Below are 57,671 nucleotides of genomic sequence, written 5' to 3'. Positions count from 1 at the left end.
CCAGGTTAGCGCGGCTCGTCTGAAGGATGTCGCCCGCTACATGGGGGTGGACGTGAGCGCCATGAGCGACGAGCAGGGCGCCGCCGCTGCCATTGCCGCCATCAAGCAGCTGGCGCTGGATGTGAAGATCCCGGCCGGGCTGGAGCAGCTCGGCGTCAAGGCCGATGACTTCGATACCCTGGCCAGCAACGCCCTGAAAGATGCCTGTGGCTTCACCAACCCGAAACAGGCGAGCCACGAAGAGATCGTCGCCATCTTCCGCGCTGCAATGTGATTGTTGCCTGATTGCCAGAAAGGGTCGCAGTGCGACCCTTTTTATTGGCTGATGGATCAATGGCTTTTTACTTCCGTGGAGGGAGTCGGTATGATTTGCCGAGCCAAAAAAGACTGTATGGATGATCTGAACTCGATATGCGGATGAAACACCTGATTGCCGCGGCCTTGACCGCCCTCACCCTCTCCGGTTGCAGCCTGGTCTATCGTATCGATATTCCCCAGGGCAACTATGTGGAACAAAAACAGGTCGACAAACTGCGCCAGGGGATGACCCGCGAGCAGGTCAGCTATGTACTGGGAACCCCCATGCTGCGTGACGGCTTTGATCCCAACACCTGGTACTACCTCTATGAGTTCCAGCCGGGGCGCGGTGAGAAAGAGCGCAAGGAGCTCACCGTCACCTTCGCCAATGACAGGCTGACCACAGTGACGGGTGACTTCCCGCTGCCAGCAGCTTTCAATACCCCGCTCTGATATACCGCAAAACCGGCCTCGTGCCGGTTTTGTTTTATCCAGCCTCCGCACTATGTATCCCGCCCGTTATCCTGTCAGGGAATGTCGTGTCATATCCTCCCATTGCAGCTGCCTGCAAATTGGCTGATGCTGATCAGAACCATCATCGAATGAAACCGGGAGAACACCATGAGCCGGATCCTGATTGCCGGAGCCAGCGGCCTGATCGGTCGCGAACTGGTGCAGCAACTGCCTGCCGAACATGAACTGACCCTGCTCTGTCGCAAGCCGGGCAAGGAGGCGCACCACTGGCTGCCGGTCAATTTTGATGATCTGGCCAGCGTCACCCTCTCCCGCCCAGTCGATATCGCCTTCTGTGCCCTCGGCACCACCCGCAAGGAGGCGGGCTCTGCCGAGGCGTTTCGCCGGGTCGATCTCGACTATGTGGTCGCCTTTGCCGAACTGGCCCGCCGCCACGGCTGTCAACGGCTCATCGTGGTCTCGAGCATGGGAGCCAGCGCATCGTCCCCGGCGCTCTATCCGCGTACCAAGGGGGAGATGGAGCAGGCCCTGCTGGCCCAATCCTGGCCACGGCTCGCCATCGTGCGGCCCGCTATGCTGCTCGGGGAGCGCCAGCCACCGCGCCTCTCCGAGCAGATCTTTCAGACCATCTACCCGCTGTTTCGGCCGCTGCTGGTGGGCAAGCTCGCCCGCTGGCGTGCCATCGAGGCCAGTCAGGTGGCCCATGCCATGATTACCCTCTCCCGGCAACCCGCTGGGTGCGAGATTGTCGAGAACGAGCAGTTGCTGACCCTCTGAACCCGGCCTTCCCCACTACTTACGCACAGTGCTGCAAAAACAGAGCCGCAAAAACAGCAGGGCAAGCCAATTGGCTTGCCCTTTGTCTATCTGTTGGCGAGGTACCCTGACCGCCTCTTGCCATCACAGGCCGCGCTCGGCAGTCAGGGCAACCGCCCTCAACCGCGAATATGGTCGATAAAGGCGTCGATCTGCTCGCGGGTGCAGGCGGGGTTCATAAAGACAGCCTTCTCTCCGGCGATATAGGAGTACTTGCCGCGGGCGTCATAGTCGGAATGGGCCACCGCCTCCACCCAGTTGGTGTAGAGCCCCACCTTGCCGCGCCCCTTGAACAGGCTGCGGTGGTAGTCGGTGTTGCGCTGCAGCCGCGCCTTGTAGGCAGGATCGCCGGAGCGGGCCAGCTCGAAGGCGAACTCGGCCTCCGGATCGCTCACCCACTCGGGGTTGTAGATCTTGAAGCCGACGCTCGGCCCCTGATTCTCCTGCGCCACCAGCTTGACGTTGCCAAGCTGACTCAGGCGATAGCGGAAGTAGTTGGCATTTTGCAGGCAGTGGGCCAGCACGATGCGATACCCCTCCACTCCCATGTAGTTGAGCGCCGCATAGGCACCAAACAGGCCGCTCGCGCCGCGGGAGCACTCGATGGTGGATTGCAGGTGGGTCTGCCCCTGAATGTCCCGCTCGAAGTAGGAGAAGTTCTCCGGGTCGTTCTCCATCGCCTTGAGGTCATCCTGCTCCTTGATCATCACCAGACTGGAGGTGTAGGGCACATAGCCCCACTTCTGGAAGTCGACAGTGAAGGAGTCGGCATATTTGAGCTCGGCAAAGCGCGCCACGTTGCGTTCGATCCCGGCCAGGGTCGCGGCATTGATGCCAAGCGGGTTGGCGGCAAAGTCGTAACCCAGGAAGAAGATCATCGACCAGCCGATGGCAGCATCGACGTGGATATGGGGCTTGACAGCCACCTCGAACTGCTCGCAGAGGCGATTGCGCAGCTCGAACACGGGTTTCACCTGATCCACCCCGAAGGTGTCGGTGGTGCCCATGGTGAGCATGATGGTAGGCACCACGTGTTTAAGGGCAAAACAGGCGGTCAGGGTGCGTTCGAGGTGGTCGAGATCGATGTCATTGTTCTCCCCCACCTGAATGCGGATGGTCTTGTTCTCGATGTCGACCCCGAGCAGGGAGAGGTTGGTGATGTTGGAGTAGTGACCGCCCTGGGAGTTGATGATGCGGTAATCCTGATAGTGGCCGAGCCCCTTGTGCTTGGCTTCGGGCAAGGTTTTGCGAATGCCGAGCAGGTAGCCGTAGAGGTTACAGAAGGTCCCCCCCTGGGTGAAGATGCCGGTGGCACGCTCGGGGTCATAACCCGCCAGCAGGGCAATCTGGCGCACCACCTTCTTCTCCAGCTCCTCGGCGACCCCGGCATATTCGGAGTAGACCAGATTGGGGTTGGCCAGAATGCCCAACTGGGCACCGTAAATGGCGGGATCCGCCGACATGGTGATGACGTTCTCGACGCTGGAGGGGTTCTCCCAATCCTTCGATAGAGCAGCGGCAAACAGCAACTCGGCCATCGGCTCGCCCGGGGTGCGCATGGTGGCGGGCACCGGCATGGTCTCGCAGAGATCGGCCAGGCGGGCACGGCCATCAGGCCAGGCGTTCAGGCGGGCATCCGGCGCCAGGCCACGGGCCCGAAATTCGTTGAGGGTGGCAAATCCGGGTTCGCGAAAAACGGGCCAGAGATCGGGATTACGCGAGAAAAAGTTGGCTTTGACGGTGGCGAAACGGGCGGAGAAATCGGGGTGGACGGCATTGACGCTGTCGTCTTTAAGATAAACTAAGTCACTCATTTTTATACCATTAGTACAGCAAATGTGCGGCCGTTATACCCCTGTGTCAGCGGGGCCAACAGTGACAATATCTAATGGCCTACCCTACTTTTTGTCATGTATCAGCCATCACAAGGGCTGGCAAAAAGGCGCCTTTGAGGCGCCTCTTTATATTTCGTGATCTTGCTCCCATCCTGGCTGACAGCGCCCTCACTACCGGACCGCCATCAGCGCAGCCCTCAACGCAGGGAGGCCAACAGCCACTCGGCAAACTCCGTCAGCTCACTCTGCTGCTGCGGAAAGGCCGCCAGCCAGGGCTGCAGGCGCGCGGAAACAGCCTCCGCTCGATAGCCGCAACCCGCCAGTTCGGCCGCCAGCCGATCAAACGGGGCCGGCTCCAGAGTATCGCTAAAGAGCTGCGCCCGGGTGATGACCCCTTTCTCCACATCAAAGTGCAGCTCCACCCCGCCCCAGCTGAACCGCTCCTCCAGCAGATGGGTGAAGGCGGGCGCGTGGCCATAGTTCCACTCCCAACTGCGCTGGCGAGCGAAGGTCTCGGCAAAGCCCGGCAGATCCGGCATCTGCTCCGGGGAGATATGCTCGGGCTCAACTCGCGCGCCGTAATGATGGAAAAAGGCCTCCTGCAGCGCCTCGCTCACCTGTTGATGGTCGATCCCCGGCTGCAGTTCGCACAGATTGGCCACCCGGCTGCGCACCGAGGTGATCCCCTTGGCCGCCAGCTTCTTGGGGTCGGGGTTGAGGTAGTTGGCAAGGCGGCCGAGATCGGCATCCAGCAGCAGGGTGCCGTGGTGGAACCCGCGATCCAGAGTCTCCCGATAGGCCGACCCCGATACCTTGCGCTCCCCGTCCGGGGTGACCACCAGCAGATCGTTGCGACCGGAGGCAAACGCCTCGATCCCCAATCGCTTGAGCCCGTCCAGCACGATGGCGGTGGAGACGCTCTTGTCATACTCCGGCTTGCCCGCCATGAAGGTAAAACAGCTGTTGCCAAGGTCGTGAAACACGGCGCCCCCCCCACTGCTGCGGCGAGCCAGGGTCACCCCGTCCTCCGCCATTCGGCGGGTGTTGCACTCCTTCCACGGATTCTGGGCCCGGCCGATCACCACGGTATTGGCGTTGCGCCAGAGGAACAGCACCCGCTGGCCGGGGTCCATCTGGCGGAAAATGCACTCCTCTACGGCCAGATTGAACAGGGGATCGTGAGAGTCGGAGACAAGCAGACGCAAGCGGGACATAAAAAGACCTTATCCGGAACAGGGAGCAGCATGATAACACTGACGGGGTCCCATCACTGGCCCGTTACGCATTAACCGATGCGCAGCAGGTGTGACACATTTGCGTTACACCTGACCGCCCCATAAAAGTATCTATTGATATAACGACACAGCCTGACGTGCAACCACCGAGGAATCGCGGTTAAGCCGCAATCGAAACAATAAAAACGGGAGAAAATGGCTAGAATGCGACCACAGAGATAAGCCATATGGATCTCTTATTAATCACCTGGCTTGCGAGAAACAGCATGTATATATCCAGTGTGATGAATGACAACAAAATGACTACCCAACCCACCGATGCCTCGTTGCAGAGACTTGTTCTCCCCTTGCAGGTTACAAAGAAGTGCTTGAGTCCAGCTTAGAATCTGCTGCTGTTTCACCACGACCGCGACCATGGTCCGTTCTAACGCGCAGCGAGGAACGAGAGGTAAGGTTGATCGCTCCCCAAAAGTGGAGTTCACCCGATAATCGCGCCAATCACGGCAATGCGCGACACCACAGCCCCGGCCCTGCGGGCTGTGTGGCTAGTGCAGAGACATCAACAGACCCTGGACACAGCTCCCGAGAGAAACATTGTATGACGGAGAACGAAGCCCCTCGCCAGCACCTCAGCTGGTTTCTGCCAATGCTGGTCGGTATGGTTATCGCCACTCTGACTTCAATCCCCGTGCGAGCCCGGGAGCAAGTCATCGTCCAGTTGCCATGGCAACACCAGTTCCAGTTTGCTGGTTACTATGCGGCCATCGCCAAGGGGTTTTATCGGGAGGCCGGTCTGCAAGTGACCCTGCGCGAAGCGGATTCCCGCACCGATGTGGTCAGCGAGGTGATCTCGGGAAAGGCCCATTTTGGCATCAGCGGCAGTGATCTGCTGCTGGATCGGGCTGCCGGTCGTCCGGTAGTGGTGCTCGCCGCACTGCTGCAGCACTCGCCTCTGGTTCTGCTCACGCGGGATCGGCCAGATATTCGCAACCCGGCCGATCTGGCCAACAAGCGACTGATGCTGGAGCCAGGCTCCAACGAGCTGCTGACCTACCTTTCCCACCAGACCCGCAGCCGCGACTGGGTCACCCTCCCCTACAAAGAGGGGATACAAGCACTGCTGGCGGGCAAGGTGGATGCCATCAGTGCCTACAGCACTACCGAGCCCTTCTATCTGCAACAAAAAGGGATCCCCTATCGGGTCTTCAGTCCGCGCACCATCGACTTTGACTTCTACGGCGACAACCTGTTTACCTCCGAGCGGGAGCTGATCACCCGACAGGATCGGGTATACGCCTTCCAGCAGGCCAGCCTCAAGGGGTGGCGCTATGCAATGGAACACCCCGAAGAGATGATCAACCTGATCATGGCGCTGTATCCCAACGCTGCAAGTCGTGAACAGCTTGAGTTCGAGGCCCGCGAAACCAGAGAATTGATGCAACCGGACCTTATCGAACCCGGGTATATGCAACAGGAGCGCTGGCAGCAGATCGCCAAAACCTATCTGGAGGCAGGCATGCTCACGGTATTGCCAAACCTCGACCGCTTTATCTACGACCCCACGCAGGAGCGGCTGCGCCAGCAACGGCAACTGCTCGACAAGAGCGTGGCGGTGGCCATGCTTATCACCTTTACCCTGATGACCCTGCTCGGCATCTTCTTGCACCTCTACCTGCGCCTGCGTCAGGAGGCGCTGGATCGCCAACGGCTAACCCGCGAGCTAGCCCAGAGTGAGCAACACTACCGCTTCGTAGCGGAGAACAGCGCCGATGTGATCTGGACCATGGATGCCGCCAGCTTGCGCTTTCGCTATATCAGTCCGGCCATCGCCTCCCTGAGCGGCTACGAGGCCCCCGAACTGTTTGCCCTGCCCCTCAAACAGCTGCTGCCGGATGCTTCAAGACAACTGCTGCGCGAAGAGATCTCTGCCACCCTGGAGGCATGGTTACGGGGAGAGCATGACCAGACCCGCCGGGTCATTCGCACCCAGTTGCGCCACAAGGACGGCCATCTGGTAGCGACCGAGACCATTACTACCCTTCATGGTAACCACAAGACCCAACCGGAGGCGATCCTCGGGGTCACCCGGGATATCACCGAGCGGGCGGCGCGGGAGGAGATGATGCGCCGCCTCGCCTTCTATGACTCCCTCACTGGCCTACCCAATCGCCGCTTGCTGCAACAACGACTCAAGGAGCTACTGGAGCAGGAGACGCCTCGTCCATTGGCTGTGATGTTTATCGATCTCGATCACTTCAAGCCGATAAACGATACCTTCGGCCATGAAACCGGGGATATCTTGCTCAATCTGGTGGCCGAGCGGATGAGCCACTGCGTGCGCAAACAGGACCTGGTGGCACGGCTGGGGGGCGACGAGTTCGTTATCTTGCTGCCGGAGACTGGCGACGAAGTGCTGGCGGTGGCCGACAAGCTACACCAGCAGTTGCGCCATCCATTCCAACTGGAGGAGCAGAAGCTGCTTATCTCCAGCAGTATCGGGCTGGCGCTCTATCCCGAGCACGGGGAGGATGCCAAAACCCTGATGCACCACGCCGATCAGGCTATGTATCAGGCGAAGCATCGCGGCCGCGGCCGGGTCTGCCTCTTTACCCCGGGCCTTGATCCGGAACAGGGTGCCCTGCTGTGGCAACCCGGCCACGAATGCGGTCACCCGCGTATCGATGCCGAGCATCGTCAGCTGTTCGTGCTGACCAATCGGCTGCTGGAGCGGATGAAAGCTCAGCACGACAACCCTGCTCCGTTTTTGGATAGTCTTGAGAGACTGTTAGAGATGGCCCGCCATCACTTCGCTTTTGAAGAGCAGATGCTGGTGGAGATCGACTATCGGGAACTCGCCAGTCACCGTCAGGATCACCTGCGCCTGCTCAACAAGGCAAGCCAGTTGCTCCTCGCCGCCAAAGCGGGGACGCTGGGCAACGACGAGCTGCTCAACTTCATCATTCAGGAGCTGGTGGTCGGACACATGAGTCAGGCGGATCGCCGCTACTTCCCTCTGTTCAGATCTGAGCGCAGCGTGCCGGTTGCGGAGGTGGTCGCCTAGTCCCCCTGTTCAGACCCGAGCGTAACGCACCTCTTGCGAAAGGGGCGACCTAGTCACCGCGCAGGGCAACTACTGGGTCGAGACGCACTGCCCGCAGCGCAGGAGCGACCCCGGCCAGCAGGCCAACCAGGGCGCTGCAACCGAGCGCCAGCAGCAGATAGAGAGGATGGAGGGTGAGCGGCAAGCCGGCCGCCAGCAGGGTGAGCAGCAGCTTGAGCCCCCCGAGCAGTGCCAACCCCATGGCCCCGCCCAGCAGCGCCAACACCACGGCTTCGAGCAGGAACAACAATAGAATGCGCCGCCGTGGGCAACCCAGCGCCATCAGCAAACCCACCTCGGGGATCCGCTCCTGCTGGGCGATGCTCATGATGCTGAAGATGCCGACCGCCCCGATCAGCAGCGAGATAATGCCGAGCCCGCCAACCGCCAGCTTGATGATAGAGAGGATCTTGTCGAGGCTGGTCAGCATATCCTGCTGGGAGGTGAGGGTGAAATCCTCGGCGCCGTGGCGGGCGATCAGCACCCGCCTAATCTGGGCAGTGATCTCGGCCTCCGTCTGTCCGGCGCGATAGATGACGTCGATCTCCTGCAGCCCCTCCTTGTTGAACAGCGCCTGAGCGTGGGCGGCGGGCAGATAGATCATGTCGTCCAGATCAAAGCCGAGAAATTGCCCTTTGGGGGCCAGCACCCCAGCCACCCGAAAACGGCGATCACCGGCGCGCAGCAGACTGCCCGGCGCATCGCCCCCGGGAAACAGCTCCGCCGCCACCTTGGCACCCAGCACCGCATAGGCGCGGGGCATGGCACTGTCGTCCGCGGGCAGAAAACGCCCCTGCACCAGGGTGAGTCGCCAGCCGGAGAGCGCCGCCGGGCCGGTGCCCAGAATGGCGGTGCTGCGGGTGAGCCCGCGGCTGCGCACCTCCCCTTGCCCCTGCACCACAGGGAGCGCCGCCTCTACCCCTGCCAATCTGGCGAGGGCATCGGCATCCTCCAGCAGCAGGGGGCGACTGCTGGAGAGGATGCCAGGCGGGCCGCCGGCGGTTTCGGTCTTGCCCGGGGTCACGGCGATCAGCCGGGTGCCAAATTGGGAGAAGCTGTCGAGCAGATAGAGCCTGAGCCCCTCGCCGATGCCGGTGAGCAGGGTCACCGAGGCGATCCCGATGGCGATGCCGAGCGCCGACAGCAGACTGCGGCTGCGCCCCGCCAGCAAGGCGTGCCAGAGCCAGAACAGCAGATCAGCGGCGCGCATCAGCCACCGCTCCACTGCCCGCTGCGCAGGCTGCTGACCGGATCTTGCCGTGCTGCACGGGAGGCGGGCAGCCAGCTAAAAAACAGCCCGGTCAGCAGGGCCGCCGGTATGGTGCAGAGGGTCGCGAGCAGAGGGACAGCCGCCGGAAATCCGGGCCAAATCACTCCGGCGAGGGCAACCAGGGCATAGCCCAACACAGTGCCAAACAGCGCGCCACTGCCGCTCAGCAGCAGCGCCTCCCACAAAAACAGCTGGCGGATCTGGCGACTGTCAGCCCCCAGCGCCTTGAGCAGGCCGATCTCGCCGGTGCGCTGGCGAGTGCTGATCAGCGCAAGATTCATCATCATGATGCCGGAGACCAGCAGGCTGATGGCGCCGATGCCGGCAACTGCCAGGGTGAGGGTCGAGAGAATGGTGGAGAAGGTAGCCAGCATGGCGTCGCGGCGCACCACGGTCACATCGAGCACCCCGTGGCGCGATTGCATCAGCTGCTCCAGTCGCTTGACCAGCGGCGGCACCGCTTGCCCCGCCAGCGGCTGGATCAGCAGCCGAAACAGCCCCTCGGTGTTGAACAGCCGCATGGCGCTACCGACCGGGATCAGCGCGGCCTCGGCCATGTCCATCCCCAGATTGCTGCTCTGGCTGGTGAATACCCCCACCACCCGAAAGCGGCGATTGTCAAAACGCAGCCACTGACCGACCGGATCGACCTGACCGAACAGCTCACGGGCCACCTTGGCCCCGAGCAGGACGGCCGGTCGATCCTCTGCGGCATCCCCCGGCAACCAGCGGCCGGAGAGCAGCTCCAGCCCGTGGGTATCGCGCAGCCCGTTGCTGCTGCCAAGCAGCATGGTCTGGCGCAGCCGTGCCCCTTGTTTGGCCTCGGCAAAGCCCATCACCAGCGGCACCAGCCGCACGTTTGGCTGGTGCTGGCCAAGGTAGTGCATATCATCGAGAGTGATCTGCCGCAGACTGTTGCCGGTGACCGGCGGCAGCCCGCCGGTGGTCTCCTTGCGGCCGGGGAACATCACCAGCAGATCCTTGCCAAGGGAGCTGAACTGGTCGGCCACATAGCGCCTCGCCCCCTCCCCCAGCGCGGTGAGCAGCAGCACCGAGGTGACGCTCAGACTCACCGCCAGGATCAAGACCAGCGCCCGTGAACGCTGACGCAATAACGCCACGGCGGCAAAGCGGATCACATCGGGCCGCCGCATTCAGCCACCGCCGCTATCAATGTTGATGCGGCCATCGTTCATCAGGATCCGCCTGCCCGCCCGCTCACCAAGGCGCGGATCGTGGGTCACTACCACCAGCGTGATCCCCTGCTCCCGGTTGAGCCCCTCCAGCAGGGTAATCACCTCCTCCCCGGAGCGGGAGTCGAGATTGCCGGTGGGCTCGTCGGCCAGGATCAGCCGCGGCGCCATTGCCATGGCCCGGGCGATGGCTACCCGCTGACGCTGACCGCCGGAAAGCTCGGCAGGGCGGTGTCCGGCCCGGTTCTCCAGCCCCAGCTCTCCCAGCAACTGCTGGCTTCGGCGATGGCGCTCGGCGGGGGCGATCCCGCACAGCATCAGCGGCAGCTCGACGTTTTCACGGGCGGTGAGGCGGGAGATGAGGTGAAACGACTGGAACACGAAACCGATGCGATGGCCGCGCAGCTGGGCCAATGCGGGTTCTGACAGGGTGGCGGTATCCTCCCCTCCCAGCCAGTAACGCCCCTCATCGGGCCGATCCAGCAGCCCCAGCACATTGAGCAGGGTCGATTTGCCGGATCCCGAGGGGCCCATCACCGCCAGATACTCCCCCTCGGCAACCCGCAGGGAAACGCGGTCGAGGGCAGCCACCTCGCTCCCCCCCAGAGTGAAACGACGGCTGACGGCATCAAGGCGAATGAGATCACTCATCCGTCTGCTCCGTGGCGGCGCTGAAAGGGCCCTCCCCGACAATCTGTCCGGGCTGGGCTGCCAGCCGATCACCGGCAGCGAGCCCCTCGGCCACCTCAATCCAGTTCCAGTTCTCCACGCCCCAGCGGGGCACCACCCGCACCAGCGTATCCCCTTCCAGCCGCAGCACGCTGCCATCGTCGGCCCGGCTGCTGGCCGCAACCCGCAGCACATCGGTGGCGCGGGTCACCTCGACCTCAAGATCGGCGCTGTAGCCGATAAGCAGGGGCACATCGGTGGGCAGGGCAGTGAGCGATGCCTCCACCTCGACGGTGCGGGCCTGCTTCTCCAGCTCCTTCACATAGGGGGCGATACGGGTGACGGTAGCGGCAAAATCGCGCCCGGGCATGGCATCGAGCAGTACCCGGGCAGACTGGCCCACCTTGAGGCGGGCGGCATCCACCTCATCGATGGGGGCTGAGACATACAGACACTTATCATCGATAAGATCGATCACCGGAGGCATGGCCACTCCGGGCGGTGAGGGGGTCATGTATTCGCCCAGCTTGCTGTTGACCTCCGCCACCACGCCGGCAAACGGCGCCAGCAGGCGACGCTCGCTCAAGCGAGCCTCCACCTGGGCGACCTGCGCCTCGTCGACCCGCTCCTGCTGACGGGATGCCTGACAGACATAGCGGCGGGTATCGGCCAGATTCTGGGCCTGCTCAGCGAGGGTGCGGGAGGTGAGATTTTTGGCCAGCAAGGTGGCCAGCCGGTTGGCCTCCCGCTCGTAGTAGGCCGCCTCGCTGCAACGCTCCTCGCGCTGGGTCTTGCCAAGGGCCTGCTGGGCACGGGCACGGGCAAGATCGGCGTGAATGTCGTCACTCCAGAGGGTCAGCAGCAGATCTCCCTGCGCCACCCGCTCCCCGGCCTTGACGGCGATCTGCTCCACCACGCCGCCACCGGGCAGACTGAGCCCGGCCCGCTGACACGACTTGATGGTGCCAGCCCGAGTGTTGACCACAGTGACCAGCACATCCCCCCGCCCGACCTCTGCCAGCCTGATCGGCGTCGGCTGCGGTCGCCACCACCATGCCACAGCAGCCACCGCTACCACGGCGCCACTTCCCCACCACAACCAACCTCTCTTCATCGCGCATCCTTTCGCTAGTGACTCCCGTCATGAGCGTCGGGAGAGCAGGGCATAATAGAGCAAGGGTATCACCACCAGGGTGAGCAAAGTGGAGACCAGGATCCCGAAAATCAGGCTGATGGCCAGTCCGTTGAAGATGGGATCATCAAGGATAAACAGAGCCCCGGTCATCGCCGCCAGCGCCGTCAGCATGATGGGTTTGGCCCGCACCTGCGCCGCTTCGATCACCGCCTGCTCGAACGCCACTCCGGCGCTGCGCTGCTGCTCGATAAAGTCCACCAGCAGGATGCTGTTGCGTACGATGATCCCGGCCAGGGCGATCATCCCGATCATCGAGGTAGCGGTAAACTGGGCTCCCAGCAGGGCGTGGCCCGGCATCACCCCTATGATGGTGAGCGGAATGGGAGCCATGATGATGAGTGGCACCAGATAGGAGCGAAACTGGGCCACCACCAGCAGATAGATGAGGATCATCCCCACCCCGTAGGCGATGCCCATATCGCGGAAGGTCTCGTAGGTGATCTTCCACTCCCCGTCCCACAACAGCGCCACCTCTCCCAGTTTATCCGGCTGCTGCACGTAATATTGGGGCAGGTCGATATCGGCACCGGCTGCAAACATGCCGTAGAGCGGGCTGTCGGTATGGCCACCCATGTCGGCCACCACCATCACCATGGGCTGCATGTTCTTGTGCATGATATAGCTGGGGGCCACCTCATCACGGCGACTCACCAGCTCGGAGACCCGCACCAGCTGGCCGCTCTGGCTGCGCACCTTGAGGGCCAGTACGCCCGCCAGATCCCGTTTGTCACCGGGTGCCAGTTCGATGCGGATCGGCACCGGATACTTGGCACCGTGCCCCTGCAGCCAGCTGGCATCCTGATAACCCACCCCGCCATTGAGGGTGTTCACCAGATCCCCGAGATCGACCCCGAGTAGGGCCGCCTTGCTGCGATCCACCACCAGCCGCCACTTGGGCTGCGGGTCGGTCAGATAGATATCCACGTCCACCAGATCCGCCGTGGCCACAAAACGGGCCTGTACAGCGCGAGCGGCCGCTTCGCGGGCGGCCTGAGTCGGGCCATAGATCTCGGCAACGATGGGGGACCAGACCGGCGGGCCAGGCGGTACCTCAACGACTTTCAGGTTGCCCCCTGCCGCACTGGCGATGGCCTGCAGCGGCTCCCGAACCGACTGGGCAATCTGGTGGCTGCTGCGATCCCGTTCATGCTTGTCCACCAGATTGACCTGAATATCCCCCACGTTGGCGCCGCTGCGGATAAAGTAGTGACGCACCAGCCCGTTGAAATTGATGGGGGCGGCTGTGCCGGCGTAGATCTGGTAATCCTTCACCTCCTCCACCTTGGCAAGCTCACGCCCGACCGCCAGCAGGGTGCGCTCGGTCTGCTCCAGGGTCGCCCCCTCCGGCATATCGAGCACCAGCTGAAACTCCGACTTGTTGTCAAAAGGGAGCATCTTGAGCACCACCCACTGCACCACCGGCATGGCGGTAGCCGCCCCGACCAGCAGCAACACCACCAGCCAGAGTTTGCGTCTGGCGCGCTTGGCGCCATCACCAATCAGGAAAGGGGTCATCAGCCGGTGAAAAAGACCCGCCTTGGCCTCGCCGTGGGTACCGAGCACCGAATCCTTGAGCAAATGGCTCGCCAGCCAGGGTGAGAAGATGAAGGCCACCAGCAGGGAGATGAGCATCCCCATGCTGGCATTGATGGGGATGGGGCTCATGTAAGGGCCCATCAGGCCGCTGACAAAGGCCATCGGCAACAGGGCCGCAATGACGGTCAGGGTCGCCAGTATGGTCGGCCCCCCCACCTCGTCCACCGCCCCCGGAATAAGCGCCTTGAGCGACCCCTTGCCCAAACCGCGATGGCGGTGGATGTTCTCCACCACCACAATGGCGTCATCCACCAGAATGCCGATGGAGAAGATCAGCGCAAACAGCGACACCCGGTTGAGGGTAAAGCCCCACGCCCAGCTGGCAAATAGGGTCAGCGCCAGGGTGATGACGATGGCAACGCCCACCACCAGCGCCTCGCGCCAACCCATGCTCGCCAGCACCAGCACCACCACCGCCGTGGTGGCAAAAATGAGCTTGCCGATCAGGGTGTTGGATTTGGTCTCGGCGGTGACGCCGTAGTCCCGGGTCACCGTCACCTCAACCCCGGCAGGGATCAGTCGGTTCTGCAAACTTTCGACCCGCGCCTCCACCCGCTTGGCCACCTCGACCGCGTTCTGGCCCGGCTGCTTGCCAATGGCCAGGGTCACCGCCGGATAACTGGCTTGCCCCAGCCCCATCCAGCTGCGCTTGGTCGGAGTCTCCTGACCCAGAGAGACCCTGGCCACCTCCCCCAGATAGACCGGCTTGCCGTCGTGCAGCCCCACTACCAGCTCGCGGGCCTCCTGCTCGCTTTGCAGAAACTGCCCCACCTGCACCTTAATCTCACTGTTGTTCTGCTCGATAGCCTGTGTCGTGCCCACCTGATTGGCGGCCGCAAGTCGCTGGCTCAGCTCGCCCCAGCTGATGCCGTGGGCACTGAGGGCCGCCGGATCCGGCATCACCCGCAGCACGGCGCTCTGGCTGCCCAGCGTGTAGATATCGCGGGTACCGGGAATGCGCTTGAGTTCGGTCTCCAACTCATGGGCGACCCGGGTCAGCTCGGGTGCCCCCAGTTGCTTGCTCCCCTCTTTACTCCATAAGGTCAAACTGACGATGGGGACATCATCGATCCCCCGGGGTTTCACCAGCGGCTGACCGACTCCGATCCCCTGTGGCAACCAGTCGCGGTTGGAGTCGAGCTGGTTGTTGAGATCGACGATGGCCTGCTCGCGGCTCACCCCCACCTTGAACACCACCACCAGCAGGGCGCCATCGGGTTGGGAAAAAGAGTAGAGGGTATCAATGCCCTTTATCTGGGAGACCACCTGCTCGGCAGGGGTGGTAACGAGAGAGGCCACTTCAGCCGGGCTGGCTCCCGGGAAGGGAATATAGACATCGGCGAAGGTGACATCGATCTGCGGCTCCTCCTCCTTGGGGGTCACCAACACCGCAAACAGGCCGAGCAACAGCCCCACCAGCGCCAGCAGCGGAGTGATGGCCGAGCCCTGAAACAGCGCAGCCAGCCGACCGGCAGGTCCCAGCCTCTCCTTGTTGCCATTCAGCTCGCTACTCATGGGCCACCTCCTGCTGCTGCGCCCAGGCATCGGGAGCCAGCTTGTCACCGGCTTGCAGCCCGGCCAGGATCTCGCACTGTCCCTCGACGCAATGGCCGACCCGCACCGGCGTCAGGGCCCAGCCAGCGGGCTGCTGCAGATAGACGCCATTGAATTCCCCTTGCCGCAGCAGGGCGCGATCCGGCACCTGCAACACCTGACGTTCACCCTGCTTGAGCTGCACCTTGAGCCACATGCCGGGCAATACCCCGGCGGTTTGCGGCGGCAAGTCGAGGCGCAACTTGAAGGCGTGGCTCTGGCTGTCGGCATAATTGAAGCGGGTCAGTTTGACCGGGGTAACAAGCTTGCCATCCGGCAGCAGCACCTGCACATCCGCAGGCTCACGAGCCAGCGTCAGGGCGGATTGGGGCAACTCCACCTCCACCCGCAAGGTGTCGAGAGAGAAGCCGGAGAGCAGCGGGGTACCGGGGGCGACAGTCTCCCCCAGCTCTACCAGCCGTTTGGTCACTACCCCTGCATAGGGAGCCAGAATGCGGGTATAACCGTAAGCCTCGCGGGCCTGAGTGAGGGCCGCATCGGCAGCGTTCACCTCGGCGCGGGCGGCGCGATCAGTCGCCTGGGCATTATCGAGCTGGGCGCGGGTGATCACCCCCTTGGCAATCAGCGCCTGAAAGCGGGCAAGCTGGCGCTCGGCTTCCACTTGCTGAGCCTGCGCCCGCGCCAGCCGCGCCTCGGCACCCGTGACGGCGGCAAACTGCTCCTTGCCGCTGATCTCCAGCAGCGGCTGCCCCGCCTGCACCTGATCGTTCACATCCACCAGCATACGGGAGACCCGGCCGCTGGTCTGGGCCGCCACCGTCCCCTGATTGATGGCACTGACGGTGCCATCCAGCGTCAGCCAGTCGGTCACCGCCTGTGGCGCCACTGTCAACAGGGGCACTGTCAGTGGGGCAATAGGCTCCCCGTCTGCGGCAAGGGCCCGGGGGGATGTCATGGCCTGCGATGTCATCACCATCAAGGTGATCCCCAGCAACCGGATCTTTTCCATCATTATTCTCCTTCCCTGGCATCATCAGTCACTTCACGGGATCAGGCGGTATGGGACTGGCGCACCTTATCCTTTCCCCGAGCTGGCGCCTTGGTCAGCACCCTGGCCAGCCCTCTGTCAAACAGCAAGATCCCGGCCACCATGGCCGCTATAAACAACATTATCATGGGCTGCCCGCTGGAAATGAGACTCAGAGCAGGCCCCGGGCAGATACCCACCAATCCCCAGCCGATGCCAAACAGCGCGGCCCCGCCGATCAGACGGCGATCCAGCCGAGGGGCTGGTACGGCGACGATGGGCTCACCCAGCACACTCTGGCGACGGGGTTTCACCAGCAGAAAATAACCCGGCATAAAGACCAGCAGGGCCCCTCCCATCACGAAGGCGAGGCTGGGATCCCAGGCCCCGGCCAGATCGAGAAAACCGGTGACCCGGGCGGGATCCATCATGCCGGAGATGGCCATCCCCAGTCCGAACAACACACCCGCAAACAAACTTGTCAGCAACTTCATGGCGATCAGCCCCTTACAGCAGATGATGAGTGACGAAGACGGTGATAAAGCCAGCCGCCATAAAGGTCAGGGTGGCGACGATGGAGCGCAGGGAGAGCCGCCCCATGCCACAGATGCCGTGGCCGCTGGTGCAGCCATTGCCAAGACGGGTACCGATGCCGACCAGCAGACCGGCCAGCAGCACTACAGGCCAGCCGGGCAAGGTGGTGAATGCGGGCATGGTGGCCCAACCCAGAGTCAGCGCCAACCAGGCGCCCGCCCCCAGCCCCAGCAGAAACAGCACCCGCCACGGTGCACTGTGTTGCAGCGCGCCGGCCAAAATGCCGCTGATCCCGGCCACCCGGCCGTTGAACAACATCAGGATCAGGGCCGACAGCCCCGCCAGCATGCCACCGCCCAAAGAGAGCAGCCATTGGCTTTCCATCATCAAGATTCCTTATTTTCCGAGTGACAAAAATGGGTTTGCAACGCTCCCAGTACATCGGCCGCCGCCTCGCTCACCAGCGAGTAGTAGATCTGCTGGGAGACCTTGCGCGAACGGATAAGGCCGTAGCGCTTCAATACCGAAAGTTGCTGGGAGAAGGCCGACTGCCCAAGTTGGCTATGGGCCAGCAGCTCCCCGACCCCCTTCTCCCCCTCCACCAGCTGGCAGAGCACCATCAGGCGTTCGGGATGAGCCAACGCCTTGAGCAGGGAGGCGGCGGATGTCGCATGTCTGTTCATCTCGTCGAATTGGCTCATAAGAGTAAATTAGCAATTGCTGATATTTGTTCTATTGTATAAAACAACCCTAAATTAGCAATATCTAAAGTAGATAAGGAGAAAGACCATGACAGTAGATAACGGAGTCAGAATCGTCGCGGGTTGCATGTTGCTGCTCTCGCTGATCCTTACCACCTGGGTTCATCCGGGCTTTGTCTGGTTGAGCGCTTTTGTCGGGGTCAACCTGATCCAGAGCGCATTCACCGGTTTCTGTCCGGCCGCCATGCTCCTCAAGCGCCTGGGGCTGAAGTAACAGGTCGCGCAAGACAGGGGCGGTCCTGCTAGCGGGGCGTCATCGCGCGGCGATGGCTATCGTCGCTCCCTGATGCTTATGGAGGTAGCCAGTCGGCCCCATTATTGACAAACTTGTATCTAAATGTTGCTGGAAGGTCGATAAGGCTTTACCTCACCGCTCTGGATGAGTACCATTTTGCCGTTCTTAACACAGCGGAGACCATCAGTGGGCAACTCATCAAGTGACAGTTGTAGACCGACCCTCATCGTCGGTACCAAGGTCGCGAGCTAGCCGCAGGTCTTTCTCTGCCGTATGCTCGCAACCCTGCGAGAAGCGGAAATCCACTCCCCTCTTCTCCCTTTTTACACTTGACGTCAGGTGGTCTGGCTTTGCCATGACACCTTGCCTGCATAGTTTCTGCTTCCCACAAGGAGGCTGCTATGCGTTTTATCTCAATCAAACCGGCTGCGGATCGCGCGGTCGCAACAGGTTCTGTTGCACCCCGGGCTCACCCCCTGCTGAGCAAGCTGGGGCGCGGCATGTTGCCACGCTGGCTGGGCGGCAAACCGCGCCAGCACCACTATAGGCTGCAGATCCGCTGCGAGGATCGCGCCGATATGGAGCAAGTGCTGGATATGGTGAGCCACACCCTGCAACCGGCCGGACTGCAACCGATGCAATCGATGAAACCGGGTCGCGGCGGCGGGCGAGAGCTGGTGCTCAATGTGCACTGCACTCCACCCCAGCGCCGCTATCTGGTGCAGTTTGTTCATCAGGTCGGAGTAGCGCATCCGGTGCGCTGGGAGCTGCGTCCGCGCATCGACACGACTCCCGAACTCAACTGACGCGCATCCTGCTGCACTAACGACCGTTCAAGGGGCCAGCCACGCTGGCCCCACTTGTTGCGTCCTCTCCGAGCGTCAGGGCATCTGATGATGCTCGCGCCCCGGAAGCTAAACCCGGGACGCTGCGTTTTTCTGCTGGCCATCCGCTCAATCCCCCTCTGATCCATCCGCCACCCGGCGTTTCATCATGGATTGTGCCAAGCCAGCTTTCATAAGAAGGAGTACGCCATGAAGATGTGGCAACAACTAGACATGCTCTCACTGCTCGACACTCTGGCCAGCCTGCTGCTCGCCTTTGTGCTCGGCAGTCTGGTCGGGCTGGAGCGCCAGTACCGCCAACGTACCGCGGGCCTGCGCACCAACGTGCTGGTCGCAGTGGGAGCAGCCCTGTTCGTCAGCCTAGCCCAGCGAATCTATGACCTGCACGGCGGCAACTACAACGTGGTCCATGTGGTGGCCTATATTGTCTCCGGCATCGGCTTTCTCGGCGCCGGCGTCATCATGCGCGAGTCGGGCAATATCCGCGGCATCAACACCGCCGCCACCCTGTGGGGCGTGGCAGCGGTCGGCGCCGCCTGTGGCGCCGGGCTCGCCATGGAGGCAATTCTGGGTGCCCTGTTCGTGCTGGCCGCCAACACCCTGCTGAGACCGCTGGTCAATCAGATCAACCGTCGCCCGGTAGACAATCTGGACACAGAAGTCACCTACAAGGTGACTGCCCTGACCCCCCGTGAGCATCAAAAGGAGGTGCTGCACTGGCTCGAAGAGATGCTGGAGCAGGCCAACTATCCCATGAGCGAGCTCGACATCGAGCCATTTGGCGAGAGGGATCTGGAGATCTCGGCAGTGCTGCTGGCTACCTCCATCGATGGTGATGAGCTCGACGCCCTGATGGTGAAACTCGGCATTCATCCCCATATCAAGCAGATATTCTGGCGCGCCAGCACCACGGATTGAGTTGTCGGTCAGAGGAATGGCTCCATCAACCAACGGCAAAAAGCCCCGCCAGCAATGGCGGGGCTTTCTCATATGGATGAGCGAAGAGTGGCTAGCGACGACTGCGCCAGCGCACCTTGGGGGCGATCACCTGGGCAGTCTGCGCAGGGGGATTACCCGCAATCAGTTGCTGCATCAGCTCGAAAGCGGCGTGGGCCAGCGCCGGACAATCCTGCGCAACCGAGTCGATGCGCATAGGAATGCAGTCGAGCAGGTCGTGATCATCGAAGGTACACAGCCGCATCCCCGTCTCCATCAACCCCGCCTCGTTGAGGTAACGTAGCACCCCTTCCAGCAGGGTAAAGGAGGCGGTAAAGAGCCCCTTGGGGGGCGCTCCCAGCTCGGCCACCAGCTCGGCCATCAGCTGATAACCGGAGCTCGGCTGATAGTCACGATGGCGTACCCGGGCTGCATCGGCTTCAAAACCGGCGCGATGGAGCCCCAGCTCATAGCCCGCTAGCCGGTGACGGCTGGGGGAGAGATCCAGCAGGCCGCCGAAGTAGTAGATCTCCTCGCCGCACTCGCTGGCCATGTCCCGCACCAGTTCTGCGGTGGCCTTGCAGGCATCCGAAATCACCATGGGCAGGCGCGACTCGCCGATATGGCGGTCGAGCTGCACTACCGGCAGACGATCGTGGATACGGGCATAGATGTCATCACTGTGGCCACTGGAGGCGACAATCAGCCCATCCACCTGACGGCTGATCAGGTTATCCACCACCCGCTGCTCGAGGGCGGGATCATCTTCGGAGCAGGCGATCAGCAACTGGATGCCCGCCTCCCGGCAGTGGGTCTCGAGGGCACGGGCGATGCGGGCAAAACCGAAGTTGGTGAGATCGGGGATCACCAGCCCCCAGGTGTAGCTGCGGGTCTCGCGCAGGGAGCGGGCGTGAAAGCTCGGCAGGTAGTGACACTCCTCCGCCACCGCCTGAATACGCTTGCGGGTATCGTCGGCAATCCGGTACTCCGCACTCTTCCCGTTGAGCACCAGACTGGCGGTCGCCTTGGACACCCCCGCCAGTTCGGCGATCTGGGCAATCGTGATCCGTTTCTTCTTCTCCACCTGGCCTCCCGGCTGACTAGAACCGGGCTATTGTACTAGGCACGCTGACAGCGGCCAGTGATTGAGGCAAATTTTGCAGCCATCATCGCCGTTACCTGATGATAGTTGCGGCTTTTCCCCGGGGAAGTAGCGCGCCGACAGGCTGTGACGACCCTCATCGATGAAACACTCCAGACTGGAGCGATCGCACAGCACGGTGATCCGCCCGCCAGCCCATGGGCTGCTGCGGGTCTCCCACGCTCCGCTCTGCCAGTTCTGGCGCCGCAAGATGAGGCGCCCCGGCTGCCACACCAGCTCGGCCACGGCGCCGAACCAGAGACTCCCCTCACCGCAGAGATCCAGATCGAGCCAGGCCGAGTCGATGGCCAGCCCCGGAAACTCGCTAAGCGTCCCCTCGAAACGGGTCAACTCTCCCTTCAATGCCGCGAGCTCCGCCACAGGCCGCTGGCAGAGCCACTCATCCTGCCAAAACAGCTCCCGCGGGCAGCTCATCTGGTGGATCCAGCCGTGAGCGATCGTAGGCTGGCTCATCTCGTTCTCCTCCGGCAGCCCCAGCCAACCAAACAAGAGGCGGCGCCCCTGACTGTCTCGGGTAGTTTGCGGCGCATAGAACTCGAAGCCCCGATCCAGCTCGTGGAAAGCCCCGTGCTCGAAGCGCTCGCCGTCAAAATCGCCCGCCAGCCAGCCGCACTGGTAGAGGTTGCGATAATCCTCGCCTGCCGGGGCAATCCCCTGCGGGCAGCTGATCAGCACATGGCACTCACCTAGCGGGAAGAGATCAGGGCACTCCCACATATAGCCAAACTCGCCCAGCCCCCCGCGCCCGCTACCGGCGATGGGGCCCACCCGCTGCCAGCTTTGCAGGGTCTCGCCGCGATAGAGCAGCACTTCCCCCTTGTCATCCAGAGTGCGAGCCCCCAGTACCATCAGCCACTGCTGGCCGTCGTGCCACACCTTGGGGTCGCGCACATGGCCGCTGTAGCCTTCAGGCAGATCCAGCACAGGCCCCAGCTTGGCAAAACCGGCCTCACCGTCGGCGCGGGCCAGACACTGATAGGCGGTGCGGCCGCCATCCGGGTATTTGACATTGCCGGTGTAGATGAGGGTCAGGCGCCCCTGCTCGTCGCTCACCGCAGAGCCCGAATAGCAGCCGTGGCTCTCATAGGCTTCGGTGGGCAACAGCGCCACCGGCTCGTGGTGCCAGTGCAGCAGATCGGTGGAGGTGACATGGCCCCAGCCCTTGTTGCGGTGCTCGCAGCCAAGCGGATTCCACTGGTAGAAAAGGTGGTAACGCCCATCGTGCTCGATAAAGCCGTTGGGATCGTTAAGCAGCCCCACCGGGGCTGCCAGATGCCAGCAGGGCCGATGGGGATCGGCCGCCGCCTTGAGCTGTCCGGCCAGCAGCGACCGGACAATCTGGTTGAGAAGATCGCTTTCCTTCATCACTCCACCTTGTACTTGAGCAGGTAGGATGCGGCGAAGGCGGCACCAAAGGCGATCACCAGCCCGATGATGTAGTGAATAAGGCTCATAGGCTGGACGATGGCCATGCCGGGAATACCGGTCAGCCCCACCGCCGTCATCCCCACCTTGGCCGCCACCACGTAGGCGCCGCCGCAGGCCCCGCCAAACAGACCGGCGAGGAAGGGTTTGATGTAGCGCAGGTTGACGCCAAAGATGGCCGCTTCCGTGATACCCAGCAGGCAGGACATGGCAGCCGGCACGGTAATGGCCTTGATCTTCACATCACGAGTCTTGAAGTAGACCGCGAGGCAAGCCCCACCCTGTGCCACGTTGGCCATGGCCCAGATGGGCAGCAGGAAGTTGACGCCAATTTGCGGATTCGCCAGCAGCCCCGCCTCGATGGCGTGGAAGCTGTGATGGATGCCGGTGATGACGATAAGCGAGTAAGTGCCGCCAAACACCAGCCCCGCCAACCAGCCCGCCTGCTCATAGAGGGCACTCAGACCGAACGAGATGCCATCCCCCAACACCCGACCCGCCGGGCCGATAAAGAGCAGCGCCACGAAACCGGTGATGATGACGGTGAGAAACGGCGTGAGGATCAGATCCAGCGCGTCCGGAATGCGCTTGCGCAGCTGTTTCTCCAGATGGGACATAAACCAGACCGCCAAGAGCACCGGGAAGACGGTGCCCTGATAGCCGATCATCGCCACATCCAGCCCGAAGAAGTCCATGGTCTTGAAGCCACCGGCCACGCCCCAGGCGTTGGTCAACGCCGGGTGGGTGAGGATGCCGCCAAGGGTCGCCCCGAGGTACGGATTGCCACCAAACTCACGTGCTGCCGTAAAGCCGATGAGGATCGGCAGTATGATAAAGGCCGCCGAGCTGAACATGTCGAGCATCACAAACAGGGCGCTGTCGGCATTGACCCAACCGTAGGTGCGCACCATGCCAAGCAGCCCCATCAGCAAGCCCGAGGCGACGATGGCCGGAATGATCGGCACGAAGATGTTGGAGAGGGTTCGCGCCAACCGCTGGGCCACGTTGAGCTTGGCCGCCGCCATGTCGGTCAGCTCCGCCTTGCTGGCGGTGCCGGTACCGGTCAGCGTCACAAACTCCGCATAGACCTTGTTGACCAGACCGGTGCCGAAGATCACCTGAATTTGGCCCGCGTTGCTAAAGCACCCCTTGACCCCCTCCAGCTTGTCGATGGCGGCCTTGTTCACCTTGCTGTCGTCGGCCAGCACCAGCCGCAGCCGGGTGGCGCAGTGGGCTGCGCTGACGATGTTCTCCTTGCCCCCGAGCAGGGGCACCAGATCCTTGGCTATCGCACTGATATTCATATTCTTCCTCTTATGACCCGCCACGCTGGCGGGCCCTTGTCACATGAGAGTAGGGGCTGTCGAGCCGGGCTTCTAGCCTCAGCTCAACAGCCGCTTGCGTCTGATCGCAAAAAGGCATCCAGTTCGGAGCGTGTCGGCAGCGCCGTCATGGCCCCCTTGGCGGTGGTGGCGAGCGCCCCGCAGCCGTGAGCCTGAGCCAGAATGACGGGTAGCTCGGCCAGCGTCGGCAGCGACGAGCGCCCGGCCAGCGCCGCCAGCAGACCGGCGACGAAGGCATCCCCCGCCCCCGTGGTGTCGAGCGGGGTCACTTTCTGCCCCACCCACTCCAACAGCTCGCCACCCAGACGCGCCACCACCCCGGCCGCGCCCCGGGTCACCAGCACCAGCGCCGGGCCAGAGAGAGTTGCAAGCCCGGCGACCAGTTCATCCTCGCCACTCAGCAGTTGCAGCTCCTCAATGGAGAGCTTGACCACATCCGCTTGCGCAATTGCCTGACGCACCAGCGGCAGCATCTCGGCGGGGTTGCCCCACACCTCGGGACGCAGGTTGGGGTCGAAGCAGACCCGCCCGCCTGCCGCCTTGATGGCCGCCATGGCCTGCAGGCAGCTGGTGCGCACCGGTTCGTTGGCAAGCGCGATGGAGCAGGTGAGCAGCCACTGACCGGCATCGAAGCGGGGCAACTCATCCGGAGTGAGGAACTGGTCGGCACTGGGGCGCACCATAAAGGTGAAGCTGCGCTCCCCCTCGTCATCAAGTTCTACCAGCACGGTAGAGGTGCGATGGTCTGGATCGAGCCGCAGCGCACCAATATCCACCCCCTCCCCGCTCAGGGTGTCGGCCATAAAGTGGCCGAATGGGTCAGCACCGACCCGGCCGATAAAGGCCGCATCGCCACCCAGCCGTGCCACACCAACCGCCACATTGGCGGGCGCACCACCCGGACACTTGAGGTAGTGCAACGCCCCTTCCGGGATCAAGTCCACCACCGCATCCCCCATTACCCACACACGATTCGTCACCTTGCTACTCCACTGCTGCATCGGATCCACGGTCAAACCCGAACTCTGTTCTGTTGGCTGGCATTATCAGCTAAACCGTTTTAGCCAACCAACAGATCTCGGCACCGGCTGCCATTTTTGTGATCGGGATAACGAACTAGAACCAGGTTTCCATCTGCACGCCAAAGTTCCACTCGCCACCGGCGGTGAAGTTGCTCTGGCCCATGGCATCGTCGCTGGCGTAGTTGTCGAGCTCGGAGGACCAGTCCATCCAGCTGGCGAACACCCTCAGTTCGGGCCGCTCGAAGAAACCGGCGGTCTGCGCCTTGAAGGTGGGGGCGAAGGTGAGCTTGGTGAAGTCGCCGTTCACCGCCTGGCGTCCCTTGTAACCCTTGGGATCGAGATCCATGTACTGCCAGGCCGCCTCGTAGACCAGCTCGACGTTCTGGCTCAGCACCTGCGCCACCCGGGTATTGAAGGTAAGCCAGCGGTACTCATCCCCTTTCACGTAGCGATCCTGACTCTGCTCGGCCAGCAGGGCCGGGGCAAAACGCCAGCGCGAGTTGAGATCGGTAGCGCCAAACACGGCGACCCGCACCGCATCGGCGTCCGGCAACAGCTCGCTGTCAGAGCCCAGCCCCTTGACCTCGGCCCCCAGCCCATGACCATACAGCACCGCCGCCTTGGCAAAACCGGGGTTGAGGCCAAAGAAGCTCTCGCCGTGATAGGCCAGCAGGGTGTGTGCCCCCTTGTCCGCCGCCTCGCTGCCCGCCCCCTTGTCATTAATGCGGGCGTCATTGTCCTTGGCCGAGAGGCCGTTCACCATCCACTGCCAGTTACCGACGCGGTTGTTCATGGTGAGGATGTAGCTCTCGATATCGGAAAGACCGCTGGCGCTGATGTCGCCGTAATCGCGGCCATAGAGGGAGAAGTTGGCCTTCCAGCTATCGGCCAGTTGCACGTCGTAGACGCCGCCGCCGGTACCGGCCAGGAACACCACGTCGGAATCGAGCCAGTGGATGTCAAAGTTGTCCCGATCAAAGCGCTTGCCCGCCCACAGCACCGCATTCTTGAAGGGGCCGTCGAAGCTCGCCAGATTGCCGATCTCGGCAAACACCTGACGGGTATTGAGGCTCGAATCGCTGGCGGTCCAGTCGTTGCTAGTCTCCACCCCGTCCGCCAGCATCAGCTTGTAGCGGGCCCAGCTGCCATCCTCGAAGGTCTGGGTTTTCAGCAGGTTGGCCTCCATGTAGGTGTCATCCTCGTTGCCAAGGCGACCGACAGCCCCGCCCACGGATCCTGCCGGGGTGATGTAGGGGCCACCGCGCCCGCCGTTGCCATTGCTGTTTACCAACAGGCCCGAGCGGGCATAGCCGTGAAACTCGAAGCCCTGGGCACCGGTGGTCTTCTCATCCACCTTCTGGCTGCGGTTGTCGGCCACCTGCGCCTGCTCACTCGCCGCGCTCGCCTTCACTTCCGCCTGACTGGCACGGCTCTCTGCCGCCTCGGCTCTGGCTTCAGCCGCCTGTACCCGCGCCTCCAGCGCCGCCAGACGGGCCTCGATACCGCCATCCGCCGCCCACAGCGGGCTGCTCATCCCCAATCCCAGCGCTACCGCCAGCGCCAACTTGCTCTTGAACATCATCATCTTCCTCACCTGTCATCTGTGGCCCGGACGGGCGCTGTTGTTATCGACAGACGGAGCATAGCTAAACCGCTTTAGCCAACTCAATACAACAACTAAACCGTTTCAGCAGCAGTGTGAGCGGGATAACATTTGTACAGCAGGAATTGGCGGGAGTTGTGAGGAGGATCCCTCATCAGGATCCACTCAATAAGGCGGATCCCGATTCTGCGAGCAGCGACTATGTGAATAGAAGGAGTGCACCTCACCGGCAATCTGGTCATGGTGCTGGCAGTAGGTCTGCCGGGGACCGACATTCCCTAATGCATCATCCTGGTGTTGAAGATTGACACCCGCAGTGCACCATCAGGGTCCACTGTGAAATGACGTAAATAATACTGAGCATGTCTGCGATATGGCTGAATATTCGGCATAACCACCGTCAAATTATGAAAATATCAATAAAGATGTTTCTAAATGTTTCTGGCGCTGGATTAATTATTTACCAATAAGAACCATTCCAGTAGCATCGCCGCATTGATTAATAGCGGAGACCATCAGTGGGCAATTCATCAGATGACAGTAGGTTGCTGAGCTCATCAGCCAATACCTGAGTCGCGAGATCCCGCAGATTGTTCTGCCGCTATCTCGCGCTATGCGGAGAGCGGTTTATTTGCACCCAGGTGCACCCCTTCCCTGTATTCACTCGATGTCTGTTACTTACGCCATCCAATGCCAGACGCAAGATGACGTCATGATGCCTGCATGGTTCTTCTCCTGATATCAGGGCCACCATGTCATTACTACTGTTATCCCATCACCCCATGTTGTTTCGCCTCCGGTGTGCATCACAGATGGCGAACCTCTATCACTGCAGGTCAGTAGCCACAAGGCTTTCTGACAAGATGGCATGGGAGATGGCAACAGCTGCTAGCCGGGCGACGACCGTCCCGCGATCCGCTCCACCTTCATTTACTTGTGCCAAGTGCAACACCTGTTCATCCCCCATTCGCGATCGATAACGGGTAAACATATGACGATTTTTTACATCAATCAGGAGGTGAGTCATGGACCCTGACCCTGGAGCCGGTATCGGCCACTAGCCCGGGTTAATTCTCGGGTGTTATTTCCTTATTTATTTTTGCTGATGTGATGTCAGTCAGGATTTTATTTGCCATTTTCCAGGCTGATGTATTAAAGGATATATAAATGCAATACCAAGATATTCACCAACAACTCTATGTACTGCTGCAAAACAAGGATCGTATGGGGATCCAGAGCCTCAGCCTGAATATTCATGAGGTCGATCTGGCACAAGCGATAAACCGCCTGACAGATAAACATATTCATACCTTTCTAAACCTGGTCCCTGCGTTGCGTGCAGCACGTATTTTCCGCCATCTGCCCAGCGATATTCAGGCCAGTCTGGTACGTTCCATGGCCAAACCCCAACTGGAGGAGCTGTGTACCCGCCTCTCCCCCGATGACAGAGCCGATCTCTACAATCGTCTGCCCTCTGCCTTGCGCCAGACCCTGCTCGATGCGATGACAGACGAAGAGCGCGAGGATACACAACGGCTGGCCTCTTACCCGGAAAACCTCGTCGGCTCCATCATGAGCTCGGATTGTGCCAGCCTGACGGCTGACATCACTGTGGGAGAGGGGCTGCAACGGCTGCGCAGCACTGCTGCCGACAGGGAGAGCATCTATACCCTGTATGTCGTGGATGAAATGCGCCGCCTCATCGGGGTTGTCTCCCTGCGCGAACTGTTTCTCGCCGACAGCAAAACCCCCATCTCGGCCATTATGCAGCGCGAGCTGGTGAGTATTCAGGCCGATGCCCCCAAAGGCGAAGCCGCGGAGATGATCGCCCGTTACAACCTGCTGGCCCTTCCCGTATTGAATCAGGATCAGCAGTTGCTCGGCATGGTGACCGTGGATGATGCAATGGATGTTGCCGAAGAGGAAGATGCCAACCGGATTGCCCGCTTCGGTGGTACGGCTGCGCTGGGAGGTCCCGAACTTGATCTTCGCGCATCCAGCACCTTTAACATGTTCAGCGCCCGATTCTTCTGGCTGGCGGTCTTGACCGTATTCGGCATACTGACCAGCAATCTGGTCGCCGCTCAGGAAGAACTCATCAGCGAAGTACTGATCCTCGCAGCCTTTATTGCCCCTATTATCGACATGGGGGGCAACTCGGGCAGCCAGTCGGCCACCTTGGTGATCCGGGCAATGGGCATGGGTCAGATCAAGCTGAGCATGCGTGACTTCTTTTTCGTGCTGCGGCGCGATCTGCCCGTCGCAATGGCTCTGGGGCTGGGTGTCGCCCTGCTGGAAGGGGTGATGGCATTCTGGAGCAAGAGCATCGGCTGGGACATCGTCATGATTGTCAGCCTCTCTGCCATGACGGTGACTGTGGTTGGCAGCCTGCTTGGTCTGGTCCTGCCGTTTGCCGCACGGAAGATGGGGACTGATCCGGCAACCCTCAGCTCCCCCATGCTCACCTCGATCATGGATCTGTTGGGCGTGCTGATCTATTTTGGTTTCGCCTATGCCTTCCTCGGTGGGTCACTGGCTGCTGCCTGACAGCGCACAGCAGATGGGGGCAGCCAAACCACCGCCATCTCCGATAGTTCAAGATAAAAGAGAGGGAGGCATCACGCCTCCCTCTCTTTATATCGACACGGGTCTATGCCATCACTTGGTCAGATCGTCGAAGAAGCGTTTCACCCCTTCGAAGAAGCCTTCCGATTTCGGCTTGTGGGTCTTGGCAGCGGCACCGCTGAAGGATTCGTCCAGCTGGCGCAGCAGCTCTTTCTGCTGCTCGGTGAGGTTGACCGGCGTCTCGATCACCACCTTGCACATCAGATCCCCTACCTGACCGGAGCGTACTGACTTCACGCCCTTGCCGCGCATGCGGAACATCTTGCCGGTCTGGGTCTCCGGAGTGACCTTGAGCTTGACGCGGCCATCCAGGGTCGGTACTTCAATCTCGCCACCCAGAGCCGCTGCGGTGAAGCTGATGGGCACTTCGCAATAGAGGTTGTTGCCGTCACGCACGAAGATCTCGTGCTCTTTGACGTGCACCTGTACGTACAGATCCCCTGCCGGTGCCCCCGCTTCCCCCGCTTCCCCTTCGCCGGAGAGACGGATGCGATCGCCGGTATCGACGCCCGCCGGGATTTTCACCGACAGGGTCTTGGTACGCTGGTAGCGACCTTCACCGTGACACTTGCGGCACGGATCCTTGATGATCTTGCCGCGGCCGTGACAGTGCGGACAGGCCTGCTGCACCGCGAAGAAGCCCTGACGCATCTGCACCTGGCCGGAGCCGTGGCAAGTCGGGCAGGTCTGGGCACTGCTGCCGGTGTGGGCGCCGGAGCCGTTACAGACCTCACAGTGAACCAGAGTCGGCACCTTGATCTCCTTGGAGACCCCGCGTACCGCCTCTTCCAGCGTCAGCTCCATGGTGTAGCGCAGGTCAGCACCACGGGCCGGGCCACGACGACCACCGCCACGGCTGCCACCGAAAATGTCACCGAACACATCGCCGAAGATATCACCAAAGTCGGCACCACCACCAAAACCACCGTGGCCACCGCCACCCTGACTCGGATCCACACCGGCATGACCGTACTGATCGTAGCGGGCGCGCAGGTTGGCATCAGTCAGCACCTCGTAGGCCTCTTTGACCTCTTTGAACTTCTCTTCGGCACTGGCATCGCCCTGATTGCGGTCAGGGTGATACTTCATGGCCAGACGCTTGTACGCCTTCTTGATCTCGCGCTCGTCGGCACCTTTTGACACCCCGAGCACTTCGTAGAAATCGCGCTTCGACATACTCATCCTGTGGTTACGCAGACGGGCGTTGGTCACCCAACGCCCGTAAATTCATTGACTAAGCCGATGAGCGAAGCCTGCTTCGCCCATCTGGGTCGGGCTTACTTCTTGTCGTCTTTCACTTCTTCGAACTCGGCGTCGACAACGTCGTCGTCAGCCTTGGCAGAAGAGGAGGACTGACCGGCATCAGCACCGGCTGCACCCTGGGCCTGAGCCTGCTGCTGGGCAATCTCCATCAGCTTCTGGGACGCTTCCAGCAGAGCCTGCTGTTTGGCTTCGATAGCAGCCTTGTCGTCACCCTTGATGGCGGTTTCCAGCTCGCTCAGAGCGGCTTCGATCTTGGTCTTGTCGTCGGCAGGCAGGGCTTCACCGGCTTCGGTGATCTGCTTGCGTACGGAGTGGACCAGACCATCAGCCTGGTTGCGAGCCTGTACCAGCTCTTCAAACTTCTTGTCCTCGGCCGCGTTGGCTTCGGCTTCGCGTACCATACGTTCGATCTCCTCATCAGACAGGCCAGAGGAGGCCTGGATGGTGATCTTCTGCTCTTTGTTGGTCTCTTTGTCCTTCGCAGAGACGTGCAGGATACCGTTGGCATCGATGTCGAAGGTCACTTCGATCTGCGGCAGACCACGCGGAGCCGGACGGATGCCTTCCAGGTTGAACTGGCCCAGAGACTTGTTGTCGCTGGCGCGCTTGCGCTCACCCTGCAGCACGTGAATGGTCACGGCAGACTGGTTGTCTTCGGCAGTGGAGAACACCTGGGACTTCTTGGTCGGGATAGTGGTGTTCTTCTCGATCAACGCAGTCATCACGCTGCCCATGGTTTCGATACCCAGAGAGAGCGGGGTAACGTCCAGCAGCAGTACGTCGGTCTTGTCACCGGACAGTACGGCCCCCTGGATGGCAGCACCCATGGCCACGGCTTCGTCCGGGTTGACGTCTTTACGCGGCTCTTTGCCAAAGAACTCGGCAACGGTCTTCTGAACCAGTGGCATACGGGTCTGACCACCAACCAGAATCACGTCGTCGATCTCGCCAACTGCCAGACCGGAGTCTTTCAGGGCGACACGAACCGGCTCCAGAGAATCTTTCACCATGTCTTCTACCAGGGATTCCAGCTTGGCGCGGGTCACCTTGATGTTCATGTGCTTCGGACCGGTGGCATCTGCAGTGATGTACGGCAGGTTGACGTCGGTCTGCTGGGCAGAAGAGAGCTCGATCTTGGCCTTCTCGGCGGCATCTTTCAGACGCTGCAGAGCCAGCTGGTCGTTGCGCAGGTCGATACCCTGCTCACGCTTGAACTCGTCTACCAGATAGTTGATGACGCGGTTGTCAAAGTCTTCACCACCCAGGTGGGTGTTACCGTTGGTCGCCAGTACTTCGAAGGTGGTTTCACCTTCCACTTCGTCGATCTCGATGATGGAGATATCGAAAGTACCACCACCCAGGTCATATACGGCAACCTTGCGCTCGCCCTTGACCTTGTTTACGCCATAGGCGAAAGCAGCTGCAGTCGGTTCGTTGATGATGCGTTTTACATCCAGACCAGCGATGCGACCGGCATCCTTGGTAGCCTGACGCTGGGCGTCGTTGAAATAGGCCGGAACAGTGATAACGGCTTCGGTGACCGGCTCACCCAGGTAGTCTTCGGCGGTCTTCTTCATCTTTTTCAGCACTTCGGCAGAGATCTGCGGCGGTGCCATTTTCTTGCCCTTCACTTCAACCCAGGCGTCACCGTTGTCAGCTTTGGCAATGGCGTACGGCATGATTTTCAGGTCACGCTGCACTTCTTCATCTTCAAAACGACGACCGATCAGACGCTTGATGGCGAACAGGGTGTTTTTCGGGTTGGTGATGGCCTGACGCTTGGCCGGCTGACCAACCAGGATTTCGCCATCATCGGCATAGGCAATGATGGACGGAGTAGTACGATCGCCTTCTGCGTTCTCGATCACGCGAGCAGTATCGCCATCCAGAATAGCGACGCAGGAGTTGGTAGTACCCAGGTCAATACCGATGATTTTACCCATTTGACGAATCTCCAAATACTTTGAATAAACTGGCGAGGAACTCGCCTTAATGCGTTAACGGCTAGGTGGGGGCTGCCAATCTGGCTTTCAAGCTCCCGGCATCAAATTTTTTGTGCCGCCGCGGCCTTGCTACCTATATGGGGTCGCCAGACGCAGCTTCAAGCCCCAACCTAAAAAAACCACACCCTTTGTCATGGTTGCGCGATCACGTTGAGCCGTGAAACCGTGCAAGATGAACAGGTGTTGCACTGCGAAACAAAAAGCCCGCCAAGCGGCGGGCCTGGGCATCAAGTGCCGACTCAGTCGGCGGCCTTGGATACCATGACCATGGCCGGACGGATCACGCGACCGTTCAGCTCATAACCTTTCTGCATCACGGCGATCACGGTGTTTGGCGCCACATCTGCACTCGGCACCATGCTCATCGCCTGATGGGCATTCGGGTCAAACGGCTGGTTGGCCGGATCCAGCGCAACCAGACCGAACTTGGCCACACCGCTCTGCATGGATTTCAGCGTCAGCTCGACGCCTTCGATCATCGGCTTGAGCGCCTCATTCTCCTTGTCGGCGAGCTCAATGGCACGCTCCATGTTGTCCAGCACCGGCAGCAACTCGGCAGCGAACTTCTCCAAAGCGAACTTGTGCGCCTTCTCCACGTCCAGCTCGGTACGACGACGCAGATTCTCCATTTCAGCAGCGGTGCGCAGAGCGCGTTCACGCTCTTCCGACGCCTTCTGGAGGGCGGTCTCAAGCTGCGCTTCCAGTTCGGCAATGCGGGCTTGCTCAGCTGTCACTTCACTGTCTACATCGGTCGGCTCGACTGGCTGGGCTTCCACTTGCTCCATCGCTTCAACCTTTTGCTCTTCGTGGTTCATGACATCTCCAATTCCGGGGTTACTTATGAGGGCCCTGACGTCTGGTTGAGCGACCGGACGACCACAGACCGACTATGTTGGCGCTATTATGGGGATGCATCCCCGGCTTTCAAGGGGTAAAAGGCCAATCAGGGTGGATGCTCTGCCGCAAGCAGCTGTTTCTTGGCGTTGCCGCTCACCCTTTAGCCAGCTGACTCAAGGGGATAGCTGCCCCCGTGACACGGGAGAGCGTCACAAGCGGAGCAAAGCACTGTATACTGGCCCGCAATACTCATCCCAGACCCGACAGACTATGGATTCTCCGTTCAAAACCATCGCCCTGATTGGCAAACCCCACCATGAGGGGGCCAACCAGACGCTGACCGGCCTGCATCAATACCTGACCGCCCGCGGCTTTCGGGTACTGGTGGAGAGCCGGGTCGCCCAGACCCTGAGCATCCTCGATGAAAACGTGATGGATCTGGTGCAACTGGGCCAGCAGGCCGATCTCGCCATCGTGGTGGGCGGTGACGGCAACATGCTGGGGGCGGCACGGGTGCTGTCGCGCTTTGATGTGGCGGTGATCGGGGTCAACCGGGGTAACCTCGGCTTTCTGACCGACCTCTCGCCGCAAGATTATCTATTGCCACTGGAGCAGGTGCTCTCCGGTCACTACAAGAGCGAACACCGCTTCCTGCTGGAGGCCTCGGTCTATCGCCACGGCGAGCGCAAATCGAGCAATCTGGCGGTCAACGAGGCGGTACTACACCCGGGCAAGATCGCCCATATGATCGAGTTCGAGGTCTATATCGATGGCAGCTTTATGTATAGCCAGCGCTCGGACGGCATCATCGTCGCCACACCGACCGGCTCAACCGCCTACTCCCTGTCGGCAGGTGGCGCCATCCTCACCCCCAAGCTCAACGCTATCACGCTGGTGCCCATGTTCCCGCATACCCTGAGCAGTCGCCCCATCGTACTCGATGCCGACAGCGAAGTACGGCTGCTGGTCTCGCCGGATAATCAGGACGATGCCATGCAGGTGAGCTGTGACGGCCAGGTGACCCTGGCGGTCCACCCGGGGGACGAGATCCTCATCAAGAAGAGCCACCACCAGCTTCATCTGGTGCATCCCCTCGACTACAGCTACTTCCATGTGCTGCGCAACAAGCTCGGCTGGGGCAGCAAGCTGTTTTAATCGGCGCTGACCGACAACGGCATTGCCAGAGAGGGCGCCTGAATTGGCGCCCTTCTCTTTTCTGTCGTGGCAACATCCCCTGCACTCTCATATCCGTACCGCGTGCCAATAGTCAGTACCGCATTCTCATAGCCATACCGCACTGGCGCACCTTTCCTGTACTAAAAATGACGGTGCCCTCTTTACTGTATATAAGACCAGTATATACTGGATGCATACACAGTAATGTTGACCTATACAGGATAAGACCATGCTGACCCAGCTGACCGTCAACAACTTCGCTATCGTCAAGTTTCTCGAACTCGATCTGCAACCGGGCATGACCTGCATCACAGGTGAGACCGGTGCCGGTAAATCCATCGCCATCGACGCCCTCGGTCTCTGCCTCGGAGAGCGGGCCGAAGCCGGCATGGTGCGACCCGATAGCGACAAAAGCGAGGTCAGCGCCCGCTTCCTGCTGGACAACAACCCGGCTGCCCGCGCCTGGCTCGCCACCAACGAGCTGGAAAACGAAGGTGAGTGTATCGTGCGGCGAGTCATCTCTGCCGAGGGGCGTTCGCGCAGCTATATCAATGGCGTGCCCGTCCCCCTCACCCAGCTCAAGAGTCTGGGCCAGTTGCTGGTCAACGTGCACGGTCAGCATGCCCACCAGATGCTGCTCAAACCCGACTACCAGCTCGCCCTGCTCGACGGCTATGCCGGCCACCATCTGCTGCTCGACGAGGTGCGCCAGCACTATCAGCAATGGCGCCAACTGCAAAACGAGCTGAACCGGCTCAAGGCCGAGCAGCAGCAGCGGGAAGCCCGCCGCCAGCTTATCGAGTATCAGGTGCAGGAGCTGGACGAATTTGCCCTGCAACCGGGGGAGTTTGAGGAGATAGAAGAGGAGCACCAGCGTCTCGCCAACGGTACCGAGTTGATGCAGGAGTGTGGGGCTTGCCTCGATCTGCTCTATGACAACGAAGAGACCACCATTGCCGGCCTGCTGCAATCAGCAGTAGATCGAGCCGAGGGGCTGGTCAGCATGGACAGCCGCCTCACTCCGGTACTGGAGATGCTGAACGAAGCCCTGATCGGGGTGCAGGAGAGCCACAGCGAACTGCGCAGCTACCTCGATCGGCTGGAGCTTGATCCCGAGCGCTTCAACGAGCTGGAAGCCCGCCTCTCCAGGTCGATCAATCTGGCACGCAAGCACCACGTCAAACCGGCGGATCTGGCTCAGCACCACCAGGAGCTGGCCTCTGATCTCGCCCGCCTCAACTCCGATGAGGAGCGGTTAGAGGGGATGGAAGATGAGCTGGCCGAGGCTCGTCAGGCTTTTGTCCAGGCCGCCGAAGCCCTGAGTCAGAGTCGTCAGCGCTATGCCCAGGAGTTGGGCGCCAAGGTAACCAGCAGCATGCACGAACTGGCGATGCCCGATGGCCGCTTTGCCATCGAGGTGCGTCCCGATGCCCAGAGCAGCCTCTCTCCGCTGGGTATAGATCGGGTGGAATTTATGGTCACCACCAACCCGGGGCAGCCCATCCAGCCCCTTGGCAAGGTGGCTTCGGGTGGCGAACTGTCGCGTATCAGCCTCGCCATCGTGGTGATCAGTGCTCGCAAGGTCTCCACCCCGACCCTGATTTTCGACGAAGTGGATGTGGGGATTAGCGGCCCGACTGCCGCCGTGGTGGGTCGCCTGCTGCGCCAGCTCGGCGAGTCCACCCAGGTGATGGTGGTCACTCACTTGCCTCAGGTGGCAGGCAACGGCCACCAGCATATGGTGGTGAGCAAACATACCGATGGCAAAACCACCGAAACCCGGATGGATGCGCTCGACCAGAATGCCCGTCTCAATGAGCTGGCACGCCTGCTCGGTGGCGACCAGATCACCGACAACACCCTGGCCAACGCCCGCGAGCTGCTGCGTCGCTGAATCAGGCAATAAAGCCCATTTGCAGTGATGGCGACTGATAGCGCTGACCGGACATGCTGACTGCGCAGGCATGGACGAGTGCCATGGCCTCAACAGTCAGCAATAGCCAACAGCCAACTGTGAGCGCCGAACTCGCGTCAGGATTACCGACCCAGATCAATAAAATGGCGAGTTAGGCGAAGCTGGCAGCAACATGGGCGTGGATCCGGTTGCCTTCATGTAGCGGATTTCGCATAGTGTTGCCCCCCTTTATGGGTATCCAATTGTGAGGCTTTGTCTATGATCCACGTTTTTGGTCACAAGAATCCTGATAGCGACAGTATCTGCAGTGCGCTGGTTATCACCGACTGGCTCAATGGCCAGGGCCATCAGGCCACCCCATGGCGTCTGGGTGACCTGCGCACCGAAACCCGTTTTATTCTGGAGCAGGCTGGCGTCAGCGAACCCGAGTTGCTGACCAAAGATCTGACCGGTGAAGATGTCTGGCTGGTGGATTTCAGTGATCTGGAACAGGGCCCTGCCACACTGGCACAAGCCAATGTACTGGGCCTGGTGGATCACCACCGTCTCGGCACTCTGGTCACCCAGTCTCCGCTGGATGCCTGGATCCGTGCCGTCGGCTGCACATGCACTATCGCCTTCGACCTGCTAAGTCAGCAAGGCACTGTGACCCGCAGCCAGGCTCGTCTGATGCTGGGTGCCATCATGAGCGACACCCTCTGTCTCACCTCGCCAACCACCACCGAGCAGGACAAGATCGCCTGCGAGCGTCTGGCACCGCTGGCCGAAGTATCGCTGGCCGAGTTTGGTCAACAGCTGCTGATGGCAAAAACCGACCTGAGCGGTCTCACTCCTGCGCAGTTGCTGCAGCAGGATGAGAAAGCATTCCAGGCCGAAGGTCTGAACTTCATCATGAGCCAGATCGAAGTGGGCAGCGAACAACAGCTTGCCGACCAGATCGAAACTCTGCAGCAAGAGATGGCACACCGTGTTGAAAGCGAAGGGCTCGACTTCTTCGTGCTGATGGTGACTGACCTGACAGCCGCAGCCAGCCGTATCTACTTTACCGAGCACGCCAAAGTACCGGCCGGGTCCAGCTACCACCCGGGCTTTGTCAGCCGCAAGAAGCAGGGTCTGCCCTGGGTGATGGATCTGCTGGCCAAGGCCTGATCCTCACTCGTCATTACCTATTCCCAAGCCCTGCCACTGCGCAGGGCTTTTTCATCGCAACCGCCAGTCGCACTCCCCCCTCTTGCTGACCATCTTGCTCACCACTGCAGTCTCTCGCTTACTCCTTTCACGGCTTATTGACAGTTAACGCCATAACTTTGCTTACATATTTGCGGCTGTTATTTATCAGGGCTTTGCTGCAGGATAATCGCCGCGCACAATCTTTTCAGTTTCCATTCAGGTGATCGATGAACATAACCCCCAAGCAGAGAACCCTGGCCATCACCATGCTGATCGCCGTGGTGCTACTCGGCTGGCTAATCTGGCCCAGTCAACCCCCCAAGGCGATGCTGACCGCTCAAGTGACCCGCGAGGATATTGCCCAGACCGTACTGGCCAGTGGCGTGCTTCAGGCCGTGGAGCAGGTGGATGTGGGGGCTCAGGTCTCCGGTCAGGTTACCAAGCTGGCGGTCGAGGCCGGTGATCAGGTCAAACAGGGAGACCTGCTGGCCGAGATCGATCCCCTGATTGCCCAGAACAACCTCAAGACGGCCGAGGCGGAGCTTGCCAGCAACCGCGCCCAGCTCAAGATCAAGCAGGCTCAACTCAAACAGAACGAGCTCGCCTGGCGGCGCCAGCAGCAGATGTTCAAGCAGGAGGCGAGCTCACGGGCCGATCTGGAGAGTGCCGAGGCCCTGTTGGCGGTCACCCGAGCCGAACTGCAAAACAGCCAGGCCAATATCGACAACGCCCTGATCAAGGTTGAGCGGGCCAAGACCGAGCTGGGCTATACCAAGATCCTGGCGCCGATGGATGGCACCGTCATCAGCATTGTGACCCGTCAGGGCCAAACCCTGGCTGCCAGCCAGACGGTACCGACCGTACTCAAGCTGGCCAACCTCGAGACCATGACGGTCAAGGCGCAGATCTCCGAAGCCGATGTCACCAAGGTCAAAGCCGGCATACCGGTCTACTTCACCCTGATCGGCGATCCGGATACCCGCTATCAGGGTACGCTTCGCGCCGTGGAGTTGGCGCCCACTAACATCAACGATCAGGCTGCAACCGGTACCACTACCAGCAATGCGGCCGTCTACTACTACGCCCTGTTCGATGTGCCCAACCCCGACCACACCCTGCGGGTGGCAATGACCACCCAGGTGACCATAGTGCTCGGTGAGCGCAAGCAGGTACTCACTGTGCCGCAAACCGCCCTCGGCAAGTCGCTGGGTGACAACGAGTACGAAGTCACCGTGATCAAGGACGATGAGACGACCGAAACCCGTCATATCAAGACCGGTATGAAAGACGAGATCCGTATTGAGGTGATCAGCGGGCTGAGTGAGAAGGAGGAGGTGCAGCTCAATCACGGTACCCCCGCCGCCAATGATGAGATGGCGGTAATGCTATGAGTGAGCCCCTGAACCAGCTGCCGTTGATCCAGCTGAAAGGGGTCGAGCGACGCTACCAGAGCGGCGACAGCGAAGTCACCGTGCTCCACCCTCTTGACCTCACCATCACGGCAGGAGAGATGATCGCCATTGTCGGCGCGTCCGGCTCTGGCAAGTCGACCCTGATGAACCTGCTGGGGTGTCTCGATAGCCCGAGCGGCGGCCAGTATCTGTTTCGCGGTCAGGACACCGCCACCATGGATGCGTTGGCGCTGGCCCGGCTGCGCTGCCACCACTTCGGTTTTATCTTTCAGCGCTACCACCTGCTGCCCCATCTCGATGCCGCCGCCAACGTGGAGATCCCAGCTGTCTATGCCGGCACCAGCCGTCCGGATCGCCAGGCGCGCGCGCGTCAGCTGCTGGGCAGACTGGGACTGCGCGATCGCAGTCACCACACCCCGGGTCAGCTCTCCGGCGGTCAGCAGCAGCGGGTCAGTATCGCCCGGGCGCTGGCCAATGGCGGCGAAGTGATCCTCGCCGATGAACCGACCGGCGCACTTGATAGCCAGAGCGGCAAGGAGGTGATGGCGATCCTCAAGGAGCTGCACGCTCAGGGCCACACCATCATTCTGGTCACCCACGATATGAACGTGGCCAGCCATGCCGACCGGATCATCACTCTCAAGGATGGTCGGATTGAACAAGATAGCGGCCCCAGCCAAACGGCCGTGTTGGTTCCAGCTACCACCGTAGCCCCTCAAAAAATAGTGCCCACTAAAGGTGCCGTGGGCCACGACTGGGATCGTTATCGGGAAGCGGGACGGATGGCGATGCATGCCATGCTCGCCCACCGGATGCGCACCTTCCTCACCATGCTTGGCATCATCATCGGCATCGCCGCCGTGGTGAGTGTGGTCGCTCTTGGGCAAGGGGCACGCGCCAAGGTGATCGACCAGATCAATGCGATGGGCACCAACACCATCGAAATCTTCCCGGGTAAAGGATGGGGCGATGAGAAGATGGCCAGCATCCAGACCCTCAACAAGGGGGATCTCGATGCTCTGCTGGGGCAACCCTATCTTGCGGGCGCCAGCCCCGAGATTGGCAGCTCAGGCCAGTTGCGCTATCGCAACAAGACCAACAGCGGCAACGTGACCGGGGTCGGTAACGACTATTTCAAGGTAAAGGGGATGACGCTGGTCAGTGGTCGCTTACTGGAGTGGCAAGATATTCAGCAGCGGGCTGCCGTCGCCGTGGTGGACAAAAAGAGCATCACCAGCCTGCTTGGCAAGGAGGATCCGGTCGGCAAGGTGGTACTGGTCGGCACCTTGCCGGTGCGGATTGTCGGTGTGGTTTCGCAGGAGACTGGCTTCGGCCCCACCAGCCAGTCGGTCAATATCTGGCTGCCCTACAGCGCGGTGATGAGTCGCCTCATCTCGCAGCACCACTTCAGCCAGATCACCATCCGGGTCAAGGACGGGGTACAACCGGCACTGGCCGAACAAGCGGTGATCGAGCTGATCACCAAGCGCCACGGGGTGAAGGATTTTTTCACCTTCAGCAGCGACAGCATCATCAAATCGGTGGAGAAAACCACCGCCACCATGACCCTGATGGTCTCGGCCATCGCGGTGATCTCGCTGATCGTCGGCGGGGTGGGCGTGATGAACATCATGCTGGTGTCGGTGGTCGAGCGCACCCGCGAGATCGGCATTCGCATGGCCGTGGGCGCCCGCCAGTCGGATATTCTGCAGCAATTTCTGATTGAGGCTGTGATGGTGAGCCTGCTGGGGGGGATCTTCGGCGTCGGCCTCTCGCTCGGTATTGGTGCGCTCTTTTCACTGCTGGTGGACTCCATCAAGATGCAGTTCTCGCTCTTCTCCATCCTGATGGCCTTTGGCTGCTCGTCACTCATCGGGATCCTGTTTGGTTACCTGCCGGCACGCAATGCGGCGCGGCTCGACCCTGTTGTCGCACTGGCGAGGGAATAACAATGCACAAACTCTCCTGGCTGGCTCTCTCTATGGCCCTCAGCGGCTGTAGTCAGCACAGCACCTATCAAAGGCCCGAGCTGGCGATCGCTCCAGCATGGCAACAAGCAGAGGGCGCCCAACTGGCTGCGCAGGCTGGCCCCTGGTGGCAGGAATTTCATGATCCCCGGCTCGACAAGCTGGTCGACGCTGTACTGGCCGCCAACCCTGACATGCGTGTGGCGGCCCTCAAGCTCAAAAGCGCCCGACTGGGCGCCGAGCAGGCCGATACCAACCTCACCCCCTCGGTCAATGGCACTATCGCAGCCAGTGGCAACAAGGATCTGAAAACCAGCAAGGGCACCAACAGTCTGGGCCCCTCGCTGAGCCTCAGTTACGAAGTGGATTTGTGGGGCAAGCTTGCCTCGGTGCGAGATCAGGCAAGCTGGGAGGCGGCGGCAAGCGAACAGGACCTCGCTAGCACCCGACTGCTGTTGATCGGCAATACTCTGGAGCAGTATTGGCAGCTCGGCTATCTCGGCTCTGCCATCGCGCTCGGAGAACAGCAGCTGGCCAACCTGACCCGAACCGAGCAGCTGACCCAGACCAAATACCAGGCTGGCGCCATTACCCGGCTCGATCTGGCGCAGGCACGCCAACAGTTGGCCGGAAAACAGGCTGAGCTGGCCTCCCTCAAGGCGCAGCAGGAGCAGGCTCGCAATGCCCTGCGTCTGCTGCTGGGACGCAGCAGCGGGCCACTGGAGTATGCACCCGCTTCCCTTGCAAACCAGACCATCCCTGAACTTGCGGTGGGTATCCCGGCTGATGTGCTGGCGCGCCGCCCTGATGTCAAAGCGGCCGAATTGCGGCTGCGCAAGACGCTGGCAAAGGGGGACGAGATCCGCACCAGCTTCTACCCCAGCCTGACCCTGACCGGCAGCGCCAGCACCGCATCCGATAGATTGGCGCAGGTGCTGCAAAATCCGGTAGGTACGCTGGGAGCCAGCCTCGCCCTCCCCTTCCTTGAATACAACCGCACCCAGCTCGCCATCGCAAGCTCAGAGCTGGATTACCAGATTGCTGAAACCGAGTTTCGCAAACAGCTCTACACCGCACTAGTGGAGGTGGAAGACAATCTGGCCGCACGCCACTATGGCCAGCAGCGACTCGATTATCTGCAGGAGCAGCTGAGTTATGCCCGGGAGGCCGAACGGCTGGCCAAGGCTCGCTTTCAGGCAGGAGCGACCGGCGTGCAAGCCTGGCTTGATGAGCAGAACCGACTGTGGGATGCCCAGCAGAGCCTGCTGGCCCAGCAAAAAGAGCAGCTCACCACCACAGCCAAAATCTATCGCGCCCTGGGTGGCAGCGATAGCGTGACGCCCCGATAGCGCTTCACCTAGCCATTCCCCACTCTGCCGGCAGAGTGGGGAATATCATCGCCATAGACCATACAGAATTTCCTCTCCCACACTGCAGCCGAACTTCATTGCCCATTATCAGGGGCAGTCATGGCAGCGCAGTCAATTACATGCATCGGTGACCCAGAATATACCGGCCATACCTTACAGCTATCTCTATCCCTCACGCTCCCTGACCAGAGATAACGGTTACCGGATATTCAATCAGCAGAGAGCTTGGCTCTTGCCGAGCGGCGCCCCGTGAATCGTGAGAGACATATCCGAAGCGCATATCTGCGCGACGCATACAAATAGCGATATCACGCAGTTAATCCTGCACGACAAAGTTAATCGCGAACAATGAGTGATATTGAGCAAAGTAACAGTGAAGTGAAACGACGGTAAAAAGGATACAAGCGAGGATGTAGATAACAGTGGGGCGAAGGGGCAGATTGGATAACCACGAGTAAAACGGCAAAAATAATGCCGCCCAAGGGCGGCATTATTCAATCTCTAAACCTGACGAATTAGATCAGGAAATCGTTCAAGTCTTTACCCAGAGCGACTTGAGCAGCAATGGCTTTCGGCATACGGCCTTGACCGGTCCAGGTTTTTTCCTGGCCATCTTCTTCGTACTTGTATTTAGCCGGACGCGGAGCACGCTTGCTCTTGGCTGCGCCAGTCGCAGCAGCCGGAGCAGCGGCAGTCGCCAGCAGCTCGCGAGGATCAATACCAGCCTGCTGCAACATTTCGGTGAATTCATTCAGCTTGCGCTGACGCTCTTCCTGTTCAGCACGCTCCTGTTCGACAGAATCGGCGCGCTCTTGGTAAACCAGGTCAAACTTCTCTTTAGCTTCCAGCAGTTGCTCAAACGGCAGCTCACGAATAGCCGCACGCAGACTGCGAATGTTCAGCAGAACTTTCAGAAACTCGTTCATTATTTCCTCACAAAAAATCGATCACAGGGATTACCGTGTCAGAATAGCATGGACAATTGATAACAACATACTGTTTTTCTGTATTTGTATTATTTTTTATTTTGTACTCACTATGCTCTCTTGACACGAAGCGTGATAACAAATCAATGCTCCGTTGTGATCGCAATCCCCCCTCCCTCTGATGGATTATGACCTCAAATATCATAGGGCTCATTAATACCCCATTACGCTCTATCAGAAGACTCCCGTTATAGTAGGTCCAAATATGTCAAACCACAGCAACCTTGATATTCATCAGGTGAAATACTAAAACTAGCAAGTAACTTGTTTGCAGAAAAAACTCAAGCAACCATAAAATTTAACCATTGAAATCATAGTGTTAGAATGCTTTCGATAATGATTTCATATGTCTGAAGAAACATGAAAAGCCTGCATTTGAACATAACAGGCTTTAACCTTTTGTTAGATTACGCTAATTAGCGAGAGCATTACTTTGTACCGATTGCTCAACACTACTGGTCACCGATGTCGCTACAGAACCAGTGAGAAGAGGCTCAGAAGGATAGAGTTTGAGAGCTTCTAGACGCATCGCATTAGCAGCCTCTTTGCGACCTAGTGCGTTAAGTGCGATCACCATATTGGCGTATATGTTGGCACGTGGAGTATGACGTACAAAGGCCTGCCCCCACTCCAGATAAGCCTCCAGTTCAGCCTTGTTGTGTGTCTGCAAACCGACCATTAGACGGACAGCGTTTACATCAAACTCTACTCGTGTCAGCCATGCCATAGGATTGATAATCTCCAGCAACAGCGTCGGCTCTTTATAACCTCCTCGCTCGTATTTGGTGACGACCCAAGCGGTATGAAGGGCCGTCAGCATAAATGGGACAACCAATAAAGGAATGGCTATTGCAATAAATCGCAACAACAACCAGGGACGATACCCCATATCCCACCACGATGATCTACCACAACGCACAAGACAGGTTTCTTCAATCTCGCTGTCAACGACATAAATCAGCGTCAGCAACAACCACCACAACACGATCGCATGGTAAAAGGGATATTCCGTCTGGGTATGGAGCAATATCGGTGTAACCAGGGCAAGCAGTGCCATGGCATTTACCCAACGAACCTTCGCCAGACGCCACAACAATGCCCCTCCCATGATCACTATGCCAACCATGGGGGCAATGCCCCCCTCAACAGACCAATAGAGAAACTCGTTGTGGGGGTGGTCGAGGTTGTAAATTACCATTCCAATATTTGGATCTACCTGCCGAGCCTCTGTGTATGCGTGGAAGAATGCAGATTCAAATCCACCATATCCGACTCCCAGTAACCAGTTCTGAAAAAGTAAACGAAACGTAAAAGGCCAGATATCTGACCGGGCACCACCCGAAAGATATTCATTCATCCCCCGACTCACACCTGACACCCAATACTGAGAAGCGAATCCAAGAACTGCTCCCAGCAAGACCAGGCCGAGCATTCGTACCAATAAACGTTGACGATGCAACTGGGGTCCAAGCAGAATAAATGCTAGCAATCCCCCAAGCTGCCCCACCCGAGACTGCAGCACAATCAACAACAGGCTTGCGGCCAAAATCACCCCATAGCTAACCCTTCGCAACCAAACGTGATCATTGCCGCGTAGCACCAGCCAAATGGCCAACGCAATCCCGGTGGCCATAAAGGTCGCCATCACATTTGGCTGTTGAAAGATCCCGTACGGACGATTTGCGTTGGTGTCGTAGCCAATCCAGTTACCTGGCGTCAACAAATAGAACTGTACAAGACCAAGAGCAGCTTCCATTGCGATCGCAATCAAGACGAGATAGAGCAAGCGATCACGCTGTAACCGTTTAAAGCGCCATTGATACAGACCGAATAAAAACAAGAGACCAGCAAATAGCCCCAATAATCTGGGCATAGCATAATCCTTGAGTGGAAATCCTGGATAGAACATGGGAAGCAGAAGCAAAAGTGCACCAATCCATAAAGCCGCTTGTAGTCGAGAAAAGACCAAACGTTGGCGTAAAGTCACTTGCCACAACCCCAACCCAATTGCCAGCGAGGCAAATATCCATCCCCATGCGTTAAACGGCAGATAGAGCCCAGCGCCTCCCGGGTTATGCATAAAAAAATGCATCCCCAGCAACCAATAGAGCGCACATAAAACCATCATGATTCGCGTTAACATCACAGCCCAGCTCCTTAGGCCCACCCATTATTGAAAGGGCATACAAGATACAGACAAAAAGAGAGGGGGCACATTGCCCCCTCGATTACATCAACGATTCCTATTATGCCTCTTCTGGTCGGCGAAATGCATGGCGAATCAGAACAATACCAATACCAACCATTCCTCCAAGCAGGGTCGCCAACACCACAATCAAGGGACGTTTCGGCTTGTCACGGCTAAGGGCTTCATCTGGAGCATCAAGATAGGAGAAAGGACGAAATGAAATACCGTCCAAAGATATGCTTTTTAAACGTGCCATCTTTACCTGCAGAGACTGCAATTTGGGTTGATAAACCTCAAGGTCGATAGATTTCAGTAATGACAGTTTTTCCTCCAAACCTTTCGAACCCAAAGAAATGAGGAGACGATCCCGAACGTTATAATTTTCCAATGGAGCACTGACTCCAGCCGCTTTGGCTACTTTGTTAGCCATCGCCAATTCTACTATTTCCTGTTGCAGGGCACGTTTAGTGTCCTCCTGCATGATCAGGTACTCAGTTTTCATGCCATCCAACTGCAGATCACGCTGTTCAGTGAGTCGGTGTATCAACTGCTTTTGTTGCAGCTTGACAATGTAGTCAACATACCCTTTCAACATTGCCAGCGACCTTTCGGAAGTGGGGGCCGCAAACTTGAGCTCAACACCCGGCACCTCCCCCTTCTTATCTACGGGCTGAGCCGTGACGGATTTACTCCAGTCGCGCAGCCAACGCACCTGCGCCTTGCTATCTAACCCATGGTTTTTTACAACCTCTGCAAATAAAGGGCTGGCTTTGAGATAGTTACGGCGATTCTCGTAACTGTTGAACTCCAGAATAAATTCCTGGTGTAGATCTTTACCACTGGGAAAACCGCCAAGACCCAATGCAGTTGCATGCTTTGCCACTTTCAGCATCGGAGTCATGTCCTCCGGCTTAGGCTCTGCAACCACTGCCGAAGCTGACCACTGCTGCGGAGCCAACAACGCATAAGAGATACCACACACTGCAAATACGCCAGCAATAAGCACTATCAGCAGCTTCTGGCGCCACAACACCAGCATCAGCTCACGAAAATCAATCTCATCAGAAGCAGCAGGTACTACCCACTGTGCCGGTACATCTGGACTTTTTTCTTTCATCACTGTCTCACGTTAGGTTAAAACAAAAGATACAGGCATTTCAGTATGTAGCAACTCAAACAATTCGATATATGCACAAGGACTGGTCTAAAATAACATGAGTGCCCAGTTAACTAAAACTCATTGTTTCCGTCTAATCCAAGCTAAAAAACGCCATATTGAATTCAACCCCCACAAATAGAGCATAAAAAAACATAAAAAAAGAATAAAACTTAATAATTCAGGAGCTCGTATTGACTCGAAGTAAATACCAATTACAGCACATACTGTTGCCAAAAAACAAATAAAGCACAACGCCTGATTAGGAGATAACCCCGCGCGCATACATATATGATGTAAATGTTCTCTGTCAGGTTTAAAGGGGGAGTGTCCTTTACGAATGCGCCTAATCATAATCGCTACCATATCAATCAACGGTATAGCAATTAACCATAATGCTGTGACAGGATACATCTGCGCTTTAGGACCTTGCGTACCTTGTAGCAAGGTCCAGATAACTGTAAAGCCTATCAGCATACTTCCAGCATCCCCCATAAAAACCTTGCGACGCGTTCCAAAAGGAAATCCCAGATTAAGAATGACATAGGGGATGACAACGATCATCATCAATAGACAAAACCGAGCTAATAATAACTGTTCGTCAATATAATTAAGGTACGCTAACCCACCAAAGGTGACTAGAGTTAATCCACCTAGCAAGCCATCGATACCATCAACCATATTAAAAGCATTGATGGCGCCCAGAACGGCAAAAACAGTCACAATATAACCAAGAGGCCCTAATACAATTTCATGGCCAAAGGCTAACCCCCCCAAACTTTTTAGAGAAAGTCCAGCGCCAAAGATCATGGTACAAGATATTAATATCTGCACGACCAAGCGGATACGATAGTCAACATCATATTTATCGTCTATTGCACCCATGATAACCAAGACGGAAGCACATAAGACATAGATATCTGAACTAGTTAATAAATCAGGTTTGAACCATAACGCCAACATCAAAGTCAAATAGATAGAAATCCCACCAACCAAAGGAACTGCACCTTGGTGTAGTTTTCGCTCATTAGGCCGGTCAACTAGATTTATTTTTTTTGCCATCTTTCGTAAAAAAAACAAGCATATAAATGCTGTGATGAAAAAAATTGCATATTCCATTCTATGCCACCAAAGAAAGATATAAATATATGGTTAGAAATAAAATCAATTCAATCAAAAATAAAAGCCAGCCCCTAATAAATTAAGCAATTAAAATCAGCATCAATAAAACGATTAAACGAAAAGCTGTTCATATTTATCGACTACACTACGCCATTGATATTTATCATTTGCAATTTGCCTCATCCTCTCCCCGGAATGAACTACATGTTCATCATACTTTTCAATAAGCTGGCGCAACGTTTCTATGCTATTAAAATATAGAGCACTGTTATCTGTAGTATAGCGATTGAAAATACAATCAAATGCATATATTGGCATGCCAAATTGCATGGCTTCAACCAAAGAAGGATTGGTACCCCCAGCAGAATGACCATGCACGTATCCCTTACATTGCCTTCTCATCTTATAGAGTACGGAGATATCATAAATAGGATCAACAATCTCTATATTTTCATAATGCGAAAACCTGCTTTTAAGCGCACGACCATATTCACTTGCCTCCCAGTTACCAATGAAGCACAATTTCTCTCTAGATTTAGAAAAGGCAGTCAGGATCAATTCAATATTATTCTCAGGCTCTATCCGACAAAGTGAAAGATAAAAATCATCTTTGACATAATTTTCCTGATGTTCGACTTGTAATGCATGGTCTCCACCATAAGCTATGACCTCACTGACAACACCATATTCATCCATTACATAATCAGCGATACCCTGATTATCTGATACGACAGCATCTGAAAAACGAACGGCAAGTTTTTCCGAAAATTTCAAAAATTTTTTCGTCAGCCATCCCCACTTGTCGCGCCGCCACTCCAGTCCATCAATATTCGTAACAATACGTGACGAACTAAACAACCGATAGATGGGTAAAAACAAACAACCAGAGACCCCCAATATCAATGTGACATCAGGTTTTTTCTTAAGGCAAATTATCAGACTTAATATATCATAAGGTATACTAGAGACCCCATTAGCCTTGATCGGGAGATATAACAACGAAGCATCTTTATAATTTTCAGATTTTGTCTGATAGGAGTAAGAAGAGCAAAAAATATGATAATTTATACTTTCCGACTGATAATCAACAAGGTTCTGCACTAAAGACTCAAAGCCACCATAGCACGCCGGGACACCTACAGTACCAACAATATAGACTCTTTTCATTTCATTGCACACCCTATAACTTTGAAATCAATATTTTTGGGAAAGCGTTTTGGAGAGGAAAGCACCATTAATTATTCTATATTTCCGATAAGATCCAACCAAAAGACCAATCAAACAATAGAAAAACATAGATAGCTTAGGCACTTCAAACAGTGGACCGCTTAAGAAATATATTGGCGAAAGAGAAAAGAACCAGAAACAAGAGTTGAAAAATACTTTATCATCTAAATTATTAACTATGAGTTCAGCTCTCTTTGATATACATGACAGAATAATAATAATAGTTATAAATGTTACTAAGCCCACAACCCCATACTTATACAGTAAATAAGCATATATCGATTCTAAATAAATATCTTTCCCAACCCCAACCCCAAACAATGGATTGGATGATATCGCATCCCATGCGAATAAAATCTGATTAATTCTGGTATTAAAAGAACCAGAACCACCACCAGAAAAATCCAAACCGCCAGAAATTAAATAATTTATACCGGACACTACATATAAAAATCGAGTTTCAATTTCAGTTGAAAAATAATTTAAGAATGAGCTACCTACTACCAAAGCCATTAATATGAAGAATATTACTTTGAAGTCATAAACTCTTCTCACAAAGAGATTGAACACCTTAATTGAAATAAGAATGGATGAGACCAATATAAAATTTCTACTTTGTGTCAAAAAAATCAGAACAAATATTACTACAGCAATCATGAAATTCACAAAGTATGATTTAACTTCAACTCGTTTTTCTACTAGATAGCAAAATCTAGTAAAATAAAAACAAAGTCCCCAAAAAAGAAAGAATGCGTAGTGATACGTTGTATTAAACAGAGAAGTCAGCTTATCAGATAAGATATCTAGTGATTCTCTTTTATATAAAAAGAAACTTATTCCTGGAATGTAAATTTCAACAAATGAAACTAACATAGATATGATCAATACACAAACATATACTTTTTTAAATTTTTCATTAGGTGACTCAACAATATAACCATACACATAACCGACGATTGAATATAACAAAAAATAAATGATTTTCAATCCAGAAAACACATCTGATGCATCATTATTAGAATTTATGAATGTGATACATGTAGCCACTAAAAAAATTAGGAAAAAAATCAAAAAAGCTATAAAATCACTGAGCTTTACTTTTAAAAAAAATGGCAGAGTCAATACTGGTAGCAAGCTTATTCCAAGCACATGATACATCATACCATTGGTATAAGTAGGGAATATAGGAAATACACAGCTCAAAATAAAAGAAATAGTGAATATTATTTCAAAGTGACTTTTATTTATCACAAGAACCCTCATTCATTAATATATTCATCGAATTCTCAAGACGCGTAGAAAAATAGGCCTCATCTGGGATACTATGAGAGATAGAATTATCGCCACTTGTTTTCTCTAGCAATTTTATATCAGCATCAAGATCTGTTGACTCATTGTAATTAACTATAAACATCGAATTATATTCGTAATTTATTGATGTTATACATGGTGTATTATTCTTCAGGTATTCATATAGTTTAAGCGGGGAACCATCATGACTTTTCTCAGCCAAGTACGGTAATAATCCAATTTTGAACGAGGATATTAAACGTGGTAATTCATTATATGTAAAACGTCCTTTAATATGTACGCCATTACTGCGTAATTTATTGGACACACTTTTATCATATACTTCACCGTATACAACAACGCTATATCGTTTAGCCAAAGAACAGACAAAATCCACATCAAACTTGTCAGTCACAAAACCAACAAACCCAAAATCATACTCTGCCGCTTTATTACACTGAACACGATCGGAAAATTTACTCGTGAAAACGCCATTTGGTACAATATCAAAGTTAAGCATACGATGCTTGGTGATGGCATGGGCTGCGGCGCCACTGACAGCTGTCATAAAATGATAATTGGCGGCAACATACTGATATTTCAGATCAACCAATCTTTTCTCTTGCTCGCTAAAACAGTTATGTTTGGTGAAATTGTCTATCATATCGTACCAATACATAACTCTGTCAGACTGAACCAAAGGAAATATCGCAAAGGGTGTGAAGTCTATAACCAGTAGAGTATTGTTACCATGTTGGCAATAGTTACTAACAAACAAATCAACATGCTCATTATAACAACCAACTGTCCATGCTCGTTTCTTCAGTGGCCCAAGTAAGTCAAAGCTAGTAACATCAATTACGTTAACACTGTCATAATTAAATTTTTGTTTTCTTTTATTCAAGATTCTTTCATATAAACTGACGGGCCTGTTTAGAACAGTAATACTATTTACATGTTTATTATCTGATAGCACTTCTAGAAATTGAAGATCACGCACTGCAGAACCATAGCAATGCCAAAAATAGAGATCACGATATGGAATAAACAGTATATCAAACATAGCCAGCATTCTCTTGGAGATAAAAAGTGGGGTATATCATATACCCCAAAAAATTATTGCTATAATACGATTTTATCAATGCTATTAAGATTCATTAGCTTTGATTTCAAGTCATACACGAAACCACAAGGTTTAACACAATGATAGAGTTCATGATCATGAATAAATATATCATGAGGCACCATTAGAGCAACTACATCATATTTTTTCTCTGGCTCCAGTTTATCAATCATTCGAATGCCATATTCAGTATATACTTCATCTGAATTAGCTACGGGATCGAAAACATCTATATTCAGGTTATATTTTTGCAATGTATTATAAACATCGATCACTTTAGTATTTCTAATATCAGGGCAATTTTCTTTGAATGTAAAACCGAGTATGAGAAGGTCAGAGCCAGGAACAATCATTCCTTTTCTCACCATGCCAGAAATTATTTGGTCACTAACAAAACCCGCCATTCCATTATTTATTTCTCGTGCAGAACGGATCATGTCCGGTGAGTAATTGAACTCGTTAGCTTTCTGCAATAAATAATATGGATCAACCCCAATGCAGTGTCCGCCTACCAACCCAGGGGTCAATTTAATGAAGTTCCATTTTGTACCTGCCGCATCTAAAACATCAGATACGTTGATATTCATCTTGTTGAACATCATGGCGAATTCGTTCATCAGGGCGATGTTCACATCACGTTGGGTATTTTCGATAACCTTTGCAGCTTCGGCAACTCTGATTGATGTAGCTTTAAATGTACCCGCAGTGATAATAGAACGATATAACTTATCAACAAATTCAGCAACGTCAGGGGTGGAGCCTGAGGTAATTTTCTTAATTGTAGTAAGACGATTTATCTTGTCACCCGGATTGATTCGCTCTGGGCTATAACCGGCAAAGAAGTCTTGATTGAACTTCAGTCCAGAAACACGTTCAATTTCAGGAATGCAGTCATCTTCTGTAGCTCCCGGGTAAACCGTAGATTCATAGATAACAATATCCCCTTTTGATATTACCGAACCAATCATTTGGCTTGCCTTCAATAATGGCGTCAAGTCCGGCTTGAAATGTTTATCTACTGGTGTTGGGACAGTAACTATATAGACGTTGGAATCTTTAATACTTTCGATATTGTAGCTATATATCAAGCGGGTTGCTTCACTCAACTCTTCGGAGGTACATTCTTTAGTAAGATCAATTCCCTTCTGCAGTTGCAGTACGCGTTCTTTATTGATATCAAAGCCCACAACATCAAAATTTTTTCCAAATTCTACAGCCAGTGGTAATCCCACATACCCAAGACCAATAATCGATATTTTTGCGGATTGCATATTTAGTTCCAAATTTAATGAAGTTTACATCAACGTGACAATTGGTAACATTAGAAATAGTTAATCAATGAAGTTTTTTATATCGCATTTTAAAAAACATTATGAATAATGGCTTATTGTTTTAGCAATTTTATTGATTGACATTTTTACTTCATGCCTGTAATCAAAAATACAGAACAATAATAATCCAAACCAAAAACAATATATATATGGAGCAGCACTAGCCTGCTTTAACGAGCCAATAATAGAACCTATGACAGCTAACAATGTATAAATATACATTCTAAACCTTGGCAAGGATTTCCAGACATAGATCGAGAACTCAGTTCTAAACACAAGAAATGCCCAAAATGATACAGCTGTACTACTGGCTGCACCAGCTGCACCAAAACTAGGAATTAAAAAAAAGTTGCACGTTATGTTAACTAAAAGTGCCAAGATACATGCTAACATTGAATATGCTGATTTACGTGCAATACCAATCCCAACAACGGTAGTTTCCGATAGTGTATAAAATAACGGATAGGCTAGACAAGCGACCAATATCCATTGTACCGAAGAGTATTGAGCAGGTAAGAAAAAAGATATTATCCATGACAGCATCCCAGCTAAACAAAAGATAATGACAACAAACAGTACGGTATAACGGCCAACCATTGTGATCTTATCATACCCTTCGTCTTTACTTGCCCACTTGTAGACCATCGGAGCCCATACAGTAGAGAATACAGACTGAAAAATTGTGGCTGCTGCAGCGAAACTGACCGAAACAGAATAAATAGCCAGCTCGCTATAACTACTCCATCGACTTAATAGGATTCTATCCAGTGAGGTCATTCCCCAAAAAGCAAGACCACCCAGAATTAATGGAAAACCAAAGCTTAACATTTTTTGCAACTGTAATATGTTTACTTTCTCAAAAAAACTCTGGTACCATTCACTACGAGTATTCCAAGCAAAAATAGAAAAAGCCAACATGATTGCCAATGTATTAGCCAGCAAAAGACATTCAAATGTTTTGGCAAAATCAAATAATAGAAAAAAAAGAATAATGACGAGTAAGAAAGCTTTAGGTAATAGCTGGCTCATTGAGAATGCTAGACCACGCTCATTCATTCGTAATACTAGTGACAAAAATCGCGACAAGAAACTGCAAAATAATGCGATTGCAAGTAACCAGCTAACTCCAATAGAGTCTAGACCAAATATAATTTTGGATAATAATGGGCCAAATATCAAGCTTACAGCCAGGGTGGCTACCAGTAATATTAAACCAGGTACCACTGTAGTTTTTAATAATAATGATTTGTTATCTGCCTCATGAAATTCACGAACATAAGCTTGATCTAAGCCAAGAGTAAAAAATAATGTCGCAAAACTCAACACGACATTAAGCAATGCCATCCTACCCACATCCTCTTGGCTAAAAATCCAAGCAATTATCGGGAGTGAAATGATCCCGAATAATGCTCCACCAACGGGGCCAATAGCAAAAAAGAATATTTTTTGAGGTGTCATATAACCGTCTTTTTTACGTTAGTGTTTGACTTCAAACAGTTACGAAAATATTTCTTTCAGCTGCTTAACCAAATTATCCTCACTAAAATAATTGCGTATCTTTTCGTTATTTGAGAGCGATATTTTAGGTTCTTGAGGCTTTAGCTCCAAGTTATCTAGTGAAAAAACTTTTATATCCAGCTTGGTGAATAAATCATAAGAACTGGTATCAGCGCACATATAAAGAGTTTTACCACGTCCCAGCAGATTAATCGCATTACCCATTGCCTGTTGCCGATTATGAGCAAATACGGCAATGTCAACTTCATCCAGTATTTTATTGTATTCATCCAACGACATAAAATCCATCAGAGCATGAAACTTGTCGCCAAACATTGCCTCGCCCTGTTGCTTAATTTGCTCAGCGTAAGCGAAATCACCATAAGATAATGGGCAATATATCTTGTCAACATGATTATTTACATCAAGCTTTACTAGTTTATCAAAAATTCGTTGATGATTATTAGTAACGTCTGCAGAGTTTCCCACTAACAGACTTACCTTAGTGGTATTTTCTGCATATTTCCTTGTTAATCGAGATAAATCTAAGTACCCACCATTGTAAATATTACTCTTATACATAATGCAGTCATAGCGGTGACCCTTAGCATTATACCACTGCTGAGCTTTATGGTAATCTCCTTCTATATAAGTAATAAACCCATCTAATCGACTTATCAAAAAATACCGAAACAATTCCATAACACGATAACGAGCATTTTTAACTGGCAACTCATGATAATATAAATCGCCCCCCCAAATTACCCATAAACACTTATGATGTAACCAAGGCATGAAGCACAGCATTGCAACTAAATGGGGGGAAAAAAGTCCATGTAATATGACCTTATCATTATTATGCAAACACTTTATTATTTTAAATATAGATCTAAAACTATTAACCCTTCGACAATTAAACATTGTCTGTGTTTGTTCATAGTGATATTGGCTTATATCGCCAAAAGTTATGACTGTATGGGTTTCGTCAGTGAAATTACGCTTAATAATATCTATAAACCCGGGGATAAACTTATCTAAGCAGGCAAGATGTAATATTTTTTTTCTCATTTCAGCTCAATAAAAAGACCAATCTGATTGCAAATATACGCCACTTGTTCATCAGTTAACTCATAGAATAATGGCAGACGAACTAACGTGTCAGTGAAAAAATCCGAATGGGGCAATTCATTGCCTATATATTGGTCTTGGTAAAATTCACTTTTATGCAAAGATAAATAATGAAAAACTGCATGTATATCATTATCTTTTAGATGATTTATCAAGGCCGTACGTTGCTCAAGGCTTTCACATACTAAATAAAACATATGTGCATTATTAGTAGCATACTCAGCCACTTTAGGTAGCTTTATATTAGTATTTGTCAATTTAACTGACAAGTTATTATAATAATGTTGCCATATAGCTTTTCGCCTTGCCTGAATAGCGTCAATATTTTCAAGCTGAGCATAGAGATAAGCAGCAATGATATCAGATGGAAGAAAGGATGAGCCAATGTCTACCCAACCATATTTAGCAACTTCACCACGAAAGAATGAAGAACGATTAGTTCCTTTCTCACGGATAATTTCTGCACGATGTATATACCGCTCATCATTAATAGCTAATAGCCCGCCTTCACCCGATATTATGTTCTTGGTTTCATGGAAGGAAAAGGTACCAAAAGTACCAATACTGCCGAGTGGTTTCCCTTTGTAATAGCTATCTATCGCTTGTGCCGCATCTTCCACCACAGGAACATTATATTTCTTAGAAATTGCCATGATTGCATCCATATCACATGCAACACCTGCATAATGTACCACTACAATAGCTTTTGTTTTGGAAGTAATTAGCTTAACAAGCTGTTCAGGATCAATATTTGGGTGGTCTGCATAGCTATCAGCAAAGATGATTTTCGCTCCTCGCAACGCGAATGCATTGACTGTCGAGACAAACGTATAAGACGGAGCAATAACTTCATCACCAGGCTGGATGTCTAACAATAGGGCAGCCATTTCTAAAGCGTCTGTGCACGATGTAGTCATCAAAACTTTTTTAAAACCATAACGCGTCTCAAAAAAATCATGACATTTTTTGGTAAACGCTCCATCGCCAGAAATTTTTCCAGCAGCAACAGCTTGAGCGATATAAACTACTTCTCGACCATGTAAATATGGCTTATTAAATGGAATCATAATTAGCTCACCGTCATATAAATTTAATATAATGCACCATTAATAGAGTAATCAGCGCCATTAATATATGATGCATCTTTTGAAGATAAAAAACAAACTAATGTTGCAATCTCATCTGGTGTTGCAAATCGTCCAGTTGGTATATCTTTTTTTATTTTATTAAGGATATCCACACTAATACAATTTATCATATCTGTTTCTGTATATCCTGGCGATATGGAATTTACGGTTACCCCTTTAGCGGCACCTTCTAAAGCTAAGGCTTTTGTAAAACCTAAAACACCAGCCTTTGATGCGCAATAATTAACCTGTCCAAACTGTCCTTTATGTGCATTAACAGAAGATATATTTATTATTCTACCAAATCCGTTAAGCCTCATATGAGAAAATACAGGCTGAGTAATATTAAATAAAGATATAAGATTTACATTAATTACTGATAGCCATTCGTCATTGGTCATTTTATGAAAAGGCTTGTCGCAAGTTACTCCTGCATTATTTACCAACACATTCGGCATCAACTCATTATCTGACAAATATGAATATAGATCATCACAGCTCTTTTTTTCTGTCAGATCCAACTTATACGATGTCACATTTGGCAATTCAACTGGTGCAGGTGTATTTTTATATGTATACACAACACGATGATTTAGTGCCGCCATCTTTTTTACAATGGATAATCCAATCCCTCGACTACCACCAGTAACAAGCACATTCATAAAAATCCCTTTTACTTACTATTCAACTCAGTAATGTATTTCTCTTCTAACTCTAAAAGATCCATTTTTCGCTCTTTGATTCGCTTAGCTGGGATACCAAAATATATACCCCATGGCTTAGTACTTTTCGTTACCATCGACATAGCACCAACAGAACACCCTTCAGATATAACAACACCTGGTAATATAGTACTTTTGGTTCCCACAATTACATGCTTTCCTATTGAGACAGCCTTGAATGTTTCCTTTTTGAATTTTTTGGGAATAGTTGGATTAGTCATTGTCTCACCTGAATAGTCATCACTTTGAGTGAAAACATGACAACCATATGCAAGTCCAGAAAAATCATCCATGGTGATACCTGATATTCCACCAGCCAAATTACAATAGGCTGCTATATGAACATTCTTACCTATTCTTATTACACCAGAAATAAGACAAAAATCATCTATTCTAGAATTATCATCAATAGTGATCTCTTCTGGATTATAAATAGAACATTTATCACTTATCTTAACATTAGCACCAATATGTTTGAATCCAATGTTTTTAAGCTGCTCTTCTGTTAAGAATGCCATTTAAATTCCCATCTCCTCAAAATGATATATAGCTACCGAAAGGCTGTTTTATGGAAAGATATAAAAAATACAAAAATCTTATCTTTTTATCATTTAACCAAATTACTAAAATGACAAATGGCTACAAAAATGGATCAGCATCAATAAATGAAGGTTGCTGTTGGTCTTTGTCTGATAGACGATAATCTATATATTGATCAGACCATGTTATGGCTAGTTGCCCATCGTTCCAGAGAATACCTCTGTCGCTATCTCTGCAATAATAATTTGTTGTCTTATATAAAAAATCTGCTGTTTCGGTCAAGGTTACAAATCCATGCGCAAATCCTTCCGGGATCCACAGCTGTCGCTTGTTTTCTCCAGAAAGGTGAACGCCTACCCATTGCCCGAA

48 protein-coding genes (1 of these 48 running past the window's edge) are annotated in these 57,671 nt (G+C 55.0%); 14 read left to right on the top strand and 34 right to left on the bottom strand.

All coding sequences use genetic code 11. The annotated features are described in order from the left end of the window. The 3 genes from yiaY to G5154_RS14180 form a co-directional block, all read left to right on the top strand. Window positions 1–274 carry the 3' portion of an L-threonine dehydrogenase gene (yiaY, locus tag G5154_RS14190; protein ID WP_421251121.1) on the top strand. Its footprint begins 878 nt before the window's first position, so only the last 274 of its 1,152 coding nucleotides appear in the window; its start codon lies off the left edge, out of view; the stop codon is at window positions 272–274. A gap of 137 nt (window positions 275–411) precedes the next feature. Then, window positions 412–750, top strand: coding sequence for an outer membrane protein assembly factor BamE (gene bamE / locus G5154_RS14185; protein ID WP_005344334.1), 339 nt, complete (start codon window positions 412–414; stop codon window positions 748–750). Between the two features lie 168 nt (window positions 751–918). Continuing rightward, window positions 919–1,548 (top strand): NAD(P)H-binding protein, encoded by a 630-nt coding sequence (locus G5154_RS14180; RefSeq protein WP_421251122.1) that lies wholly within the window; start codon window positions 919–921, stop codon window positions 1,546–1,548. Window positions 1,549–1,706: 158 nt separating this feature from the next. Here the strand turns inward: G5154_RS14180 and G5154_RS14175 are convergent, their stop codons facing one another. Continuing rightward, window positions 1,707–3,401, bottom strand: a complete 1,695-nt coding sequence (locus tag G5154_RS14175; protein ID WP_421251123.1) for a pyridoxal phosphate-dependent decarboxylase family protein — start codon at window positions 3,399–3,401, stop codon at window positions 1,707–1,709. Window positions 3,402–3,619: 218 nt separating this feature from the next. Next, the gene (locus tag G5154_RS14170) at window positions 3,620–4,636 is read right to left on the bottom strand and encodes a lipoate--protein ligase A (protein WP_421251124.1); all 1,017 of its coding nucleotides are present in this window, start codon (window positions 4,634–4,636) and stop codon (window positions 3,620–3,622) included. A 619-nt stretch (window positions 4,637–5,255) separates the two neighbouring features. On the opposite strand from G5154_RS14170, the gene G5154_RS14165 reads away from it, so the two are divergent. After that, on the top strand, window positions 5,256–7,718 hold the full coding sequence (locus tag G5154_RS14165; protein WP_421251125.1) for a diguanylate cyclase domain-containing protein: 2,463 nt from the start codon (window positions 5,256–5,258) through the stop codon (window positions 7,716–7,718). A gap of 49 nt (window positions 7,719–7,767) precedes the next feature. Here the strand turns inward: G5154_RS14165 and G5154_RS14160 are convergent, their stop codons facing one another. The 9 genes from G5154_RS14160 to G5154_RS14120 are packed head-to-tail and all read right to left on the bottom strand — an operon-like array spanning window position 7,768 to window position 17,496. Continuing rightward, a complete protein-coding gene (locus G5154_RS14160) occupies window positions 7,768–8,967 on the bottom strand; it encodes an ABC transporter permease (protein ID WP_421251126.1) in 1,200 nt (399 codons plus the stop codon). Continuing rightward, entirely contained in the window at window positions 8,967–10,181 is a 1,215-nt protein-coding gene (locus G5154_RS14155; protein ID WP_106842558.1) for an ABC transporter permease, read from the bottom strand. Before G5154_RS14155 ends, G5154_RS14160 begins: the two co-directional genes overlap by 1 nt. Continuing rightward, on the bottom strand, window positions 10,182–10,871 hold the full coding sequence (locus G5154_RS14150) for an ABC transporter ATP-binding protein (protein WP_040066014.1): 690 nt from the start codon (window positions 10,869–10,871) through the stop codon (window positions 10,182–10,184). It lies immediately after the preceding gene. After that, the gene (locus G5154_RS14145; RefSeq protein ID WP_106842557.1) at window positions 10,864–12,003 is read right to left on the bottom strand and encodes an efflux RND transporter periplasmic adaptor subunit; all 1,140 of its coding nucleotides are present in this window, start codon (window positions 12,001–12,003) and stop codon (window positions 10,864–10,866) included. Before G5154_RS14145 ends, G5154_RS14150 begins: the two co-directional genes overlap by 8 nt. A gap of 27 nt (window positions 12,004–12,030) precedes the next feature. Further along, window positions 12,031–15,195 (bottom strand): efflux RND transporter permease subunit, encoded by a 3,165-nt coding sequence (locus G5154_RS14140; protein WP_421251127.1) that lies wholly within the window; start codon window positions 15,193–15,195, stop codon window positions 12,031–12,033. After that, window positions 15,188–16,243 (bottom strand): efflux RND transporter periplasmic adaptor subunit, encoded by a 1,056-nt coding sequence (locus G5154_RS14135; RefSeq protein WP_421251144.1) that lies wholly within the window; start codon window positions 16,241–16,243, stop codon window positions 15,188–15,190. The genes G5154_RS14140 and G5154_RS14135 overlap by 8 nt, the downstream gene beginning before the upstream one ends. Window positions 16,244–16,284: 41 nt before the next feature. Next, window positions 16,285–16,755 (bottom strand): DUF6691 family protein, encoded by a 471-nt coding sequence (locus G5154_RS14130; RefSeq protein ID WP_421251128.1) that lies wholly within the window; start codon window positions 16,753–16,755, stop codon window positions 16,285–16,287. 13 nt (window positions 16,756–16,768) lie between these two features. After that, the gene (locus tag G5154_RS14125) at window positions 16,769–17,182 is read right to left on the bottom strand and encodes a YeeE/YedE family protein (RefSeq protein WP_194495910.1); all 414 of its coding nucleotides are present in this window, start codon (window positions 17,180–17,182) and stop codon (window positions 16,769–16,771) included. Beyond that, window positions 17,182–17,496, bottom strand: a complete 315-nt coding sequence (locus tag G5154_RS14120) for an ArsR/SmtB family transcription factor (RefSeq protein WP_421251129.1) — start codon at window positions 17,494–17,496, stop codon at window positions 17,182–17,184. Before G5154_RS14120 ends, G5154_RS14125 begins: the two co-directional genes overlap by 1 nt. Before the next feature lie 88 nt (window positions 17,497–17,584). Between G5154_RS14120 and G5154_RS14115 the strand changes: the two genes are divergently transcribed. The 3 genes from G5154_RS14115 (at window position 17,585) to G5154_RS14105 (ending at window position 19,554) form a co-directional block, all read left to right on the top strand. Beyond that, window positions 17,585–17,770 carry a YgaP family membrane protein gene (locus G5154_RS14115; RefSeq protein WP_201990468.1) on the top strand — a complete coding sequence of 62 codons (186 nt, stop codon included), beginning with the start codon at window positions 17,585–17,587 and terminating at the stop codon, window positions 17,768–17,770. A 422-nt stretch (window positions 17,771–18,192) separates the two neighbouring features. Continuing rightward, a complete protein-coding gene (locus G5154_RS14110) occupies window positions 18,193–18,597 on the top strand; it encodes a hypothetical protein (RefSeq protein WP_421251130.1) in 405 nt (134 codons plus the stop codon). 228 nt (window positions 18,598–18,825) lie between these two features. Further along, window positions 18,826–19,554, top strand: coding sequence for an MgtC/SapB family protein (locus G5154_RS14105; RefSeq protein WP_201990472.1), 729 nt, complete (start codon window positions 18,826–18,828; stop codon window positions 19,552–19,554). Window positions 19,555–19,645: 91 nt separating this feature from the next. Here the strand turns inward: G5154_RS14105 and G5154_RS14100 are convergent, their stop codons facing one another. The 6 genes from G5154_RS14100 to G5154_RS14075 form a co-directional block, all read right to left on the bottom strand. Beyond that, window positions 19,646–20,656, bottom strand: a complete 1,011-nt coding sequence (locus G5154_RS14100; protein ID WP_421251131.1) for a substrate-binding domain-containing protein — start codon at window positions 20,654–20,656, stop codon at window positions 19,646–19,648. A gap of 27 nt (window positions 20,657–20,683) precedes the next feature. Then, window positions 20,684–22,099, bottom strand: a complete 1,416-nt coding sequence (locus G5154_RS14095; RefSeq protein WP_421251132.1) for a glycoside hydrolase family 32 protein — start codon at window positions 22,097–22,099, stop codon at window positions 20,684–20,686. Further along, window positions 22,099–23,463, bottom strand: a complete 1,365-nt coding sequence (locus G5154_RS14090; protein ID WP_005359249.1) for a sucrose-specific PTS transporter subunit IIBC — start codon at window positions 23,461–23,463, stop codon at window positions 22,099–22,101. Before G5154_RS14090 ends, G5154_RS14095 begins: the two co-directional genes overlap by 1 nt. Window positions 23,464–23,546: 83 nt before the next feature. Continuing rightward, entirely contained in the window at window positions 23,547–24,503 is a 957-nt protein-coding gene (locus G5154_RS14085) for an aminoimidazole riboside kinase (protein ID WP_421251133.1), read from the bottom strand. 115 nt (window positions 24,504–24,618) lie between these two features. Further along, entirely contained in the window at window positions 24,619–26,109 is a 1,491-nt protein-coding gene (locus G5154_RS14080; protein WP_335827344.1) for a carbohydrate porin, read from the bottom strand. Between the two features lie 844 nt (window positions 26,110–26,953). Next, the gene (locus tag G5154_RS14075) at window positions 26,954–27,154 is read right to left on the bottom strand and encodes a hypothetical protein (protein ID WP_421244597.1); all 201 of its coding nucleotides are present in this window, start codon (window positions 27,152–27,154) and stop codon (window positions 26,954–26,956) included. Window positions 27,155–27,294: 140 nt separating this feature from the next. Here G5154_RS14075 and mgtE point away from each other — a divergent pair, with 140 nt between their 5' ends. Continuing rightward, on the top strand, window positions 27,295–28,674 hold the full coding sequence (gene mgtE, locus G5154_RS14070) for a magnesium transporter (RefSeq protein WP_421251134.1): 1,380 nt from the start codon (window positions 27,295–27,297) through the stop codon (window positions 28,672–28,674). Window positions 28,675–28,785: 111 nt separating this feature from the next. Here mgtE and dnaJ read toward each other — a convergent pair whose 3' ends face one another. From dnaJ to grpE, 3 genes are all read right to left on the bottom strand, one after another. Continuing rightward, entirely contained in the window at window positions 28,786–29,928 is a 1,143-nt protein-coding gene (gene dnaJ / locus G5154_RS14065) for a molecular chaperone DnaJ (protein ID WP_216979159.1), read from the bottom strand. Window positions 29,929–30,029: 101 nt separating this feature from the next. Further along, window positions 30,030–31,958 carry a molecular chaperone DnaK gene (dnaK, locus tag G5154_RS14060; protein WP_216979160.1) on the bottom strand — a complete coding sequence of 643 codons (1,929 nt, stop codon included), beginning with the start codon at window positions 31,956–31,958 and terminating at the stop codon, window positions 30,030–30,032. 299 nt (window positions 31,959–32,257) lie between these two features. After that, window positions 32,258–32,833: a nucleotide exchange factor GrpE gene (grpE, locus tag G5154_RS14055; protein ID WP_005344280.1), complete on the bottom strand. Its 576-nt coding sequence runs from the start codon at window positions 32,831–32,833 to the stop codon at window positions 32,258–32,260. A 292-nt stretch (window positions 32,834–33,125) separates the two neighbouring features. Between grpE and nadK the strand changes: the two genes are divergently transcribed. The 6 genes from nadK (at window position 33,126) to G5154_RS14025 (ending at window position 41,844) form a co-directional block, all read left to right on the top strand. Beyond that, window positions 33,126–34,010 (top strand): NAD(+) kinase, encoded by an 885-nt coding sequence (nadK, locus tag G5154_RS14050; RefSeq protein WP_005338038.1) that lies wholly within the window; start codon window positions 33,126–33,128, stop codon window positions 34,008–34,010. A 250-nt stretch (window positions 34,011–34,260) separates the two neighbouring features. Then, window positions 34,261–35,925, top strand: coding sequence for a DNA repair protein RecN (gene recN, locus G5154_RS14045; RefSeq protein WP_216979161.1), 1,665 nt, complete (start codon window positions 34,261–34,263; stop codon window positions 35,923–35,925). A gap of 279 nt (window positions 35,926–36,204) precedes the next feature. Next, window positions 36,205–37,095 (top strand): manganese-dependent inorganic pyrophosphatase, encoded by an 891-nt coding sequence (locus tag G5154_RS14040; RefSeq protein WP_421211725.1) that lies wholly within the window; start codon window positions 36,205–36,207, stop codon window positions 37,093–37,095. 248 nt (window positions 37,096–37,343) lie between these two features. Beyond that, window positions 37,344–38,507, top strand: coding sequence for a macrolide transporter subunit MacA (gene macA / locus G5154_RS14035; RefSeq protein WP_421263944.1), 1,164 nt, complete (start codon window positions 37,344–37,346; stop codon window positions 38,505–38,507). Continuing rightward, entirely contained in the window at window positions 38,504–40,477 is a 1,974-nt protein-coding gene (locus G5154_RS14030; protein WP_163128074.1) for a MacB family efflux pump subunit, read from the top strand. The genes macA and G5154_RS14030 overlap by 4 nt, the downstream gene beginning before the upstream one ends. A gap of 2 nt (window positions 40,478–40,479) precedes the next feature. Beyond that, on the top strand, window positions 40,480–41,844 hold the full coding sequence (locus G5154_RS14025; RefSeq protein ID WP_421251135.1) for an efflux transporter outer membrane subunit: 1,365 nt from the start codon (window positions 40,480–40,482) through the stop codon (window positions 41,842–41,844). A 536-nt stretch (window positions 41,845–42,380) separates the two neighbouring features. Here G5154_RS14025 and G5154_RS14020 read toward each other — a convergent pair. The 14 genes from G5154_RS14020 to G5154_RS13955 form a co-directional block, all read right to left on the bottom strand. After that, the gene (locus G5154_RS14020) at window positions 42,381–42,791 is read right to left on the bottom strand and encodes an H-NS family nucleoid-associated regulatory protein (RefSeq protein ID WP_005344269.1); all 411 of its coding nucleotides are present in this window, start codon (window positions 42,789–42,791) and stop codon (window positions 42,381–42,383) included. Between the two features lie 472 nt (window positions 42,792–43,263). Continuing rightward, on the bottom strand, window positions 43,264–44,994 hold the full coding sequence (locus G5154_RS14015) for a Wzy polymerase domain-containing protein (protein WP_421251136.1): 1,731 nt from the start codon (window positions 44,992–44,994) through the stop codon (window positions 43,264–43,266). A gap of 103 nt (window positions 44,995–45,097) precedes the next feature. Further along, window positions 45,098–46,156: an LPS O-antigen chain length determinant protein WzzB gene (locus G5154_RS14010; RefSeq protein ID WP_421251137.1), complete on the bottom strand. Its 1,059-nt coding sequence runs from the start codon at window positions 46,154–46,156 to the stop codon at window positions 45,098–45,100. Between the two features lie 120 nt (window positions 46,157–46,276). Next, window positions 46,277–47,314: a UDP-N-acetylglucosamine--undecaprenyl-phosphate N-acetylglucosaminephosphotransferase gene (wecA, locus tag G5154_RS14005; protein ID WP_337073613.1), complete on the bottom strand. Its 1,038-nt coding sequence runs from the start codon at window positions 47,312–47,314 to the stop codon at window positions 46,277–46,279. A gap of 114 nt (window positions 47,315–47,428) precedes the next feature. Next, on the bottom strand, window positions 47,429–48,484 hold the full coding sequence (locus tag G5154_RS14000) for a DUF1972 domain-containing protein (protein WP_421251138.1): 1,056 nt from the start codon (window positions 48,482–48,484) through the stop codon (window positions 47,429–47,431). Between the two features lie 27 nt (window positions 48,485–48,511). Then, the gene (locus G5154_RS13995) at window positions 48,512–49,795 is read right to left on the bottom strand and encodes an O-antigen ligase family protein (RefSeq protein ID WP_421251139.1); all 1,284 of its coding nucleotides are present in this window, start codon (window positions 49,793–49,795) and stop codon (window positions 48,512–48,514) included. Continuing rightward, a complete protein-coding gene (locus tag G5154_RS13990) occupies window positions 49,785–50,897 on the bottom strand; it encodes a hypothetical protein (protein ID WP_421251140.1) in 1,113 nt (370 codons plus the stop codon). The genes G5154_RS13995 and G5154_RS13990 overlap by 11 nt, the downstream gene beginning before the upstream one ends. Before the next feature lie 59 nt (window positions 50,898–50,956). Further along, on the bottom strand, window positions 50,957–52,228 hold the full coding sequence (locus G5154_RS13985) for a nucleotide sugar dehydrogenase (RefSeq protein ID WP_337073617.1): 1,272 nt from the start codon (window positions 52,226–52,228) through the stop codon (window positions 50,957–50,959). Window positions 52,229–52,327: 99 nt separating this feature from the next. Further along, window positions 52,328–53,746 carry a lipopolysaccharide biosynthesis protein gene (locus G5154_RS13980; RefSeq protein ID WP_421251141.1) on the bottom strand — a complete coding sequence of 473 codons (1,419 nt, stop codon included), beginning with the start codon at window positions 53,744–53,746 and terminating at the stop codon, window positions 52,328–52,330. A 39-nt stretch (window positions 53,747–53,785) separates the two neighbouring features. Next, the gene (locus G5154_RS13975) at window positions 53,786–54,853 is read right to left on the bottom strand and encodes a TDP-N-acetylfucosamine:lipid II N-acetylfucosaminyltransferase (RefSeq protein ID WP_421251142.1); all 1,068 of its coding nucleotides are present in this window, start codon (window positions 54,851–54,853) and stop codon (window positions 53,786–53,788) included. Next, a complete protein-coding gene (gene rffA, locus G5154_RS13970) occupies window positions 54,850–55,980 on the bottom strand; it encodes a dTDP-4-amino-4,6-dideoxygalactose transaminase (protein ID WP_408750497.1) in 1,131 nt (376 codons plus the stop codon). The genes G5154_RS13975 and rffA overlap by 4 nt, the downstream gene beginning before the upstream one ends. A gap of 23 nt (window positions 55,981–56,003) precedes the next feature. Next, the gene (locus G5154_RS13965) at window positions 56,004–56,702 is read right to left on the bottom strand and encodes an SDR family NAD(P)-dependent oxidoreductase (protein WP_408750499.1); all 699 of its coding nucleotides are present in this window, start codon (window positions 56,700–56,702) and stop codon (window positions 56,004–56,006) included. 11 nt (window positions 56,703–56,713) lie between these two features. Then, complete coding sequence (locus G5154_RS13960; protein WP_408138761.1) at window positions 56,714–57,280, bottom strand: acyltransferase; 567 nt, start codon at window positions 57,278–57,280, stop codon at window positions 56,714–56,716. A 121-nt stretch (window positions 57,281–57,401) separates the two neighbouring features. Continuing rightward, window positions 57,402–57,671, bottom strand: a 270-nt coding sequence (locus G5154_RS13955; RefSeq protein ID WP_421263943.1) for a dTDP-4-dehydrorhamnose 3,5-epimerase family protein, incomplete at its 5' end; no start/stop codon positions are given.

Source organism: Aeromonas sp. 600527 (assembly GCF_049175415.1).
GTDB classification, from domain to species: domain Bacteria; phylum Pseudomonadota; class Gammaproteobacteria; order Enterobacterales; family Aeromonadaceae; genus Aeromonas; species Aeromonas veronii_A.
This window is presented reverse-complemented; position numbering and strand designations above follow the sequence as displayed.

Excerpts from the sequence above, each read along its gene's own strand:
- bamE (WP_005344334.1), top strand. The coding sequence starts at position 412 with ATGCGGATGAAACACCTGATTGCCGCGGCCTTGACCGCCCTCACCCTC.
- G5154_RS14180 (WP_421251122.1), top strand. The coding sequence starts at position 919 with ATGAGCCGGATCCTGATTGCCGGAGCCAGCGGCCTGATCGGTCGCGAA.
- G5154_RS14175 (WP_421251123.1), bottom strand. The coding sequence starts at position 3,401 with ATGAGTGACTTAGTTTATCTTAAAGACGACAGCGTCAATGCCGTCCAC.
- G5154_RS14170 (WP_421251124.1), bottom strand. The coding sequence starts at position 4,636 with ATGTCCCGCTTGCGTCTGCTTGTCTCCGACTCTCACGATCCCCTGTTC.
- G5154_RS14165 (WP_421251125.1), top strand. The coding sequence starts at position 5,256 with ATGACGGAGAACGAAGCCCCTCGCCAGCACCTCAGCTGGTTTCTGCCA.
- G5154_RS14160 (WP_421251126.1), bottom strand. The coding sequence starts at position 8,967 with ATGCGCGCCGCTGATCTGCTGTTCTGGCTCTGGCACGCCTTGCTGGCG.
- G5154_RS14155 (WP_106842558.1), bottom strand. The coding sequence starts at position 10,181 with ATGCGGCGGCCCGATGTGATCCGCTTTGCCGCCGTGGCGTTATTGCGT.
- G5154_RS14150 (WP_040066014.1), bottom strand. The coding sequence starts at position 10,871 with ATGAGTGATCTCATTCGCCTTGATGCCGTCAGCCGTCGTTTCACTCTG.
- G5154_RS14145 (WP_106842557.1), bottom strand. The coding sequence starts at position 12,003 with ATGAAGAGAGGTTGGTTGTGGTGGGGAAGTGGCGCCGTGGTAGCGGTG.
- G5154_RS14140 (WP_421251127.1), bottom strand. The coding sequence starts at position 15,195 with ATGAGTAGCGAGCTGAATGGCAACAAGGAGAGGCTGGGACCTGCCGGT.
- G5154_RS14135 (WP_421251144.1), bottom strand. The coding sequence starts at position 16,243 with ATGGAAAAGATCCGGTTGCTGGGGATCACCTTGATGGTGATGACATCG.
- G5154_RS14130 (WP_421251128.1), bottom strand. The coding sequence starts at position 16,755 with ATGAAGTTGCTGACAAGTTTGTTTGCGGGTGTGTTGTTCGGACTGGGG.
- G5154_RS14125 (WP_194495910.1), bottom strand. The coding sequence starts at position 17,182 with ATGATGGAAAGCCAATGGCTGCTCTCTTTGGGCGGTGGCATGCTGGCG.
- G5154_RS14120 (WP_421251129.1), bottom strand. The coding sequence starts at position 17,496 with ATGAGCCAATTCGACGAGATGAACAGACATGCGACATCCGCCGCCTCC.
- G5154_RS14115 (WP_201990468.1), top strand. The coding sequence starts at position 17,585 with ATGACAGTAGATAACGGAGTCAGAATCGTCGCGGGTTGCATGTTGCTG.
- G5154_RS14110 (WP_421251130.1), top strand. The coding sequence starts at position 18,193 with ATGCGTTTTATCTCAATCAAACCGGCTGCGGATCGCGCGGTCGCAACA.
- G5154_RS14105 (WP_201990472.1), top strand. The coding sequence starts at position 18,826 with ATGAAGATGTGGCAACAACTAGACATGCTCTCACTGCTCGACACTCTG.
- G5154_RS14095 (WP_421251132.1), bottom strand. The coding sequence starts at position 22,099 with ATGAAGGAAAGCGATCTTCTCAACCAGATTGTCCGGTCGCTGCTGGCC.
- G5154_RS14090 (WP_005359249.1), bottom strand. The coding sequence starts at position 23,463 with ATGAATATCAGTGCGATAGCCAAGGATCTGGTGCCCCTGCTCGGGGGC.
- G5154_RS14085 (WP_421251133.1), bottom strand. The coding sequence starts at position 24,503 with ATGCAGCAGTGGAGTAGCAAGGTGACGAATCGTGTGTGGGTAATGGGG.
- G5154_RS14080 (WP_335827344.1), bottom strand. The coding sequence starts at position 26,109 with ATGATGATGTTCAAGAGCAAGTTGGCGCTGGCGGTAGCGCTGGGATTG.
- G5154_RS14075 (WP_421244597.1), bottom strand. The coding sequence starts at position 27,154 with ATGACTCACCTCCTGATTGATGTAAAAAATCGTCATATGTTTACCCGT.
- mgtE (WP_421251134.1), top strand. The coding sequence starts at position 27,295 with ATGCAATACCAAGATATTCACCAACAACTCTATGTACTGCTGCAAAAC.
- dnaJ (WP_216979159.1), bottom strand. The coding sequence starts at position 29,928 with ATGTCGAAGCGCGATTTCTACGAAGTGCTCGGGGTGTCAAAAGGTGCC.
- dnaK (WP_216979160.1), bottom strand. The coding sequence starts at position 31,958 with ATGGGTAAAATCATCGGTATTGACCTGGGTACTACCAACTCCTGCGTC.
- grpE (WP_005344280.1), bottom strand. The coding sequence starts at position 32,833 with ATGAACCACGAAGAGCAAAAGGTTGAAGCGATGGAGCAAGTGGAAGCC.
- nadK (WP_005338038.1), top strand. The coding sequence starts at position 33,126 with ATGGATTCTCCGTTCAAAACCATCGCCCTGATTGGCAAACCCCACCAT.
- recN (WP_216979161.1), top strand. The coding sequence starts at position 34,261 with ATGCTGACCCAGCTGACCGTCAACAACTTCGCTATCGTCAAGTTTCTC.
- G5154_RS14040 (WP_421211725.1), top strand. The coding sequence starts at position 36,205 with ATGATCCACGTTTTTGGTCACAAGAATCCTGATAGCGACAGTATCTGC.
- macA (WP_421263944.1), top strand. The coding sequence starts at position 37,344 with ATGAACATAACCCCCAAGCAGAGAACCCTGGCCATCACCATGCTGATC.
- G5154_RS14030 (WP_163128074.1), top strand. The coding sequence starts at position 38,504 with ATGAGTGAGCCCCTGAACCAGCTGCCGTTGATCCAGCTGAAAGGGGTC.
- G5154_RS14025 (WP_421251135.1), top strand. The coding sequence starts at position 40,480 with ATGCACAAACTCTCCTGGCTGGCTCTCTCTATGGCCCTCAGCGGCTGT.
- G5154_RS14020 (WP_005344269.1), bottom strand. The coding sequence starts at position 42,791 with ATGAACGAGTTTCTGAAAGTTCTGCTGAACATTCGCAGTCTGCGTGCG.
- G5154_RS14015 (WP_421251136.1), bottom strand. The coding sequence starts at position 44,994 with ATGTTAACGCGAATCATGATGGTTTTATGTGCGCTCTATTGGTTGCTG.
- G5154_RS14010 (WP_421251137.1), bottom strand. The coding sequence starts at position 46,156 with ATGAAAGAAAAAAGTCCAGATGTACCGGCACAGTGGGTAGTACCTGCT.
- wecA (WP_337073613.1), bottom strand. The coding sequence starts at position 47,314 with ATGGAATATGCAATTTTTTTCATCACAGCATTTATATGCTTGTTTTTT.
- G5154_RS14000 (WP_421251138.1), bottom strand. The coding sequence starts at position 48,484 with ATGAAAAGAGTCTATATTGTTGGTACTGTAGGTGTCCCGGCGTGCTAT.
- G5154_RS13990 (WP_421251140.1), bottom strand. The coding sequence starts at position 50,897 with ATGTTTGATATACTGTTTATTCCATATCGTGATCTCTATTTTTGGCAT.
- G5154_RS13985 (WP_337073617.1), bottom strand. The coding sequence starts at position 52,228 with ATGCAATCCGCAAAAATATCGATTATTGGTCTTGGGTATGTGGGATTA.
- G5154_RS13980 (WP_421251141.1), bottom strand. The coding sequence starts at position 53,746 with ATGACACCTCAAAAAATATTCTTTTTTGCTATTGGCCCCGTTGGTGGA.
- G5154_RS13975 (WP_421251142.1), bottom strand. The coding sequence starts at position 54,853 with ATGAGAAAAAAAATATTACATCTTGCCTGCTTAGATAAGTTTATCCCC.
- rffA (WP_408750497.1), bottom strand. The coding sequence starts at position 55,980 with ATGATTCCATTTAATAAGCCATATTTACATGGTCGAGAAGTAGTTTAT.
- G5154_RS13965 (WP_408750499.1), bottom strand. The coding sequence starts at position 56,702 with ATGAATGTGCTTGTTACTGGTGGTAGTCGAGGGATTGGATTATCCATT.
- G5154_RS13960 (WP_408138761.1), bottom strand. The coding sequence starts at position 57,280 with ATGGCATTCTTAACAGAAGAGCAGCTTAAAAACATTGGATTCAAACAT.